Below are 57,671 nucleotides of genomic sequence, written 5' to 3'. Positions count from 1 at the left end.
AAGATGAAAAGGATAAAAGAGTAGTATCTAAGCTTAAATTAAATATTAATGATAATATTTCAAACATGATAGCTCCAATTGCTCTTATTAATGAAAATGGAGATATTATATGGGCAAATAAAAAATTAGCTAATGAATTAGATTTAAAAGATAATGAAGTACAAAATATTGTTAGTATTACAAGAAGCATAGATTTACAAAAGCTTTTGAAATGTGATAAAGATTTAAGTCAGCGTATAAAGGTAAAAAACTATGTTTATAGTATATATGCTAGCAAAATAATTGGAGAAGATGAACTTATTAATGATGTATATGCAGTGTATTTTATAGAAGTTAGCAATTTGAGTGATTTAAATACAACTAAAGAAAGTGTAATGTTAATTGAAGTAGATAATTTATCTGAGGTTCTTGAAAGTACAGAAGAAAGTGAAAGACCTTTACTCGTAGCAGAAGTAGAAAGAACTATTAATTTATATGCTCAAAAGTTGAAGGCACTTATTGTTAAATATGGTTCTAATAGATATGCATTATCGATCATAGATAAGTATATTACTGAAGAAATAAATAATAAATTTGATATATTAGAAAAAATATCTGAAATTGAACGTGGTAATAAGTTTGAACTTACTTTAAGCATTGGAATAGGAAGAGGAGGATCTACTCCTCAAGAAAATTATAATAATGCAGTTACTGCTAAGGAGCTTGCTTTAGGTAGAGGCGGTGACCAAGTTGCCATAAAAAATAATGAAAAGATAATTTTCTTTGGTGGAAATACTAGAGAGTTTGAAAAGAGAACAAGAGTAAGAGCAAGAGTTATTGCTCATGCATTAAAGGATCTTATCTATGAGAGTAGTAATGTATTAATTATGGGACACAAGAATCCAGATATGGATTGCTTAGGTGCTGCGGTTGGTTTATGGTCTACAATAAAGCAAATTGGCAAGAATTGTAATATTATTTTAGATAATGATAGAAATGCTATTGAATATTACATGAGTAGGTTAAAAAGTGATAGCAAGTATGATAAAACATTTATTTCTAGAGATGAGGCAGAAAAAAATATCAATGATAAATCTTTATTAATAGTAGTAGATGTTCATAATAAAGGGTATGTAAGTAATATTGACTTAGTTGAAAAAGTGTCTAGAAAGATAATTATAGATCATCATAGAAGAAGCCCTGATATAGTTGAAGGCACGTTATTAAATTATATTGAGGTATATGCATCATCTACCTCAGAAATGGTAACAGAACTAATTCAGTATATGGTACAAAAGCCTAGAATATCAAAGGTTGAAGCTGAAGGGCTTTTAGCTGGTATTGTTATGGACACTAAAGAATTCCAATTTAAGGCTGGAGTTAGAACATTTGATGCAGCGTCATTTTTAAGATCTATAGGTGCTGATACATTGGAAGTTAAAAAAATGTTTAATGATAGTTTAGAAGATTATTTAGTTATAGCCGATACTATTAAGAATGCAGATGTAAAAAATAAGGTGGCGATAGCTGTTTGTCCAAGTAATGTTGATAATACAGTTATAGTAGCTAGAGCAGCTGATGAATTATTAACTATCTCAGGAATAGAGGTATGCTTTGTTTTAGCTGAAATAAATAATAATGTAATAATAAGTGGACGTTCTCTTGGGGATGTTAATGTTCAAGTTATATTAGAAGAACTTGGTGGCGGTGGTCATATGAATATGGCTGGAGCTAAATTAAAACTTTCTATAGAAGAATCTATAGAAGCTTTAAAAAATTCTATAGAAAAGCATTTAAAGTAGAACAAATGTGACAAGAATAAAAGATAAAGGATAGGTGTATAAGATGAAAGTTATTTTATTACAAGACGTAAAGAAAATGGGGAAAAAAGGTGATGTTATAGAAGCATCAGATGGATATGCTAGAAACTATTTATTTCCTAGGAAATTAGCAGAAGAAGCAACAGCAAATGCTTTACACGTTGTTAATGCTAAAAAGGAAAATGAAAGAAGAAAGAAGCTTGCTGAACTAGAAGCAGCTCAAAAGTTAGCAGCTGAATTAAAAGGTAAAGAAGTTACAGTAAAAGCTAAAGCAGGAGAAAGTGGAAGATTATTTGGAGCTATAACAAATAAAGATATAGCTGAAGTTATTAACACAACATTTAAATTATCAGTAGATAAGAAAAAAGTAGTAATGGAAACAATAAAAATTGCGGGAACATATGATGTAGAAATTAAATTATATCCAGAAGTATCAACAAAGATAAAGGTTATAATTGTCCCTCAACAATAAGGAGGATTTAATTTGGAATTACAAAATATATTAGATAGTGATTTACCGTTAGAGTCAAAGGTGAATGTATTATTTGAGATACTTAATAATGTGCTTGATGAAGGTGCTGTAAGAGCTAGAACTGTTAGATTTAAGTTAAATAAGTATGTTAATTCACCAAAAATAAACGAGAGAATATATGCACTTAATGTTATTGCATCAGATGGAAAAGGAGCGAAGGTAGTTCCAAATGATGATACAGCACGAGATATATTAGAGGATGTAGTTTATTGGATATCTGAAAATATAGCTAAAAAATATGTGCAAAGACAAATAGAAACTGAAGTTGAAAAGAGTCTTGTTGAGAGACAAGAGAAGTTTATGGATGAACTTAGACTTTCTATAATAAGAAAGCAAAAAGGTTCTGAAAATAGCAAAACAGCACTTAAGCTTGAGAAGCTTGAGAAGCTTGATGCTAAAAAGATAAATAAAAATGTAATGAATCTTTTAAGACCAGAAACTTTTGAAGAGATTGTTGGGCAAGAGAGAGCTGTTAAGTCATTAATATCAAAGATGGCATCTCCATACCCACAGCATATAATCCTTTATGGGCCTCCAGGAGTAGGTAAGACATCAGCAGCAAGACTTGCTTTAGAAGAAGCTAAAAAACTTAAATTTACGCCTTTTGATGAGGAATCAAAGTTTGTTGAAGTTGATGGAACAACATTAAGATGGGATCCAAGAGAAATAACAAATCCTCTATTAGGCTCAGTACATGATCCTATATATCAAGGTAGTAAGAAAGACTTAGCTGAGATAGGTGTACCTGAACCAAAACCAGGTTTAGTTACAGATGCACATGGTGGAGTTTTATTCATTGATGAAATCGGTGAATTAGATGAAATACTTCAAAATAAACTTTTAAAAGTTTTAGAAGATAAAAGAGTAGAGTTTTCATCATCTTACTATGATCCAGATGATGAAAACATACCAAAATATATAAAATATTTATTTGATAATGGAGCACCAGCTGATTTTGTTTTAATAGGGGCTACGACTAAAGATCCAAGTGAAATTAATCCAGCTTTAAGATCAAGATGTACAGAGGTTTATTTTGAGCCATTATCTGCTACAGATATAGAAGGAATAATTGAAAATGCAGCTAAAAAGTTAGAAGTAACTTTAGAAGATGGTGTTGCAAAGCTTATTAGTCAATATACTATTGAAGGTAGAAGAGCTGTAAATATATTATCAGATGCTTATGGATATTCTTTATATAACTCTCAAGGGGAAGATACAAAAGGAATAATAAAGATAAGCGATGTAGAAGAGGTATTATCTATAGGTAGATATTTACCTTATGAAAGAATAGATAATTTAGACAGTTCTGAAGTAGGGCATGTATATGGATTAGGAGTAAGTGGATTTGTAGGATCTACTATAGAGATTGAAGCAGCTGTATTCCCTGCAAGAAAAAAAGGTGCAGGAACTATTAAGTTTAATGATACAGCAGGTTCAATGGCAAAGGATTCTGTATTTAATGCAGCTTCTGTTATAAGAAAGATTACTGAAAAAGATATAAGAGATTATGATATACACGTTAATGTAATTGGTGGAGGAAAGATAGATGGGCCTTCAGCAGGAGCAGCTATAACTGTTTGTATAATTAGTGCTCTTACTAATAGACCAATACGTCAAGACATTGCTATTACAGGTGAGATTTCATTAAGAGGTACTGTGAAGCCAGTTGGTGGTATATTTGAAAAAATATATGGTGCTAGAAGAAAAGGAATTAAACTTGTTGCTGTCCCTAAAGATAATGAAAAAGAAGTCCCTCTAGGGCTTAGTGATATAGAAGTTAAATCTATAACTAATATAGAGGAACTTATGGAGATAGTATTTGAGAAGTAATGTGGATTAAGCTTCCTTAGTAGGAAGCTTAATTTTATTGTGTGAAAAAAAGAATTTTAATATACATAATATAAATTTCTTTAGATTTTGTTATAATAAATTTAGAATACTTAGGAGGGAGGGTTACTTATATGGAAACACCAATGATGAGAAGTTTACCACAGAGTATTGAAGCTGAACAGTCTGTTATAGGTGCTATGATAATAGATAAGAGCGCTATAGCAAAAGTTCTTGAAAAGCTTAAAGAAGATGACTTTTATAGAGATGGTCATAAAATAATATATAAGGCTATACAGCATATGTTTTCGCAAGATATGGCTGTAGACTTAGTAACATTATTAGAATATTTAAAGACTACTGATAACTTAGATAAAGCTGGTGGAGTTACTTATATATCAGAGTTAAGTGCTTCTGTACCAACAACGGCCAACTTAAGTTCATATATAAAAATAGTTGAAGAAAAATCTACTTTGAGAAAGCTAATTAAGGCATCTACAGCAATCATAGAGGAAAGTTATAATAGCGGTGATGATGTAGGAAAGGTTATTGATATAGCTCAAAAGAAGATGTTTGATATAGCTGAAAAGAAAGACTCTAAAGAGTATGAACCATTATCAAACGTTCTTGAAAGAGGATTTTTAGAAATAGAAAGATTATTTAATAACAGAGGAGCAATAACAGGGGTTGGATCTGGAATAAAAGACCTAGACGCAAAAACATCTGGATTCCAAAAAGGTGATATGGTGCTTATAGCAGCCAGACCTTCAATGGGAAAAACAACTTTCTCACTTAATATAGCTGAGAATGCAGCATTAAAAGAGGGGAAGAGTGTAGTTATATTTTCTCTGGAAATGTCTAAGGAGCAATTAGCTTATAAGTTATTATGCTCTCAAGCAAATGTTGATATGTTAAAACTTAGAACTGGTAATTTAGATGATGATGACTGGGAAAGAATTGCGAGAGCTACAGGACCATTATCTAAGGCAAAAGTGTATATAGATGATACAGCAGGTCTTAGCGTTATGGAAATGAGATCTAAGTGTAGAAAGATAAAAATGGAACATGGTATTGATATGATACTTATAGACTACTTACAACTTATGTCTGGTAGCTCAGGTAGTGATAATAGACAACAAGAAGTATCGGAAATATCAAGATCTATTAAGGCATTAGCTAAGGAGATGGAGTGCCCAGTTATAGCTTTATCACAGTTATCTCGTGCACCAGAGCAAAGAGCTGACCACAGACCAATGCTATCTGACTTAAGAGAGTCAGGATCAATTGAGCAGGATGCTGACGTAGTTATGTTCTTATATAGAGATGAATACTATAATAAGGAAAGTGAAGACAAAGGAATTGGTGAATGTATTATAGCTAAGCAAAGAAACGGCCCGGTTGGAACTGTTAAAATGGCTTGGATTGGAGCACACTCTAAATTTGCAGATTTAGATTTAGTTCATAAAGAATAAATAATATTAAAATATTAAAAAGATGCTTATATTAAGAAAGCATCTTTTTAATTTAGAAATCACCTTGAAATATTATGAGAACTTGTATAGAATATATTTAATTATTAATAAAAACACTATTAAAGGATAGGTGAATGTATTGATTACTAAGGAAATGACTATTGGTGAAGTTATAAAGGCTAATGTTAATAAAGCTGATGTACTTATGCAATTCGGAATGGGATGCGTAGGGTGTCCATCTGCTCAAGCAGAGACGGTGGAAGAGGCTGCAAGAGTTCATGGTATAGATTTAAATGAGTTATTAGATGCTCTAAATAGATAATAGTATATATGGTATTTTAAAGTCAGCATTGCTGGCTTTTTTATTATTTTATAAAAATTAAATTATAAACTTAATTTAGAATTTTAATATTATAAAATTTATGTGGTAAAATATGTTTAGCAATAAATTAATGGAAAGTGGGCGTATTAAGTGGGAAAAAGATTTGAAAGAGAATATGAGATTCATTATTATGATGTTGATGTAAAATTACAATGCAAAATTGAATCTATAGTTAATTACTTTACAGACATAGGAACGAAGCAATCAGAGAAGCTTGGTGTAGGAATTGATTATATGACAGAAAGAAATTTGGCATGGGTATTCTGTAAGTATGATGTAAAGATAAATAGATATCCTAAATATGGAGAAAAGATTAGAGTAGCTACAAATGCTTTGGGATTTAAGAAATTTTATGCATCAAGATTATATGAAATATTTGATGAAGAAGGTAATAAAATTGTTGAAGCAGTTGGAATATTTTTATTGATAGATATTAATAAGAGAAGAGCGGTAAGAATACCTGTAGAGCAATATGAGTTTTATGGTGTTAGTGAAGAAGAAGAGTGCAATATAAATGTTTCAAAATTAGAAAAATTGAAAGAGGAAATGTACTCAAAAGAATTTAAAGTAAGATATACTGATATAGATTCTAATACACACGTTAATAATGTTAAATATATAGAATGGGCATTAGAATCAATACCGGTAGAGATATTATATAAAAATAACTTAGTTGAATTAAGCGTAGTCTTCGAGAAGGAATGTTCCTATGGAGATGAAATAAAATCAATATGTGAAATTAAAGAAAATGATGATCAATATATTATTTTACATAAGATAGAAAATGCAGAGGGAAAAGAATTAACAACATTAATATCAAAATGGGATAAATAGAATGGTAAATGACAAATGGAGAATGGCAAATTAATAAATAAAGCCAGTTATTATGACTTTTAAAAAATATATTTTAAGAGACTGCAAAGCAGTTTCACTACTTAATTTGCCACTTGCCATTGTTAATTTGCCATTATTTATTTGCGATTGATTTTGCAGCTACATATCCAGAACTCCAAGCCCATTGTAGATTAAATCCACCACAATCTCCGTGAACATCTATAAGCTCACCAGCAAAATATAGATTAGGAACTATCTTAGATTCTAATGTATCTGGATTAATTTCAGAAGCATCAACTCCTCCAATAGTTACTTGAGCTTGATTGAAATCATTTGTACCGATACAAGTAAATTTCCAACCTTTTAGCGTTTGAATTAATTTATTTTTTTCTTTCCAAGAAAGTTCATAACATGGCATATGTAAATCAGTAATACCGCATTCTTTTAAAAGAACAGGTATTATTTTTTTGTTTATTACGCCTATGAAAGCATTTATTATAGGTCTATGAGAAAGAAGAGCAAAATGACATTCTAAGAAATCTATTAACTCATCTTTTGTATAGTTTGGCATAAGGTCAACAATAACTTCTGTTTTTTTGCTATTGCTAGTAGCTTGAGATGCTAAAGCTGATATTTGAAGTATCGGAGGACCAGAAATACCGTAATCAGTGAATAATATTTCACCAAAGTCTTCTTTGACTTCTTTATCATCTACAAATAATTTTGCATAGCCATCAAATTTAACGCCTGAAAGTGCTTTAAGATGTTCATATTTTAATTTTAATTGAACTATTCCAGGTAAAAGCTTTGTTATTGAATGTCCTAAATTTTTTGCTAAATAATATGCAGAACCATCTGATCCTGTTTTTGGAGCAGATTTTCCTCCACAGGCTAATATTAAGTTTTCACATGTGAATAATTTATATTCTTCATTACTTGTGGATAATTTAAAAACTTTTCCCTTGTGGATATCTTTTATTTTGCAGCTTGTGTATAAAGGTATGTTTCTATCTTCTAGTGACATTTTTAAAATATCCACAACTGAAGAGGCTTGAAGGGACTGTGGATATAATTTTCCTCCTTTTAGAGGAACTATTGGAAGACCTAAAGATAAAAAATAATTTAATGTATCATCTACACCAAATTGACTTAAAACAGACGAAAAGAAATTATCACAATTACTATGATAATTAATAAAAGGTTCAGCAACACATCTATTAGATATATTACATCTACCATTTCCTGTAGTTAATATTTTTTTTCCAACTCTATCAGTACCTTCAACAATGGCTACATCTATCCCAAAATCTTTAGCAGTTATAGCAGCTATCATTCCAGAAGCTCCACCACCGACGATTATTAAATCATGATATATCAAAATAAGAACACTCCTTTAATATTAGTTTTATATAAAAAGTTTGAAATATTTTTTTAGTTAAGAGTTAATGATCAAAAGTTAATAGTTGAGATAAAACTATTATTTAGTTTATTGAAAATATATATTTTAAGAAAATTAATTTTAATCTAAATATATAACTCGTAACTTTTATCTTTTAACTATATATTGTGTAATTTTCATAAAGCAAATTAAAATTTAACAATACTAAATGAAATACACTACTGGCATATGTTTGTAGGTTTAAGTTAGCCTACCAAAATTAAAATTTGGAGAATTAAAGAAAACTCATACTCATATACGATTGAATGAGTAAGTTTCACCAACCAAATTAAAATTTAAATAGTTTAAGGAAACACACTACTCGCATACGCTCGTAGGTGTAAGTTCGCTTAACCAAATTGAAATTTGGAAGCTCACTTAATTCTATCACAGTAATATTAGTAAAAAAACTATGGAATACTATATTGAGAGGTGAGAGTATTGTTAGTTAAAATTATTGACCAAACTTTAGAGGATTATGAAAAAGAGTTTAAGGTTAGAAGGATGAATTATGATCAAGTAGTAGTAAATTATCCTAATAGTAAAGGTATTAAGGTATTTGATAATAATGAGATAGAATTTATCACAGAAAGTGAAGTAGATGAATTTTTAATAAAATATAATGATTTTTTAAAAATAAAATTAAATAGAGGAATATCAGTAGCACTATATAAGGCTCTTTTAGAAATTATAGAATCACAATTAAATATTGAATTTAAAAATTTAAACTTACTAAGAGATAAACATAATGTGAATAAAAGAGGTGTTTGGGAAAAAGAAATAATAGCTGTTATAAATAATAGTATTCCAGTTAAAATTTTAGCTGTAGGACAAAACTTTAAAAAAATAGGATTTAATATAACTTTAGATGAAATTAATAAAGATGAATTTTTTGAAATGTGTCTTTTTGAAATTGAAAAAATACGAAATGAAATAAAATTAAAAGAAGATTCATTAAGTAGATATGGTATGGCAATAGAAAATTTAAAAAAAGTAGAAAAAAATAAAAGTGCTGAAAAGCCAGTAAAAATGCTGACTTAAGGGTGAATAGTGATAAGCTAAAAATAAAAAATAAAAAAAAGTTTTTAAAAAGTGTTGACACCATATTTAATTTTATGTATTATAGTTAATGTGCTCGGCAGAGAACGAGCAAGAAACCTAGGCCCCTTGGTCAAGCGGTCAAGACACCACCCTTTCACGGTGGTAACAGGGGTTCGATTCCCCTAGGGGTCACCATTTAATACGGAAGCATAGCTCAGCTGGGAGAGCATCTGCCTTACAAGCAGAGGGTCACAGGTTCGATCCCTGTTGTTTCCACCATAAATGGCTCAGTAGCTCAGTTGGTTAGAGTGCCGGCCTGTCACGCCGGAGGTCGAGGGTTCGAGCCCCTTCTGAGTCGCCACTTTTTTAAAAAAACTATATAATATGCTGGTGTGGCTCAATGGCAGAGCAGCTGACTTGTAATCAGCAGGTTGTTGGTTCGACTCCGATCACCAGCTCCATTATATGGCCCCTTGGTCAAGCGGTCAAGACACCACCCTTTCACGGTGGTAACAGGGGTTCGATTCCCCTAGGGGTCACCATTTTAATACGGAAGCATAGCTCAGCTGGGAGAGCATCTGCCTTACAAGCAGAGGGTCACAGGTTCGATCCCTGTTGTTTCCACCATAATGGCTCAGTAGCTCAGTTGGTTAGAGTGCCGGCCTGTCACGCCGGAGGTCGAGGGTTCGAGCCCCTTCTGAGTCGCCAATTTAATTTTGGTGATAAAATATAATATTTATGCTGGTGTGGCTCAATGGCAGAGCAGCTGACTTGTAATCAGCAGGTTGTTGGTTCGACTCCGATCACCAGCTCCATGAAACTCTAGATAATTCTAGAGTTTTTTTGTTTTTATATTATAATACAAAAATTAAATTTATTTATAAAAAAGACACTTTACTTTGTAAAATTAATAGTTTAAAGATTTATTATTAATTTAAGTAAAGCGTCTTTCTTATTATTTATTGTTGTTGAGATCTCATTCTTGCAAGATTAAGCTTTATTCTAACATCATTACCGTAAAACTTAAAGAAAGTGAAATTACCAACTAAACGAGAATAAACTCTAGTAGTATAACTTTTTTCTATATCTGGAAGATTTAAATTTGTTGATATAATCATCTTTTTATTATTTAATAACTTTTTATTTATTAAGTTAAATAATTCATTAGTAGAAAAGTCTGTTACTTGTTCAGCTCCTAAGTCGTCTATTATTAGTAAATCACAATTTATTAATAAATCTTCAAGTACATAGTTATTATTGAAAGTTATTTCTCTTAAGTCTCTTATTAAATCGTTAGATGTCTTATAGATAACTAGATATCCTTTATCTAATAACTCTTTAGCAATACACCAAGATAAAAATGTTTTACCATTTCCTGATTCACCATAAAATAAAAGGTTAGTATTATCTGTATCGAAATTAGCTAAATAATTACCTCTTACAAACTCATAAATTTTCTCCATGTTTTTACGTTGAGAATTTTTATAATTACCGCTATTTTCAGAAGAAAATAACCTTATATCAAAGTTATTAAAATTGCAAGTAGCTAAGTTATTTGATAATTTAGAAGTTTCATAATATAAATTTACAAGTTTAGTTTTAAAGCAACTACATCTCTTAGTTCCTATATAACCAGTATCTTGGCATTTTGGGCATTGATAATGAAGTGTCAGATAATCTGTAGGATACCCATAAGACGTTAGTAACTCGTATTTTTGCTTTCTAAGCTCTTGTATATCAGCTTTAATATTATCTAAATCAGATTCAGATGCACCTTTTAATATAGCCATAGGTAAAGCTAAGGAAAGTTTTTGAATCGTATTATCTAATTCAATTATTTCAGGAGCTTTTTGAAGAATTTCATTTTTTCTATTTTTTAAATTACGATTTTCATCTTCACGTATTTTTTCGTAAATATTCATTAATTTTTCTTGATATCCCTTAATCATTGTTATACCATCCTAAAAGTTCTTTTTCCAAATCATCATAGTCTTTTGATGATTTATTATTAATATTTTGACCAATAAATCTTTTGCTATTATTGCTAGTATAGTTCCCCTTAGATGGAGTAATGCCAGAAGGTTTTGAATCTTTTTCTTCAATAGCAGCAATTGTTTTTAGGTTATTCTTATTCCAGTTAGATAAGATTCCGTCAATGTATTTAAAATCTGCTCTATTTAAACGTTGGAAACATATATTGCAAGCTTTTTCTATAACATCTAGAGGAAAATTAAAATCATTTATCCATTTATCTAACATTTCTTCTTGTGGTTTCATTAATTCAGGATTTTTAATACCTAAATAATTTAGAATATGTCTAATTTTTATCCATTTATCTTCATTTTTCTTGATATAGTTTTGAGCTTCTTCGACTGTGGTTATATTCATATCTTTCCAAGCCATCGCTACCTTTTCTATATATCTATAATCACTTTTTCCACGAGATACACAATATTCAAAAAGAATCAGTATTAATTCTGATGAGAAATTGAAATCATCTTGCCAACTCAAGTAAGTAGTCATTTCTTTAGGAGATAGAGGTCTTCCTAAAAGTCTTTCAATATCATTTAGCATATCCTTAGTTGAATTTTTATTTAATGCTTGAAGTAAGTTTATTTCTTTACTTTGAGATTTAGATTCTTTAACTAAATCAACAAATTCAATATTAAAATTACCCATTTTATCAATTGGAATAAGCTTTATTAGTCCTTCATCATTCCAATAATTTAAGGCATTTAGTACATCAGATTCAAGCAAATTTAATGAAGTAGCTAATATTGATGATGTTACACCCATTTCACCACAAGTATTATATTTAAGCATTAATAGATATACCTTTATAAATTCTCCACGGGCTTTAGGCATATATTTCTCTATAAATATATTACTAACGGGAGTAAAGTCTAGTTGTTTATTTTTTAGCATAAATGTGCTCATAAATATTCTCTACCTTTCTTGAACTATTACGTTTAAGCTAATTATAACAAAGGTGATATTAACCCTCAACATAACAATTAAAGAAATGATATGTATATTATTTTACTTCTTGGGAAAATTAAAAAATGTTGTAAATAAAACTAAAAAAGAGGAGTGATAAAAATGTACTCGCAGAAGAAGGATGAAAAGTGTGTCATACGAAAAACCACTTTATCCTTAATAGTATTAACAATATTGTTATTTCTTATATCAGAAATAACTAATGGCTATAGTATACATGGAAATAGGAAAACAGTTCAGTGTATTAATGTTATTAATGATTCAAATGAAATACCACAAGGAGTTTATTTGGCAAATTCAAGTGATATTTCTAATAACTATAATGATATTGTTAATTTGGAGAGTAAGAATCTAAATGCAAATATAGATAATATAAATAGAAATGTTAATGGCTTTGCTATAACTGTAGATAATAATATTTTTGGATATGTACTAAGTGCTCAAGAAAAAGATGAAATAATTGAGAGTGTATGCGAAAGTTATATTAGAGAATTAGGAGTTAATGTTGAAGATATATCTTATATGAAGATAAATGGAAATATAAAAGTGACGCCTACTGAATTAAAGTTGTGTCAATTGAGTAATAGTAGTGAAATATCAAAAGATATTTATGAGGCATCTATAATAAATAAAAGTTTGTTGGATTTAGAGTTAAGTTTAAGAACCTTTCAAGAAGAAAATATAGAATCACCAGTTATAGTTGAAGAAGATAATAGTATATATATGGGTGAAGAAGTTATTGTACAAGGATCTGATGGAACAAAAGAAGTTTATAAGGAAGTCGTATATGATGGACTTACGAAAGTAGAAGAAAATATATTAAATGAGAACGTATTAGTAGAGCCTATAGCTACTGTAGTATATAGAGGAAGTAAAAATCCATACTATGATGGAGTAAGTTTTTTAGAGAGACCAGTAGATGGGGGATATATATCATCATATTATGGAGAAGATAGAGTTAATTCGTATCATAAAGGACTTGATATAGCTGAAAATCTTGGAGAAGATATAATAGCTTCTTTCGAAGGTAAAGTAATATATGCTGGATATAATGATGGAGGGTATGGAAATTTAGTTATAGTTCAGCATAGTGACGATATGAAAACATATTATGCTCATTTAAGTGAGATATACGTGTCTCTAAATCAAGAAGTGAAAAAAGGAGAAATAATAGGTGCTGTAGGAAGTACTGGATATAGTACTGGACCTCATTTACATTTTGAATTAAGGATAAATGAAACACCTGTAAATCCTCTTAATTATATAGTCAAAAAGTAAAAGTGCTTTATGGCACTTTTACTTTTTAAATAATTTATTTAAATTTATACATCCTTCTCCCTGAGTATTTAGTGGTAGATCTAAGTTAGTAGATGAAGCTGTTAACATAGATACTATATCATCAAAGGAGAGTGTAGGTGTAAGTTCATATAATAAAGCACATATACCAGATATATATGCAGCTGATATAGATGTGCCGCTAAAGCTTTTGTATGAAGATGAAAGTTTAGGTGCATATATTTTAGTATTATTTTTTTCAGATATATAAGATGTATTACAGTTAAGAGATACAATATCTACACAAGCAGCACAAAAATTAGGTTTAAAATCTTTTTTTGGAGCACCTGTAGATGAGTATTCATAAGGAGTTGTTTTTGAAGTGGTATCTAGACCACTTACTGTAATAGCATTTTTACTTAGAGCTATTCCCATAATAGAGCCTTCAATACTATTACTTCCACTAGGAAGTATAGGTGTAATACCTAAATCAACAGCTTTTTTTAGTATTTTATCAAAAAGTGAGAATATAAATTTATCATGATTTAAGCTTTCAAAGGGTAAACATAAAATTTTTATATTATACTTAGGACTTATAGATATTAACTCATTTATAGCATATAGTACATCTGAGACATATCCTTTTCCTAATCTATCAAAAGCTTTTATCACATGAAGCTCTGAGTTAGGAGCAATTCCTTTATATATTCCATTAGAGGATTCACCATTACCAGCAATGACTCCACAAGTGCATGTACCATGTCCGTTATCATCATATGGGAATGAGAGACCATTAATTAAGTCTGTGAAGGTAGCAATTCGATTAAAAGGTGTTGTTAAATCACGGTGAGGATATACACCAGAATCAATTACTCCAATACCTACCCCCCGACCAGAAGCATTTATACTATTAGATAATCTAACTCTATTAGCAGTTTGTACGCTTATACCACAAAGATTAAAAAATTGATCTAAGCATATATATTCAACTTCAGGGTATTCTAATAATCTATTTATAGATTGAGAGTTTAAAATAGCACATATAATATTATCAATATTAATATTTCTTAATATAGTTCCTTTATATGATAAGATTCTTTTTTCAATAGAATCCTGAAAGTTTCTACATTTAATTAAAACCCTATAACTCCTAGATGTATTAAATTCCATATAATTTTTAAGATTAGAGTCTAGTTTTTTATTTAAAGAGAACATAAAAAACTCCTTAAAATTAATCCACATTATATAGTATAAAACTAAGGCTATTTTTGTTAATTAAGAAAAGAAAAAAAGTGCGAAGTACACTTCGCACTTTTTTAATGCTTCCATTTAAAGATTACAATACCTGCAATCATAACGATTACTCCTATTATTTGGCTTATTCCAAAACTACTTCTTTCTGAGCCAAATAAACCAAAGTAATCTATAAGTCCAGCTGAAGCTAATTGAGCAACTAAAATAGTTCCAATTCCAAGGGTAGTTCCTAATGAACCAATACTAACCATAACAGTATAAGTAATTACTACGCCTATAAATCCCCCTAATAGATAGAGTTTATTGACTTCTTTTATAGCACCAAAATCACCTTTTCTGAAAAAGCATAAAATTATTAATGCTAATGCTAAGCCTGTTGCTTGAACTATTGTAGTAGTTTCCCATGAACCTATTTTTTCATTTAGCCTAGTATTAAATACGCCTTGAATAGTCATTGATATGCCTGAAATAATAGCACATATAAATCCAATCATTAATAATCACCTCAAGTATATTATGTGAAATTAATGGATTAATTATATAAAAAAAAGAAACTCTTTTGAGTTTCTTAATATTAATCTCCATAAATAAAAGAATTTATTATATCTTTTTCAGAATATCCAAGAGTTACTCCAAGACTTAAAGTATCTTCCAATAAAGTTAAAAAGTGATCAGAAGATGTTGATACTATTAAATCATTTATATCTATATATAAATTTAAGAATTGGTCACTTAAACAATAATCATTTGGTTTAAGTTGTACCTCATAATCTGATATATATTCTCTATATAATCCTAAGCTAATTATATGAGCAAGAAAATCAACATATTTTTTAAATATAATGTCTTTATTTAAGCTTGAAGAAACATTTTCTAAGTAAGTATAGCATTTAGTTTCTTCAGCAATTGAGCCTAATTTAACATGAAGCTCAAGATGCTTTCTAACCCACAGCTTATATTCAGGAAGCTCATGGTTTATTAAAAGTTGCTTATTTTTTTCAAGTTGTGATTCAACTATAGATGAAATATTCATAAATAACCTCCTAATTAGGATTAATATAATATATTTTACAGAAAGAATTTACTCTTGAAAAGGTTGGTAAACGAATACAAAAAAATAAATTTTTATAAAAAAAGCACTGACTATAAAAAATAGTCAATGCTAAAAATCTAATAGAAAATTAAAAATCTTTTAAAGGATATGTTTGAATTAAAGTTTCTCTCCTAGTATTAGATATTTTCCATAATTCTAGTCTATTTACTTTTAAAGTTGAAAGGTTAAATCTTGAATCTAATGGAGCGATAACTCTTTTATTGTCTTTGTTATTATAACTTATATTAGCTAAAGTAAGCTGTAAATTTTTATCAGATTCAATTCCTTTAACATTAAATCCATGTAATTGAAGGTTATCAGATAATAATCTATTTAATCTTTTAATATATCCAACATCTTCGATTTCTAAATTTAATGTTTTACTAGAATCACAAATGCTAACTTTTGAAGAAACCTCTACTTTAAAATTTTTATAAGGCTTAACTATTTTATCAACAACTGTATTAAGCTTATCTATATTTGGATTTTCTAAAATTTCTAATGGAATATATGGAATTGGAGAGTTTCTGTTAGCTCTATATTTTTTTGATAAATTTCTTTGTATAGGGCTTAAGTTTTTGTATGATTCATCATCGAATAATGCAACTAGATAATATTTCATATTATAACCTCACAAGTAAATTTTTGTATATACTTTCTAAAAATTATATCATATTAGTATATAGGTTTTCAAACAATATATTCACTAATATAATATATACGGTGAAAATAAAGGATTTTTGGCAGAAAAAAACCTATTAACTACTTATTAGTTTATGATATAATAAATGAGGTTAACTTAAAAGAGGAATAGTTAAAAAATTACCTCTTGAGATATATTTTGGATAATTTTATGAAAAATAGGATAGATTAATGTATATAAAAATAGATAAGGGTGAATAGGATGGAAACTTTAATTATAAATGGAGGCAATGCCTTAAGAGGGTCTGTTGAAATTAATGGTGCTAAAAATGCAGCAGTTGCCATTTTACCAGCGGCAGTTTTAGCAAGTAATCAAAAGTGTATTATTGATAATATACCGGACATAGAAGATGTTCATTGTTTAGAAAGAATATTACAAAGTCTTGGATGTGTTGTAAACAAAATTAATAATAATACTTTAGAAATAGATGCTACTGATATAACAACTGTAAATGCATGTACAGAAGATGTAAGAAGAATGAGAGCATCTTATTATTTTATAGGCTCTTTATTAGCTAGATTTAAAAAAGCTAGGGTTGAACTTCCAGGTGGATGTCCTATAGGGGTTAGACCAATAGATCAACATATAAAAGGATTTGAGGCATTAGGAGCTAAAGTAACTATAGAACATGGGGCAGTTTCAGTAGAAGCTGATGAATTACATGGTGCAAATATTTTCTTTGATGTTGTTTCAGTAGGAGCTACTATAAATGTAATGATAGCAGCTACTATGGCAGAAGGAACAACTATATTAGAAAATGTAGCAAAAGAACCTCATGTAGTAGATGTAGCTAATTTCTTAAATAAAATGGGTGCTGATATAAAAGGTGCTGGAACAGATGTTATAAGAATTAAGGGTGTTAAATCTATAAATGGATGTAATTATAGTGTAATTCCAGACCAAATAGAAGCAGGAACATTTATGATAGCTGCAGCAGCAACAAAAGGTGATGTAACTATAACTAATGTTATTCCAAAGCACTTAGAATCAATTTCTGCAAAGCTTATGGAAGTTGGAGCTATAGTTGAAGAGGGTGATGACAGTATTAGAGTTACTGTTGATAAACCTTTAAAGGGAGTAAATGTAAAGACAGCTCCATATCCAGGGTTCCCAACAGATGTACAACAGCCAATGGCAGCTCTATTAAGCATAACTGAAGGAAGAAGCTTAGTAGTAGAAAGTATATGGGAAAATAGACATAAGCATACTGATGAATTAAAGAAGATGGGTGCTGTAATCAAGGTTGAAGGAAGAACAGCTATAATAGATGGTGTTGAATCTTTAGCAGGAAGCAGAGTTAGAGCTACAGATTTAAGAGCTGGAGCTGCAATGGTAATAGCAGGATTAATAGCTAATGGAGAAACTGAAATAATAGATATAGAACACATAGATAGAGGATATCCTCATATTGAAAATAAATTTAGAGCTTTAGGAGCTGACATAAGAAGAGAAGATAGATAATTGGGGGAAAACAAATGATATTTTGCTCATTATATAGTGGAAGTAGTGGAAACAGTATTTTTGTAGGATCTGAAAAAGCTAAAATATTAATAGATGCTGGGTTACCAGGGAAAAAGATAGATGAAGCTTTAAAGAGTATTGGGCAAAAGGCGGAAGAACTTGATGGAATATTCATAACACATGAGCATAGCGATCATATTAAAGGTGTAGGTATTTTATCAAGAAAATATGATATACCTATATATGCCCCGCGAAATACATGGCAGGCTATGGAAAAAAGCATTGGAAAGATAAAAGAGCATAATATAAAGGTTATGGATAAAAGATCCGTAGTATCAATAAATGATTTAGATATTAAATCATTTAATATACCTCATGATGCAGCAGCTCCAGTTGGATATACAGTGAACCTAGGTAATAAACAAGCTAGTGTTGCAACTGATTTTGGAATATTTACTAAAGAAATTTGGGATAATATTAAGGATTCAGAAGTTATGCTTTTAGAAAGTAATCATGATGTAAGTATGGTTGAGTATGGTCCATATCCATATAACTTAAAAAGAAGAATTTTAAGTGAGATAGGCCATTTATCCAATGAAGATTGTGGAAAAGCAATAGTTAATATATTAAAAGCTGGATTAGGAAAGAAAATAATATTAGGACATTTAAGTAATACTAATAATCATCCAGATTTAGCATACCAAACTGTTGTTGATGTATTGACGAATAGTGGAGTTAATATCGGATCAGATGTTATTCTAAGCATGGCTAATAGAAATAATCCAAGTGAAATAGTAAAGCTGTAGGTGAAAATTATGATAAAGTATGTATGTGAAGAACATATAGATGATATTATGGATGACTTAATTAACGAATATGAAACATTCCCTATTATGGAAGAATGTGAAGACAAGCAATGTGAGTATTGTAAGAATAGAAGTAAGTATTTAGTTAAAATAACAGATGCTTAAGTATTGAAAAAGATAGTAAATATTTAGTATAATTATGTAATAAGATAACATGTAATATAACATCGTAAGAAGAGGAGAAATTACAATGAGTTTATATAAGCAATGGACAGATATGGTTGTAGAGTACGTTAAGACAAAAGGTGAAAATGCTTTCTGGGCAGAGTACACTAAGATTGAAAGCAGAATCTATAAGGATTTATTAGCAAAACATACTGAAGTTCAAACAATAACAATTGCTGAGTTTGCTAAGAAATATGATACAACAGAAGAGTTTATCATGGGATTCGTTGATGGAATAAATGAAAGCTTAAAGACTGTATATGACTTAGAAAATTTAACTGCTAATGATGAAATAGCTTTAGATATCGATTTAGAAAAATTATACTTCAATATGTTAGAAGCTAAGGCTGAATACTTATATAACTTACCACAATGGGATGCTATATTCTCAGAAGAAAAGAGAAAAGAAATTCAAAAAGCATACAGAGAATCAACTATGGTTAGAAATGAAAACAAAGTTGGTAGAAACGATGCATGTCCATGTGGAAGCGGAAAGAAATATAAGAAATGTTGTGGAAAATAATATAGTTTACAAAAGAGCTTTGAATATCAAGGCTCTTTTTTTATAAGTTGTATTAAATAAAAGGAGAGAGTTTATGGATAGTAATGTTAAATGGGTAAATGAAGAGAAAATATTAAGAACTATTAATTCATTAGAAAAGAATAATATGAATGGGTATATTGTAAACAGCAAAGAAGAGTTGATAGATATGATAATAAGCCTAACTAATGAAGGGGATAAGGTGAGTTGTGGAGGATCTATGTCACTAGTGGAGACAGGCGTTATGGATCATTTAAGAAGTGGAAGATATGACTTTTTAGATAGAGCAAAAGAAGGCTTATCAGCAATGGATATAGATAGAATATATAGAGAAAGCTTTTTTGCAGATGCGTATTTTTCAAGTACGAATGCAATTACTGAAGATGGAGAGTTGTATAATGTAGATGGAAATGGTAATAGAGTTGCAGCTCTTTTATTTGGGCCAAAGAAGGTTATAATAGTTGCAGGGGTAAATAAGATAGTTAAGAACTTAGATGAGGCTATAAAAAGGAATAGAGAAATCGCAGCACCAGCAAATGCAAAGAGATTAAATAAAAGCACTCCATGTACTAAGGTTGGATACTGTATGGATTGTAAGAGTGCAGAAAAAATATGCAGAGAATATACTCTTATAAAAAGTCAAAAAGATAAAAATAGAATACACGTAATCTTTTTAAATGATAGTATAGGATATTAATATTTAAAGTTAATTAATACGTATGTTTTTGTATCAATATATGGTCAAATTAAATAAAGTATATTAAGTTATAATTATTATGATGGAGGATACTATGTTTGATGTATTTTCATACGTATTTTCTAATGTATTTGACTCTGTAATAAACAATAGTCAATTAATAGATAATATAGTAGATAGTGTGCTAAATAGTGATATTGTAAATGATATGGTTAATACTCTAGAGAATATGGTAAACTTAAATATAGATTGTAAAGAGTATAAAAGAAAATATTTGATAGAAGCAGATTTACCAGGGGTTTCAAAAAAAGATATAGATATAGATTATACCAATAATTATATATCTATAAATATAAAGAGAAATCAAGTATTCTCTAATGGTAAAAATGTTGCTATAGCTGTAATACAAGGTGGAAATGATATATCAAAAGATTTTTATGTGGAAAATATAGACCCATATAATATTAAGGCCGTTTTTAAAGATGGAAAGTTAAAAGTATATATACCAAAGAAGGATAGGTTAAAAGAAATAAGTCCTATAGTAGAAGTTAGTGATTATACTTGTGAATGATATTTAGTATTTAACATAGGAGGAAAGATAGATGAACATAACTGTAATTTCAGTAGGAAAGTTAAAAGAAAAATATTTAAAGTTAGCAATAGACGAATATGCAAAAAGGCTAGGGAGATACTGCAAACTAGATATAATAGAATTACCGGATGAAAAAACTCCAGATAATGCATCGGAAAAAGAGGAGTTAATTATAAAAGATAAAGAAGGACAACTAATATTATCTAAGATTAAAGATAATATGTTTGTTATAGCTATGGACTTAAATGCTAAACAGATGACCTCAGAAGAGTTCTCAAAGTTTATTGAGACTCAAGGGGTTATGGGTAACTCTAACATAACTTTTGTTATAGGAGGCAGTCTAGGGTTATCACAAGATGTTATTAAGAGGGCAAATTATAAAATATGTTTTTCTAAGATGACATTCCCACATCAATTATTTAGAGTAATGTTATTAGAGCAAATATATAGAGCTTTTAGAATAATGAAGAATGAACCGTATCATAAGTAAAGCTACAATTCTTAGATTTGATCAGTAAATTATCTGATTCGCGTAATAATATTATCTAAAAAGATATTGAAACTGTAAGCGTATATTCTAAATGGAGGTAAGAGTAAAATTTTATATAAAGAAAATAATAAGAAATAAGCTTAAGAATACTCTCATTCTAAAGCTTATTTCTATTATTAAAGAAGATAATTAAATTATCTTATACCTTGTTGAAAGTCAAAGGTATTAAAAGGATCATATTTTTTATTTATTCGTTGAAGATAGATAGAGTTATCTCCGTAATATTCATATAGATAATTATCAAGTGGATAATATGGAAAGTTTATATATGAGCCATCTGTTATATTATAAATAAATCTTGATTTTTCTTCTATCCACTTAGTATTTTCAGCTTTATATTCGTTATCTTCAAAGTCAGACTCGATAGCAATAATATAATTGCTATTTCTATAGTAAAAAGCTGTATCAGATTTATCTATTTTACTTACTTTACCTCCAAGGCCATATAGATTTAATAAAGTGGTTTGAGAGCCTTCAGGACGTTGTTCGTTTATTATATCAACTAATTTTGAAATCTCATCATAAGAGTATTCTCTAGATACGAATCTACTATATGAAGTAAACCGTTCATATTGATTATAGAAAGATCCAATTATTTCAGTAGATTGAAGGAAAGAGACATTTTCATAAGTTAAATTGCAACCTTCTATATTCATAAAAGGTGATAAAATATCCATTAATTCATTAGGGGTTCCATAGAGTAGTCCAGTACAGTAAATATAATAACCATCGTAAGCTGAGTTTGCTATACTAGATTTCATATTTATTTTATCTGGAGAATTAGTTATCCAATGCTGCCATGTATCTAAGAATTTTATTTGATTATCTTTATTGATATTTGAGTAATAAATATTAAAAGTAGTAACTAAATCAACTTTTGGAGGTAGATTGAATGTTAATGAAACAACTATACCAAAGTTTCCACCACCACAACCTTTTAAGGCCCAGAATAAGTCTGAATTAGTATCTTTATTTGCAGTTAGTAAAGAACCTTCATAATTAACTAATTTAACTTCTACTAAACTATCACAGGAAAGTCCTAAATATCTACTTGAATATCCCCAACCACCACCAAGAGTTAATGCTGCTATGCCAACTGTTGGAGAGGAGCCACCAGGGAATGGATAACCGTTCGATCCAAGAAAGTTATATAATTGGCCTAATAGAGCGCCACCTTCTGCAGTAAAAGTATTATTTTCATAGTTAATATTAATTCTGTTTAAATTACTAATATCTATAATAAATAATCCATCATCAATAGAGAAACCTTCATAATTATTACCACCAGAACGAATTCTAAGCTTAAATCTATTTTTTCTTGCAAATAATACTGCTTTTTTTACATCATCAAATGTCTTGCAATATGCAATTGCAGTTGGATATTTATCTATAGATTTATTCCATTCTTGTCTAGCATCATCATAATAATTACTTGAAGGAGTAATTACTTCAATCATTTTAATCACCGCCCATAAATATTAAATTAGGTTATAATCTATATTATTTATTTAGGGCGTATAAGGTTAATAAATTATTTTAAAAATGCAAAAACTAGACTAAACGTTAAGGTTTGTCATTATTAATAGACTATGATATCATAAAGACCTACAATTAGTTCCTCGTATTAATTTTATTAAATTAGTATTATTAGTTTATAAATGAGGAATAACAATAAATTTATTTACAAGTGGAGGAAAGTGAATTATGGATAATCTACCAAATTGCCCAAAATGTAATTCAGAATATACTTATGAAGACGGAAATCTATTTATTTGTCCAGAATGCGGACATGAGTGGAATACACATTCTGTAAGTGAAAATAATGAGGATGAGTTAGTTGTTAAAGATGCTAATGGAAATATCTTAAAAGATGGTGATTCTGTTACAATAATAAAAGACCTTAAAGTAAAAGGTGCCTCATCTGCTTTAAAAGCTGGTACAAAGGTTAAAAATATACGTTTAGTAGATGGAGACCACAATATAGACTGTAAAATTGATGGATTTGGAGCTATGAGCTTAAAATCTGAATTTGTTAAAAAGTTATAATTAATAAGACTAAGCTATTTGAACTATCTTGTTTATTTAAAACTAAGTAATTCAATTAACTTAGTCTTTTTTTTATAGATTTTATATAATATTTTAATTAAACATGATTTTATTAAAAGAAAAATATAATCTAACCTTATTAAAAATAATCATAAACATCTATTATAATTATATGTATTAAAAATATAATCATAGTGTGTTTAAAAATTATGATTTTTTACTTTATAAAAATATCGAAATAAGAAATATTATGGATAATAATGTAATAACCATAAATTTCATGTAAAAATATAATATAATTTGCTCCATCTGTTTTTATAATATATGCAAGCAAAAATATGAAAGTTATAGAATTAATTACATTAAATTACATAACATATATTTACAAAGAAATAAATATAAAAAAATACTTCAATTTTCAGAAAAATAATTTTAAAACAAAAGTATAGATAGGTTGAATAATATAGAATCAAATGTATTATAAAATCATAAAAAATAGTAAAATTATATAAAATATAGTTTTAAATGATTTATTTAATAAATAAAAAGTTGTTTTTATAGTAATATAATAAAAAATTATTAATTAAATATTTTGGGGTTAAATACAAATGAGAGAAGCGAAAAAATAAAAAATGAAATTATAATATTAATATATTTTAATATAATGAATATTCTGAATAATATTCTTGGAGATGATTTTATGCTTATATAAAAGTTTTTAAATTATCTTAAATAGGTTGTACTATTCTGAATAATATGTTGTAATAAATATAATTTATCAAAAAAGACAAAAATATAGTTAAGGATAAATTGGAGGAATTTTTATGGGAAAAATAACTAGCAAGAATAATGATTTATTAAGAGATGCAAAACAAAAAACGTCACCAAAAATATATAGTCTTTTATTAGATTTGGTTAATGATGGTAGAGAAGACCTAGCTGAAATGGTACTAAAAATAGATTATTTAATAGAATATGCAAATAAATCAATCAAAGCAAAAGATTTTGAAGAAGCAAAAGAAGCTATTCAGAAGGCTGAAGAAAGAACTAAGATGCTTAAAAGAGCTAAAGCAGATGTGGAACATTTAACTTACTTAATAGAAGGTGTAAACAAAAAGCTAAAGAAGTGATAAAACACTTCTTTAGCTTTAATTTATGTTATTATTTATTTTTTCTATCTCTGTTGAATCCTTTATTTTTACCGCCACTTTTGCCACCTTTTCCTTTTGAACCAGTAGCTACTTCAACGTTTATCTTTCTCTTATTAATCTTGTTTCCTGAACATTTAGTTAATACTTGTTGGTGGATTGCTTCATCAACATTTACAAATGTGAAGTTTTCCATTATATCAACATTTCTTATTTGAGAAGCTCCAACTTTAGCATTATCTTTTATGTAATTTATTAAATTCTTTATTGTTAATCCATCTCTCTTACCAGCTGAGAAGAATAATCTTACGTCTTGACTCTTAGGTGCAACTAAAGCATCTGTTGAATAGTCAAATGAAAGGTTAGTATCAAATTGACTCTTCATTAATGAAGCAATAACTTCAACTGCATCATATCTTTCATTTAATTCTTTAGCAACATCTACAAACTTATCATAATCTTTAGCATCAATTATTGAGCTAACTTCATTTATCATATTAGCAAACTTATTGTTGTATATTTCTTGAACTGTAGGTACAGATTTCTTTATGATATCACTCTTAGTTGTATTACGAATTTGTCTTAAGTATCCAAATTCTCTTGGAGTGATTATGCTGTAAGCAGTTCCTTCTCTACCAGCTCTACCAGTTCTACCTATTCTATGTACATAAGATTCGATATCTTGTGGTAATTCATAGTTAATTACGTGAGTTACACCTTCAACGTCTATACCTCTTGCAGCAACATCAGTAGCTACTAAGAATTTTAAAGCTCCATCTTTGAATTTCTTTAAAGTTTTCATTCTTTGAACTTGAGACATATCTCCGTGCATACCTTCAACCATGTAACCTCTGCTTTGCATAGCTGTTACTAAATCATCTACACCTTTTTTAGTTCTACAGAAGATGATTGATGATTGTGGCATATCAAAGTCTATAAGTCTGCAAAGAGCTTCAAATCTTTGATCTCCATGAACTTCGTAGAAGTATTGAGTTATTTTTGATGCAGTCATTTCTGTTTTAGCAATAGCTATATGTTTAGCATCATCTTTTAAGTATTTCTTAGTTAATTTTTTTATTGGTGCTGGCATTGTAGCTGAGAATAATAAAGTTTGTCTTTCTTCAGGAATACTCTTCATGATTTCTTCCATGTCATCAATGAATCCCATGTTTAACATTTCATCAGCTTCATCTAAAACAAAAACTTCTACTTTATCTAATGGTAAATTTCCTCTTCTAATATGGTCTAATACTCTACCAGGAGTTCCTACTACAATATTAGCTCTTTTTAAGTCTCTAGCTTGATGATGAATAGGTGCTCCACCGTATACAGCAACTATGTTAAGTTTTTCGTACTTTGTTAATTTAATTAACTCATCATGAACTTGTAGTGCTAATTCTCTTGTAGGTGCTAATATTATAGAAGCTATTGAATCTCTATTTTTTATGTTGTTTATTATCGCACAACCAAATGCAGCAGTTTTACCAGTTCCTGTTTGAGCTTGACCTATTATGTCAAAGCCTTGTAAAGTTACAGGAAGACTTTCTGCTTGGATTGGAGATGGTGATGTGAAGCCTAAATCATCTATAGCTCTTAATAAACCTTCTCTTAATCCTAAATCTTTAAATGTTAAATTTGTCATATAATACCTCTTTCTTATTTATGTTAATTACTATTTCTCTAGAGTTAAAAACCTATATATTTAAATCAATTTAAATTACGTTACTTTTTATCGACTTTACTAAGTATATAGTAAAATCTAAGTTTATGCATCAAGTATTTATTGTAAAATAAAAAAATAATATCAGAAATACCATAGAAAACGTTGTCATTTACATAAAAAGTAATTGAAGGTAAGAATATAGGTTTGACATTTAAAAATAAACATTTAAAATAATAAAGCGAGATAGCTATTTATTAATAACCAAATAGACTATTGTGTTATTGTGTCATTAAGAGTAAATGGTATTTGAAATGCCATTTACTCTATTTTTTTATAAAAAAATGACTTGAATATTCAAGCCATTTTTAAATTACTTAGGTAATTTTGAACAAATTATTTCTTCAATTTTAGATGGTAAATTATCAATTTCCTCTTTAGTTAATGAAGAAGTATCAATTGGAGCATGAATTGTTAGATCTACATTTGCAGGTTTGATCCAAGGTCCATTACCATGTTCCATGATTTTATAAGAACCATTCATAGTTACAGGTATAACTGGAACTTTTGATTTTGTAGCTAATTTAAAGCTGCCAGCTTTAAATTCACCAGTTTTATCCCCACGACTTCTTGTACCTTCAGGGAAAATAACCATATTATAACCGGCTTTAAGATTTTTAATTCCATGAATGATAGCTTCGCTAGATTTTCTAAGACTGCTTCTATCCATGAACACGCACTTCATTAATCTCATCCAAGTTCTAACTAGTGGAATTTTTTCAGTTTCTATTTTAGCAACAAAACCTATTAATATAGGCATAGTAGAAAGATATATTGGAATATCAAAGTTACCTTGATGATTACCTATGAATAATACAGTTTTATCATTAGGTATATTTTCAATACCATTAACATTTATTTTTACACCAGCTATTTTCAATAGTGATTTAGCCCAAAGACTTGTGCATTTATGAATAAGTTTCTTACTTTCTTCAATTCTATCTTTTTTTATTAAGTAGTTAACTCTAAAAACAAAAGGTATGCTTATTATTAAACTAATAGCAAACCAAATAAACCAAATTATAGTTCTAATCATATTCAATTCAACCCCTTAAATTTATAAACTTATTTAAAGTATACTATAAGTAAAATTTAAAATCTATGCTTTTATTGGTTGAAAGTATAGTTATAAAGCTTTGAAAATAGCAACTTTTTTAAATTTTAAAGACCAAATTAAACCAAAAATAAAGGATAATATTTGTAGTGAACAATAAATTTTAAAAACATATAATGAAATTAACTAAAAATTATAAGAGGAGACTTAAAGTGTCTAAATTTATTCCGGAAAAATTATTTGTAGAATATAAAGACATAGATATCAACAATAAAAAAGATAGAAAATATACATTAACTCATTCTGATGAAACAGCAGATTTATTTTTAACTATAGATAAAAAATATAACTATGAAAAAACAAATGAAACAAGAGATGAAGTATTAGCTGAATGGAAAGAGAGTGATGGGAGATATATATTAAAAGTATATCTTCAAATAAGTTTAGATTCAGATTTGTCTAAAACTATTATTAGAGATAAGATTTTTAGAGAAGAGCTTCCATTAGCGTTAAAGGCAATAGTTTATGGAGATAAAGAATTCTTAAAAGAAAATTCGGAGTTATATAAAGCTAAGGTTATAGTTAGTTTTAAGTCAGATACACCTAAATACAACAAGGTTGAAGAGTGGGGAATAGTTTTAGATTATTTAGGTGATTATAGTAGATGTAATAAGGGTATATCAAAATTACATGTAAGAGATACTAAAAATAATGAAATAGAAGAAGCTTTAATAAGAGTGTTAGCACTATATATAAAAATTCAGGTAAATATTTTTGCTGGTAGAGACGCTACTTATTGTTTGAGAGATGCAGAGTTATTATATTCTAAAAAAATAAATAAAGATGATTATTTACAAGATGAATATGAAGTAGCTATAGGACTAAAAATAGGAATTCCTACACCAATATATAATAATTTTATTATAATATTCTTAATTAAAGATAATGTGATTAATATCAAAGATTCTAAGATGATAAATATGTAAAATAGGCAAAGTAGAAAAATTTGACATATATAAATAGATGTAATAAAATATATTTAGCTAGTGTGCTCTCATAGTTCAATGGATAGAATAGTCCCCTCCTAAGGGATAGATACAGGTTCGATTCCTGTTGGGAGTACCAGTAAAAATCCACAACCTTAATAAAAAGGATTGTGGATTTTTTTTATATAAGTAAGAATTCGAATATAAGTAAAGTTGTATGAAAATTTCACTTTTTGAAAAAACAACATATTTGTATAATATATAATTTAAGTAAAGGTTTTAATTTTTTAAGGTCTTTTTTTGAAAAATCACATACCCAATATATGTAAACGATATTAAAATTTAAATTGTAAACAAATAAAAGGGGGAGAAAAAAATGAGTTTTTTTGACAAATTTCAAAGCGGAATAGAAAAAGTAATGGGACCTTTTGCTAATGTAGTATCAACTAATAAGTTTATAAGAGCATTAACAGCTGGGTTTATGGCAACTATGCCAATTTCTTTAGGAACAGCAGCAATTGCAGTATTAGGAAATCTACCTATTACTCCATGGCAAAATTTCTTAGTAAGTATGGGACTATATCAAGTTGCACAAGATTTTATATCATTAACGTTATCATTATTAGCTATTTATGTAGTTATAAGTATTTCTTATAACTATACAAAGATTGAAGGAAAAAATGCTATCACAGGAGCAGTAGTATCAGCAGCAGTATTTATTACATTAATGCCAATTAAAACTTCAGAAATTGATGGAGTTATGGCTACGTCATTGTTGACAAGTAATATGGGAAGCAATGGTATTTTTGTTGCTATGATCGTAGGTCTATTAACACCTTGGATTTTTTGTAAATTAATGAATAAAAACTTAAAATTAAAACTTCCGGATTCAGTACCACCTATGGTTGCTGATTCATTAGCACCAACATTTGTTGCAATGATCTTATTCTTTGGGGTATTCATGATTAAATGGGGTATTTCTTTAACATCATATGGAGATATATTTACATTTATAACAGAGGTAATTTCTAAGCCAGTTATGTATTTTGGTACATCACCTTGGGCATTGATTTTTATGTATTGTTTTATGAATTTATGTTGGTTCTTTGGGATTCATCCAAGTCCTATATTGAGTTGTTATATACCAGTTTTAATGGCAGCAGGTACTGCAAATACAGAAGCTTTCTTAGCAGGACAAGCATTACCATACTTAACATTCTCTATAGTAGGTGCGGCAGTATATGTTGGAGGAAACGGTAATACTTTAGGATTATGTATTGCGACGTTGTTTGCAAAATCTGAAAAGTATAAATCAATGAGAAAGTTAGTTATACCAGCAAATATATTTAATATTAATGAACCAATTATTTTTGGATTCCCAACAATGTTAAACCCACTATACTTTATTCCAATGGTATTTACATCTTTAGCATCTGGGGCTGTAGCAATATTATTAGTTAATATTCTACCAGTGACATTAAATCCAACTATATCTTTACCATGGGTTACTCCTGGATTTGTTAGTTCAGTAATGAGTGGTGGATTAAATCTATTATTAATATGGGGAGTATCAGTAACAATTCATTTCTTAATGTACTTACCATTCTTTATGGTAGATGATGCTAATGCTTATAAAGATGAACAAGAAATGTTAAAGGCAAGTGAAATTGCTGCTGATTAATATAAAAGGAATAAAGAAAAGTTGAATTTTTATTAATTCAACCTTTCTTTATATTGAATATTGAAATTTAAAATGGTGAGAGGAGTATTATTATGAGTTTTCCTGAAGGATTTTTATGGGGAGGAGCTACAGCTGCTAACCAATATGAAGGTGGATATATTAGTGGAGGTAAAGGATTAGCGACTGCAGATGTAATTACAGATGGTGATCAACATACACCGCGAAAAATAACAATTGAATTAGAAGATGGAACAAAAAAGGCTATAAATAGATTTGAAGATTTACCAAAAGGAGCTAAGGCATACATAGATGAAAATATATATTACCCAAGTCATGTAGCAACAGATTTTTATAATCATTATAAGGAAGATATTGCATTAATGGCTGAGATGGGATTTAAGTGCTTTAGAATGTCTATAAATTGGTCAAGAATTTTTCCAAATGGCGACAATAAAATACCAAATGAAGAAGGTTTAAAATTCTATGATGATGTATTTGATGAATTACTTAAGTATGGAATTGAACCTGTAGTAACAATTAATCATTTTGATATTCCATTAAATTTAGCTATTGAATATGATGGATGGTTAAATCGTAAGACTATTGGTTTCTTTGAAAGATATTGTGAGACTATATTTAATAGATATAAGAATAAGGTTAAGTATTGGATGACATTTAATGAGGTTAATTTCTTAAGAGATTATACTACATTAGGAATAACTGAAGCATCAAATTTACAGAGGCAACAACAAGCTATCTATAATTTATTATTAAGCAGTGCAAAGGTTGTTATTTTAGGCCATAAGATTAATCCAGAATTTAAAATAGGATTGATGGTAGCAAATATACTATTTTACCCTGAAACTTGCAATCCTAATGATGTAATAAAAACTATGGAACTAGATAGAGGATTTAAGGATTTTTATTTAGATGTACAAGTTAGAGGATATTATCCATCTTATAAGCTTAAAGAATTAGAAAGATTAAATATAACCTTAGAAAAAGAGGATGAAGATGATGAGATACTAAAAGCAGGTACAGTAGATTATATAGCATTTAGTTATTATAACTCTGGTGTTGTTTCAACAAAGGAAGATAAGAATAAGACTGGAGGAAATCAATTAGGAGGAGTAAAAAATCCTTATTTAGAAGAATCACAATGGGGATGGCCTATAGATCCTCAAGGTATAAGAATAGTATTAAATAGATTATACGATAAGTATCAAAAACCATTAATGATAGTAGAAAATGGTTTAGGGGCAATAGATAATGTTGAAGAAAATGGATCAATAAATGATGAATATAGAATAGATTATTTAAGAAAACATATAGTTGAAATGAAAAAAGCTGTTGAATATGATGGAGTAGATTTGATGGGATATACACCATGGGGATGTATTGATTTAGTATCAGCTGGTACTGGAGAGATGAAGAAGAGGTATGGATTTGTTTATGTTGATATGGATGATAAGGGAAATGGAACATTAAAAAGAAGTAAGAAAAAATCATTTGAGTGGTATAAGAAGGTTATTGAATCTAATGGAGAAATACTTGATTAGTAGTTAATAAAATTTATTAGTGAAATGGGGAGAGGTTATTATGGTAGATGTTCAAGAATCGGATCAAGTTATAAAGGTATTTAATGTTGGTGATACTGTATATTTTGAATATAAAAATGAGTATGAACCTTTTGAAAAGATAGGTGAACCATGGATAAATGATCCCCATAATATATGCACTTATTGTGATCAATTTTCAACTGGTAACGGGGTAATTGGGAGGCATTGGCATGAGTCTCTAGAAATAATATATATGGTCCAAGGCAGTATTGAAGTTACTACGGCGAATGGAAATATATTAGTAGGTGATGGAGAGGCAATTGTTATAGGTGGAACTACATTGCATGGCATAAAATCAATAAGTAGTAGTGGTAATCATCAATGTCTACACATTAAGTATGATTTCTTATTAAAATATTTAAATCGTGATGATTTTACATTAAAGATATTCAAGATAAGTAATATATCAAAATTTTTGTTTTATTATGAAAATGTTATAAAACATATAGAAGTTAATAATTATATTTCTCAAATGAAATATAAGGCTAATCTATTATTATTATTAACTACTATTGTTGAAGATGAGAATTATGCTAAAGAGAATATTGTTACTAGTAATTTTAATGATACGATAAATAAAATAATTTACTATATAAATTTTAATTATAAAGAGAATATAACTTTAAATTATGTAGCTGAAAAATTTAATTATACGCCACAAAATATTTCAATATTATTTAAAAAGTGCTTGGGAAAAACATTTCATAAATACTTAACAGAAATAAGATTAGAGAATGCAGTACATTTACTTTTAAACTCAGATAAAAAAGTTATAGATATATCTTTAGAGTGTGGCTTTCCAAATGAAATGGCATTTATAAATAAATTCAAATTGAAATATAACATGACACCTAATGCTTATAGAAAAAACAAAAGTAAATGATAGGATATAAGCTTCAGAATGAAAGTAATGAATATTAAATAAAAAGACTTGAGATTATGAGGAGAAAAAGAATGTATTTAGGAATTGATATTGGAGGAACTTTTATAAAATATGCATTAATAGATGAGAATAATAATGTAGTAGAAAAGTGGAAAAAGCCTTCTGAAATGAAAGAAAGTAAAGATGAATTTTATGATTATTTATGTGATGGCTTAGAGAATTATGAGTATGAAGCGATAGGTATATCAGCACCTGGAGTAATTGATAGTAATTCTAATGTATTATCTAAAGCAGCTCCCAATGTATGCGTTATGTGTGGCACAAATGTAAATGAAGAGGTATCAAAAAGGACAAGCAAGAAGGTTTGCACTCTTAATGATGCTAAAGCAGCAGGATATTGTGAGTTTAAAATAGGCAATGGTAAAGGGACTAAGTCTAGTGCTTATTTTGTAATTGGAACTGGAATTGGTGGATGCATTTGTGATGACCGTGGAGTTATCAAGGGGATGAATGGTATAGCAGGAGAATTTTCCCCTTTATTATTAGATTATAAGAATGGAAAAGGAAAGTTTTTTGCTACAATTGCTTCGATGTCAGCTTTAATTGATATTTATAATAGCAAAACTACTGAATGCTTAAAATATGGTACAGACGTATGTGAGAAGTATTTAAATGGTGATAAAATAGCAGTAGAAGCCATTAATGATTGGGTAGATAACATTTGTGTAGGTTTATATAACATTGTTTTATTCTTTAATCCTCAGGTCATATGCTTAGGTGGTGGAATTAGTGAAGAAGATTGGTTTATTGATCTTGTAAGAAAAAAATTTAGTAGTATGAAGGTATATTTTATGGATATATGTACTACTAAGATTGAACGTTGTTTATATAGCAATGATTCAAATATTTTAGGAGCAGTTTTATATGCAAAAGAAAATATAGCATAATAATTTTTGATAGATGTAAAAGGGGAGAATACTATGGCACAATTAAAAGTAGACTTTATGTCAAAAACATTAATGAGAACAGTTAGTATTAATGTTATTTTACCTGTAGATAAGTTGGTGTTTGATAAAGAGGAAGAAGTTAAACCTTTTAAAACTTTATACTTACTACATGGTATATTTGGAAATAATGGTGATTGGATTAGTGGAACAAGAATACAATCATGGGCTCAAGAAAAGAATATAGCAGTAGTAATGCCTTCGGGAGAAAATAAGTTTTATATAAATAATGAGTACACTTGTGAGAGATTTAGCGACTTTATAGGTGAAGAACTAGTTGAAATGACAAGAAGGATGTTCAACTTATCTCATAAGAGAGAAGATACTTTTATAGCTGGATTATCTATGGGGGGATATGGAGCCATAGTTAATGGACTTAAGTTCTATAATACATTTGGATATGTAGCAGGACTTTCATCAGGACTTGTTTTAGATGAAGTTGTATATGGGACAGAAGAAGGAATAACGGCTATGATGGGTGGTCGCCAATATTACACAGGGGTATTTGGTGATGTATCAAAGATAAAAGGAAGCGATAAAGATTATGAAGCATTAGCTAAGAAATTATCTGGAGTAGAGGCAGCTCCTAAGATATACTTATGTTGTGGCACTGAAGATTTCTTAATAGATGCGAATAGACAGTTTAGAGAAGTATTAATAGAAAATGGTTTTGATGTAACTTATGAAGAGGGACCAGGAGAGCATAACTGGTATTTTTGGGATGAATATATTTTAAAAATATTAAATTGGCTTCCATTAAGTGAATCAGTTCAAGGTATTAATAGTGGAAATGTAGGGATATAATAACTTATATTAATTTGAATATAGAAAAAGGAGCTTAATTAAGCTCCTTTTCTATTTTTAGATATATTTTTAGTTTCTTTACTTTCAAAAACTACTTTTAATCTTTCTAATCCTAATATTAATGCTCCACCAATAATGAAGAATATAAAGCTAAAGCTTGATAAGTTCATAGCTGGTTTTGCTACTTCTAAAGTTGTAGGTCCCATAAATATTGCATATAGAGAACCAATCATAAGTCCTAATATTAAATATACTGTTTGAGATCTGTATTTCTTTAGTACGAATTTAATAACTTTTATTGTTGTTGCTATACCAGTTAATACTCCTAAACCGAATATTATTAATATTGGTAAGTAAGAGAAATTAAAAGTAAGAACTTCTTTTACAGCACCTATTATTCCGGTATAAAGTCCAAATATTAAAAGTAATGTTGAACCTGATATACCTGGAAGTACCATTGCAGAAATAGCTATCATACCAGCTACAAATACAAATATACCTAATCCGATTGACAAGCTATCTAATGAAAGGTTAAGACCACCATTAGAAGATGCTGGATTGAAGTAAGTAATAAGAGCTACTATAGTGATTCCTATAATAGTAAATAAAATATTTTTGTATTTTCCAACTATAGAATCCTTCTCTTGACTTATTATTAATGGAATTGAAACTACTATAAATCCAGTAAATAAAGAACTTATTTTGTAGATTTGAGCATCGAATATTGATGATAAGAATAGTACTGATAATACCATTCCAGTAACCCAACCAATTCCTAATTTAAATAAGAAAATTAAAGAGTTCTTTTTGTTATCCATATTATCTCTTGATATCAATGAGTTTAGTGAATTTATAAAATCATCATAAAAACCAAGTATAAATGCTATAGTACCACCTGAAACTCCAGGAACACTATCAGCTAAGGCCATAAAAAAGCCACGAATAAAATTAATAATAAACAAATTATCACCTCAAAATTATGTTAATTTATGTTATAAGAAACATTTTAAATCAAATACTAAAATTAAACAATAAGATAAATTCAAAATCTTGGATTTTGTAAATAGAACTTTCTAGGATTTTGGATTTTAAAGTTACATAGAGTGTACTACTATTAACGTATGTGAATAGTGAGTTATATTTAAAGTGTTAAAATATTTATAAATTGTATTAAATATGAATTTACATTTAATTTATTGGAAATTTATATCATATAATTTTAGCGTATGATATAATTAAAAATAAAATATTTTTGTAAATTAGGAGAGTGATTATTTTTGGACACGAGTCTCATATGGCAGATAGGAATACTAATAATTTTGCTTATCATGTCAGGATTTTTTTCAATGTCAGAAACAGCACTAATGTCTTTAAGTAAAATTAGGATAAGGCATATGGTGGAAGAGGGAGTAAAGGGGGCTAAGCTAGTTGAGAAACTAACGGAAGACCCAAATAGGCTTTTAGGAGCGATACTTATAGGAAATAACGTCGTAAATATAGGTGCATCTGCGCTTGCAACTACTATTGCCACGAAAATATTTGGTTCGGCAGGAGCAGGAATTGCAACAGGTGTAATGACTATATTAGTACTTATTTTCGGGGAAATAACTCCAAAGTCTATAGCAAAGCAAAAATCTGAAAAGGTTGCTTTAAAGGTAAGCAAGATAATCAATGTGATTGTTAAAATACTAAAACCTTTTATAGGTATTTTTACTGCTATATCTTCAATATTTATAAGATTATTTGGCGGAGATCCAAAGGCAAGTGAACCATTTATAACAGAAGAAGAATTAAGAACCATGGTTGGTGTTAGTGAAGAGGAAGGTGTATTAGAAGATGTTGAAAAAGAAATGATTTTCAATGTTTTTGATTTTGCCGATGCTCATGTAAAAGACGTAATGGTTCAAAGAGTAGATGTAATAGCTGTGGATATAGATGCAAGCTATGAAGAAGTTTTAGATATAATAAAGACTGAACAATTCTCAAGAATACCGGTATATAATCAAACCATTGATGATATTGTGGGAATATTAAATGTAAAAGACTTAATTATGGCTGAAAAAAATTCAAAACCTTTTAAGGTATCTGATTACATGAGAGAGCCATATTATACTTTTGAATTTAAGAAGATAAAAGAACTTTTCAAAGAAATGAAGAAGACTAGAAATCATATATCAGTAGTATTAGATGAGTATGGTGGAACTGTTGGAATAGTTACTATAGAAGATTTAATAGAAGAAGTCTTTGGCGATATAGAAGACGAGTATGATGATTATGAAAAAGAAATAGAAGTAATTAAAGAAGATGAGTTTGTAGTTGATGGAAGTGCAAGACTAGATGATATAAGTGAACTTATAGGTGTTAATATGGAATCAGAAGAATTTGATTCCGTTGGAGGCTTAGTCATTGGAGAATTAGGAAGATTCCCAGAGCAAAATGAAGAGGTTCAATTAAACAATATAAGGTTCGTAGTAGAAGAAGTAGATAAAAACAGAATCAAGAAAGTTAGAATATATACTTAAATTAAATAAAGTGCGAGCTAAGGCTCACAAGTGAAAAGTCGACTTCGTCGAGGTGAAAAGGCTACTATGTAGCGGGGAAAAGTTAACTATGTTAAGGGGAAATGCTACTATAGTAGCAGAAAAAAGTATTTCACCTCGTTAGAGATCCTTTCTCTATTGACGTAGGCAATATTTTTCCAGCAGCTTCAGCTGACTTTTTCTCTTTGACGAAGTCAAACTTTTCAACAAAGTGCTTTGTACTTTATTTTTATGGTGATTTTATGAATTTTATGGATTTAGCATTAGATGAAGCACAAAAGGCATATGATTTAGGAGAAGTTCCTGTTGGAGCTGTTATTGTTAAAGATGGAGAAGTTATAGCTAAAGCATGTAATATGAAAGAAGCAATGAAGTTATCTACAGCTCATGCTGAGGTTTTAGCAATAGAAGAGGCCAGTAAAGCTATAGGTGATTGGAGATTAAATGGATGTGATATGTATGTTACGTTGGAACCTTGTGCGATGTGTGCTGCGGCAATAGCTCATTCTAGAATATCTAATTTGTATATAGGGACTTTTAACATTGATATGGGTGCTTGTGGAACTGTGATTAATCTTTTAGATTATGATATATTTAATAGTAGAGTTAATACTAATTGGTGTTATGATAAAAGGTGTAGTGATATGCTTACTAAATTTTTTGATACACGAAGAAAGAATAAAAAATAGAGAGGAGTTGATTATGTGAATCCAGTTGCTTTTGAAATTGCTGGAATGCAAATTAGATGGTATGGAATAATTATCGCTTGTGGTGTTTTAGCAGCTTTTGGAGTTACATATATAACTGCAAAGAAGAAAGAATTAAATTTTGATATTATTATCGACGGATTTTTATGGAGTTTTCCTTTAGCTATAATAGGGGCTAGGGTATATTATGTTGCCTTTGAATTTGAAAATTATCATTCAATATGGGATATGATTAATATTAGAAATGGTGGAATAGCTATTCATGGTGGACTTATTGCTGGATTATTAACAGCTTATATATTTACTAGAGTAAAGAAAGTTAATTTCTTTGAATACATCGATGTTGTAATGCCAGGAGTAATATTAGCACAAGCTATTGGAAGATGGGGAAATTTCATGAACCAAGAAGCTCATGGTGGACCGGTTACAGAACAATTTATAAGTAAGTTTCCTCAATTCATTCAACAAGGAATGCTTATAAATGGAACTTATTATCATCCAACATTTTTATATGAATCTATATGGGATTTATTAGTTTTTGCAATACTTATTTATATTTTATATAAGAAAAAGCAACAACATGGTATTGTTTTGGGAAGTTATATGATACTTTACTCTGTTGGAAGGTTCTTTATAGAAGGATTAAGAACTGATAGTTTAATGTTTTATGGTTTAAGAATAGCCCAAATAGTTAGTTTAACTGGAATATTGTTAGGTATAGTAGTTATAATTTTTGCTTGTAAGAAAAAAACTAAAAAATAGGATTAATTTACATGATTAGCATAAAGAGCATTATATATAAATATATTTATGTATAAATGCTCTTTTGTTATATAAAAATGAAATGTAATGGGCAATATAGAAGAAGATAATTAGGTTGACCTTTTTTAAGTTGTATGTTAACATATGTGTATAATTAGATAACGTGTCAAAACGTTAAAGTCTAGAGGAATTTATTCTAGTAATTATGGAGAGATGTCCGAGTGGTCGAAGGAGCACGCCTGGAACGCGTGTATAGGGGAAACTCTATCGTGGGTTCAAATCCCACTCTCTCCGCCATAGCCGTGCTAGATGGGGAGTCAGCGGTGCCCTGTAACCTGCAATCCGCTATAGCAGGATTGAATTCCTCACCTAGGCTTTAGTCTATATGGTCTGCCCCTATGCAAGTGATGTTGAGGGTGGGGTCCCACGCGACTTAAGACTATGAACCTCGTCAGGTCCGGAAGGAAGCAGCGATAAGTAGCCCCTGAGTGTGACGTGGATAAATCTAGCCTGAGTTAACTACATAGGTAACGCATATAGATTACTGCCGAAGTGAGGTGCACGGTTTTCATTAAACCTTTCTATAGGAAAGGCTTTTTTAATGTTTAAGAAAGTTATTTGAAATTAAGAATTTGACTATAAATTCTTGAATCTAAGAGATAATAGAAAAATTAATATATATTATCTTTTTATAAAATTTGGTTACTCTTCAATAGGATTAACAATATAGGACAAAAAACAATAGGACAGGAAAATAGGGACATTTCTTCTTACTCAAGAAATATCCCTATTTTTCTATGCTTTTTTATTTTTCTAAGTTTATAAACTGATAGTTTATATTGCTTTTTTCATCAGTGAATATTTCTGATTCAAAAGTAATGTTCCAGTTATTATAATCTATTTCAGGGAAAGTGGTATCTCCTTCGAAGTTTTTAAAAACTTTTGTTAAGTAGATTTTATCCACAGAATTAATAAACTGATTATAGATTTCTCCTCCGCCAATTATAAACACTTCCACAGGAGAATTTTTAAAATTGTTGATAATATCGTTGATATTGTGGATAACTTCTACAGAAGGATTATCCACAGTGTAATTTTTATCTCTTGTCAATATTATGTGTTTCCTGTTAGGGAGAACCCTTGGTAATGATTCAAATGTTTTTCTACCCATAACTATTGTATTACCAGAAGTAATTTTTTTAAATCTCTTTAAATCGTCAGATATATGCCATAAAAGTTTATTATCTCCACCTATAACATTATTCTGTGCAATGGCAACTATTAAACTAATCATAATTATATCCCCAATTCAAATTTTAGTTGTGGTTTAACTGGCTCATAATCTACCATTTCAAAATCATCGATTGTGAAGTCATAGAAGTTTGTTTTACCTTCTTTAAGTATTAACTTAGGTTGTTTATCACTAGGTGTTCTAGAGATTAATTCTTTAGCCTGCTCTATATGTCTATCATAAATATGTAGGTTATCTACAACGTGCATAAATACTCCAGGCTTTAATCCAACGTGTCTAGCTACCATCATCATTAACGCTACATATTGAACTTTGTTAACATGACCTGCAACACAATAATCAGAACTTCTTTGATGAAGGGTTACATCAAGGAATTCTCCTCTAACAGACCACACAGTAAGAAAAGCACAAGGATGTAATCCTTCAGTTTCTTCGAAATCTGAATATTGATATAAATCTATAATATGTCTTCTAGTGTAAGGTTCGTTTTTTAATCCTTTTAGTAATTTGTTCATTAGATCATATTTTCTAACAGTAGCACCATATCTTTGGCCTATTGTATTAGAGTTATTTACTTCCCAGTCTCTCCACCACATAATTCCGTATTTTTCTTCTAATACTGATAAGTCATTGCTTTGGTCTTGATATATCCATAGAATTTCTTTGATAGCTGATTTCCATGCTGTAGGTCTTAAAGTAGTAATAGGAAGTTCTCCTTTAGATATATCGTACTTTTCAACAACTTGGTTTATATATAGTGTATGAGCAGGAGTCCCATCTTTATATTTAGGTCTTATTTTGTGACCTTCTGTACTTGTTCCGTTTGTAAGAATTTCGTTTAATGTATTTTTAAATAATTCATCTGTTTTTGATATAAAGTTTTTAGTCATAGGTTCACCTCGAAAATCTATTTTAATATCATTATAGCATAGTTAATATTAAGAATAATTATTAATAAACAAATATAAAAAGAAACACAAAAGTTAATTTAATAACATAAACTTGGATATAAATAACATTATAATGTTAAAAAAATAACTATAAAAATTTGAGATAAGAAAGATTGTATGCATAAAAATTAATAATTATGCATATGGGCTTTTTGCTATCTGTTAATGTTTTTTAAGACTAGTTTTAAATAAAGTAGATGTTTAAATTTTGGATTAGGGAAAAATCTTTAACTATTAATAAATATTGGGTATAATAAAAGTAGATTAAATAGAGATAAAATGAGGTGAATCCCTTGGCATATACTGCTTTATATAGAGAATGGAGACCTAAAACGTTTTATGATGTAGTAGGGCAAGAACATATTACAACTACATTAAAAAATCAAATTTTAAATAATAGAATAGCTCATGCGTATCTTTTTTGTGGAACAAGAGGTACAGGAAAGACATCAACTGCGAAGGTTTTTGCAAAAGCGTTAAATTGTTTAAATCCTAAAGATGGAGAGCCTTGTAATGAATGTGAAATGTGTAAAAAGATAAATGAGGGGTTAGCAATAGATGTTACAGAATTAGATGCAGCTTCAAATAATGGGGTAGATAAGATTAGAGATATTATAGATGATGTTAAATATCCACCTCAAGAAGCTAGATTTAAGGTATATATAATGGACGAGGTTCATATGCTTTCAGCTGGGGCTGTTAATGCTTTCTTAAAAACATTAGAAGAACCACCAAGTAACGTAATATTTATTTTGGCAACAACAGATCCTCAGAAACTTCCTATAACTATCCTTTCAAGATGTCAAAGATTTGATTTTAAGAGAATAAGTAATAGTGATATAACAGATAGACTTAGAAAGATAGTTACAGAACAAGGTGTTATGGCTGACGATAAAAGTTTGAACTTAATTGCAAGAATTTCTGATGGAGCAATGAGAGATTCTTTAAGTATATTAGATCAAGCAATTTCTATGGGAAATGGGAATGTTCAATATGACACTTTAATAGGTATGCTAGGCCTAGTAACAAATGAGCATTTATTTAATTTAACAAATGCTATTATTCAGAGAAGTGTTGAGAAGGCTATAGGAGTAATAGAGGATGTAGTTTTTTCAGGAAAAGACATTTATTTGTTTATAAAAGATTTAATATCTCATTATAGAAATTTACTTATGGCAAAAGTAACTAATAATCCAGAAGAAGTATTAGATATGTCAGAAGAAAATATAGCACTTATCAAAGAGCAGTCTGCAAGATTAAGAGCTGAAGAAATAATGAGATGTATAAGAATACTTCAAGAGGCTGAGGGAAATGCAAAATTAAGCAAACAAGCAAGATTATATTTAGAATTGGCTATAATAAAAATGTGCAAAATAGAATATGATACATCTAATGAAGTAATATTATCAAGATTAAATAAATTAGAAGAAAATTTAAAGAGTGGTAATATTAAAGTTGTGGCAACTGAAGGTGTCAAAAATGAAATAGCAAATACAAAGCAAATTGTTGCTAATAAAGCAGTTAACAAACAACTTAGTTCTACTTCTCAGAATATTCAAGGTGGAAATAGTAATTCTACATTAAGTATTAATGACGTTCAAAAGGCTTGGAAAGATATATTAGATAGATTTAAGGCTAGAAGAGCTATGATAATATATGCTTCTATATTAACTGGAAGACCTGTAGCTTGCTCAAAGGGAATAGTAACTATTCAATTTGATAGTGATTATAAATTAAGTAAAGATAGATTAGATAAAGTTGAATACAAAAGCGTGATTAATGATATATTCTCAGAAGTATTAAGAGAAGAGGTTAAAGTTAATTTTATTGTAGAAGAAGAAAATAAAGGTGAAAAGCGTACAGAAGATATATTAGTAGAAACATTTGGCGCAGATTTGGTTGATATTATAGATGAATAAGAGTCATTTAGAATTATATTTTTAGATTATCGCTTATAGTAAAATATTTTAAAATAATATATAATAAAGAATATATTTTTATTTCAAGGAGGATATGTTATGGCAAGAGGTGGATTCCCAGGTGGTTTCGGTGGAGGAAACATAAATAACCTAATGAAGCAAGCTCAAAAGCTTCAAAAAGAAATGGCTCAAGCTCAACAAGAGTTAGAAGAAAAAGAATTCGAAGCTTCAGTTGGAGGCGGAGCTGTATTAGTTAAAGTTAATGGTAAGAAGGAAGTTCTTTCAATAAAAATTAAAGAAGAAGTAGTAGATCCAGATGACGTAGAAATGTTAGAAGATTTAGTACTTAGCGCAGTTAATGAAGCATTAAAGAAAGCTGAAGAAGAAACAGCTAACAAAATGGGTAAATTAACTGGTGGAATGAATATACCGGGAATGTTTTAATATATATTAGAGGCATACAAAGTAAAATCTTTGTATGCCTTATAAATTAAGTGAGACTCAAAATCTGCGATTTTGTTAATCGAACTTAACTGAAAGTTAAAATTTATGATTTAAAACAAAGGAAGGAGGAGTAATATGGACTTTTATCCAGTTGCCATAGAAAAATTAATTGAAGAATTTGCAAAGTTGCCAAGCATTGGTCAAAAGACTGCTCAAAGGTTAACATTACATATATTAAATTTGCCAGAAGAAGAGGTAAAAGAATTTGCAGATGCATTAGTTAAGGCTAGAGGAACAATAAAATATTGTTCTATATGTGGAAACTTTACAGATAAAGATCCTTGTGCAATATGTTCAAATCCAAGCAGAGATAAGAATGTCATATGTGTAGTGGAGCAACCAAAGGATATAATGACTATGGAGAAGGTTAAAGAGTTTAACGGAAGTTATCATGTTCTTCATGGAAATCTTTCTCCAATGCAAGGAAGAGGGCCACAAGATATAAAATTAAGAGAACTTGTTGCAAGAATGAGTGCTGATGTAAAAGAGGTTATAATAGCTACTAACCCTAATGTAGAAGGTGAAGCTACTGCTATGTATATATCAAGAATACTTAAACCTTTAGATATTAAGGTTACAAGAATAGCATCTGGTCTACCGGTTGGTGGGGACTTAGAGTACGCTGATGAAGTTACACTTTCAAAAGCACTAGAAGGAAGAAAAGAAATATAGAAGTACTTAGAATATAAAAGTTGAAACAATATATATAATTAAGCACTGACTTGATAATATAAGAATTTTTATCATTTATCTCATAAAAATTACTAAAGGCTTAGAACTAGCTTAGGCTCAGAAAAGTAAAATTTTTTAACGTAATTTTTATTACATAAATAATAAAGTTCTAGATAATATCCAGTGATAAGTTTACATATATATATTATTTCAACTTTATTTTTATAGGTATATTATGAAGCTGAAAATTCATTTAGGGAGTTTTAAATGTATTTAAGTTAAGTATTATGAATAGAATTTACTAATAATGTTAATAATAACAAGTAAAAATATTTTTAGGAGGTTCTATGATTAAAAAGAATATATTAGATTTTCTGTTAATTAAATATGAAAAGGAAGAACGTATAAGTCAGCAGATATTAACAGAGTTAAGAGAAACAATTAATGAAATGGAAGCTGCTGAAAGTCTATTTAATAATACTAACGATCCTAGACTTATAGAAGCAGCAATATATAAAGAAACAGCTGCTAAAAAAAGATTTGATTATTTATTTAGCATTGCCAAGGAAGAATATGGAGAAATTATAGAAATATAACATATAAACTGGTATAATATAGCATAATATTAATTGTGTAATATTATATGGAGGTTATATTATGGATATGGAACTTATTATTTACGGACTAGTAGGTTTAGCTTTATTATTTTTGGTTATAAAGTTACTTAAGTGGCCGATAAAGATACTTATAAATGGACTAGTTGGGATAGTATTATTATACCTAACCAACTACATAGGTGCATATTTTAATTTTTCTTTAGTAATAAACCCTGTGACAGCACTTATTGCTGGATTTTTAGGAATACCAGGGATAATATTTTTAATAATATTTAAGTTGTTTTTTTAAAACTACAGGGAACCTATTTTGGATAGGTTCCCTGTAGTTTCATAGATGGGAGTTAGAATATTTTGAATTGCCAATGAGTGAAAAGCTCTTATATAAGCATTTTATGGAGTAATATAAAAAGTGTTACTATAAAAAAATCAGGGTGTAAGCACTACATCCGCTTACACCCGTTATCATAAATAATCATCATATATGATGATTATTTATGATATTAATTTATCCAATGAATATATAAATATACGTGTAAATTCTTGTAAGTTATAATTTAAAATTATATAATCTTAAGAGAAATACAATGCTTATATAAAGTTATAAGAGTAGATTTAGAGTTAATAATAAATTTAGCTTTTTAAGAAATACAAAAAGGAGGAATGTTTATGGCAGCTGGAAATGGAGTTAATTGTGCATATTGCCCTGAACTTAAGAAAGGTACTTGTGATGGAAAAGGTGATGGATGTGTATGTTATAAGTGCCCTAGACATTTAGGTCAATGTATATGTGTTAAATATTGTAGAGAAACAGAATCAGTATTAATTTTTGATGAGGAATAGATATTAAATAAATCTTATGTGGAAACATAGGATTTTTTTTATTGACAATATTTCATAGGAACAATAATTAATTAATATAAATATTATAATAAAAATAAGATTATATAAAAGAAAAGGAGGCAGAAAATGCACAAGAAACTTTTTATACCTGGACCAGTAGAAGTTAAAAAAGAAGTATTGGAAAAGATGGCCACTCCTATGATTGGGCATAGAAGTAAGGAAGCATCAGAATTACAAAAATCTATAAGCGATAAAATGCGAAAGTTATTTTATACAGAAAGTGAAATATTATTATCCACCACATCTGGAAGTGGACTTATGGAAGGAGCTATAAGGTCTTGTACAGCAAAAAGAGCAGCTGTATTTTCTGTTGGAGCCTTTGGGAAAAGATGGTACGAAATGGCTGTGAGCAATAATGTTCCTGCAGATATTTATGAAGTGGATAAAGGGAAGGCTTTAAATGTTAATGAGATAGATAAAGCTTTATCTACAGGGAAATATGATTTTTTAACAGTAACTCATAATGAAACTTCTACAGGGATAATGAATCCAATCGAAGAAATTTCAGAGGTGGTTAAAAAATATCCAGAGGTTGTATTTGCTGTTGATGCAGTAAGCTCTGCAGCTGGAAGTAAAATTGAGGTAGACAAATATGGAATAGATATATGTATAACTTCAACTCAAAAAGCCATAGGATTGCCACCTGGAATGGCAATATGTACTTTTTCTGATAAAGCAATAAAAAATGCTGAGAAGGTTAAATTTAGAGGAACATACTTGGATTTATTAGCTTTATATAAATATATTAAAAAGAAGGATTATCAATATCCATCAACACCATCAATTTCACATATGTATGCACTTGATTATCAATTAGATTATATTTTAAATGTAGAAGGACTAGAAAATAGATTTGCAAGGCATATTGAAATGGCAAATGTAGTTAGAGAGTGGGGAAAAAAATATTTTGAGTTATTTCCAGATGAGAGATATATATCAAATACTTTAACTACTATTAAAAATAATAGAAATATAAGTGTAGCAAATTTAAATAAGGAATTAGGCAGAAGAGGATTCCAAATTTCTAATGGATATGGGGATTTAAAAGAAAAAACATTTAGAATAGCTCACATGGCTGACTGTACAGTTGAAGATATAAATGAATTACTAAGTCATATAAATGATATATTACAATTGAAATAGCTTGCAATTGTAGATAAAAGGGGGGGAATTATATGATTAAAGTATTAACAAATGACGGCTTACAACAAGAGGCTATTGATAATTTGAAACTATTGGGGATTGAAGTTACTAATTATCATTATAGTAAGGAAGAATTGAAAAATATTTTAAAGGATTTTGATGTTATTACAATAAGATCGGCAACTAAGATAGACTCTGATATATTAGATAGTTTAACTAATAAAAGTAACCTTAAATTGATAATAAGAGCAGGTGTAGGAGTAGATAATATAGATGTGACCTATGCCAATAAGTTAGGGATAGAAGTTAGAAATACACCTAATGCAAGTTCAGATTCTGTAGCAGAACTTGCAATTGCTCATATGTTTTCAGTTGCTAGATTTTTGGCAGATTCAAATTTTACTATGAGGATGGGTAGTTGGAATAAAAAAGAGTATGAAGGTGTAGAGCTTGCAGGAAAAACTCTGGGCATAATAGGAATGGGACGTATAGGAAGATCATTAGCTAAAAAAGCATCAGCAATTGGAATGAATGTGGTGTATTACACAATCGAAGGTAAGTATGATGACCTTACTTATAAGTTTGAATCATTAGAAGATTTATTAAGTACATCTGATTTTATTTCATTACATGTTCCTTATGATAAGAAAACAGGATATCTTATTGGTAAAAGGGAATTTGAGTTAATGAAAGAAGGAGTATATTTAATAAATTGTGCAAGAGGTAAGGTAGTAGATGAAGAGGCATTAGTAGAGGCTTTAGATAATGGAAAAGTGGCTGGTGCAGGAATAGATGTGTTTGAGCAGGAGCCCACATTAAATAAAAAGCTTATAAATCATAAGAGAGTGAGCGTAACTCCTCATGTTGGGGCATCAACTAAAGAGGCGCAGGATAGAATAGCTAGTGAGGTAGTAAATATAATAATAGATTTCTTTGATATAAAGTAGTTTTTTTAGAAGGAAGTGGTACATTAACATGGCTATAATAAGACCTTTTAGAGCATATAGACCTGTAAATGATTTAGTTGAGTATGTGGCAGCTCCACCATATGATGTTGTTAATAGTGAAGAAGCTAGGGCGTTAGTAAAAGATAATAAGTACTCTTTTTTAAGAGTTGATAGAGGGGAAGTAAACCTATCTAAAGATATATACAAATATGATGATAGAGTATATGAATGTTCTAGAGATTTATTAGATAGTATGATAAAAGAAGGAATATATATTCAAGATAAAGAGCCTATGTTCTATATTTATAGGCAGATTATGAATGGAAAAAATCAAACAGGATTAGTTATATGTGCATCTATAGAGGAGTATATAGAAAATAAAATAAAAAAACATGAAAATATAAGGGATGATAAAGGTATAGACAGAGTAAAGCATATAAAATATTGCAATGCTCATACAGGGCCTATATTTTTGGTTTATAGAGAAAATAAGTCTATAACAGATATTATAAATAAATATATTAAACTTAATCCTATATATAATTTTGTAGCTGATGATAATATAACTCATGTTGTTTGGAAAATTGATAACAAAGATGATATAAAATATATAACGGAATCATTTTATAATATAGAAAATTTATATATTGCAGATGGACATCATAGGATAGAAGCTGCAGCTAGAGTTGCTATGGAAAATAAAAAAAATAATAATAAAGATAATTTTAATGATGAAATAAATTATTTTTTAGCTATAGCCTACCCTGACAGTGAGGTAAATATATTAGATTATAATAGAACGATAAAAGATTTAAATGGATACACTAAGAAAGAATTTTTAGAAGAGGTATCTAAAAAATTTAAAATTAAAAAATCTGATAACAATAAGCCAGTATCGCCAGAGAGAAAGCACACATTTGGTATGTATATTGATAAAGAGTGGTATATACTCGAAGCTAATAGAGAAATAATAAATGAAAAGGTAAAGAGTGAGGAATTAGATGTATCAATTCTTCAAAATAATATACTAGCTCCTATCTTAGGAATAGATAACCCTAAAAAGTCAGATAGAATTGAATTTATTGGAGGAATAAGAGGGCTTAAGGAGTTAGAAAAAAGGGCTGATACAGATATGGCTGTTAGTTTCTCGTTATATCCTATTGAGATGAGCGATATTATGAGCATTGCAGATGAAGGTGGAATTATGCCGCCAAAATCAACATGGTTTGAGCCAAAGCCAAGGAGCGGAATTTTTATACACAAGTTTAATTAGTGGTAAATAACAAGTTAACAGTGACAAGTAAATAAAAAAACTGCTTATGCAGTTTTAGAAAAAATATTTTTAAAGTCAGCAATGCTGACTTTAATCATTTAATTTATCACTTGTCGGTTTTAACTAAATTAAAGTTTTGTTATCATTGACTTTAATATAAATGTAGAATTCTTAACTCCGATAGGTGTGAATTTTTCAAAGTCCATATGAGCTCCGTTATTTGCATTATCAGATATTGATCTAATAACTACAAATGGTATTTTGTTTAAGTAACAAACGTGAGCTATACTTGCTCCTTCCATTTCACAAGCTAAAGCTCCAAATTCAGCTTCAAGCCATTTGATTTTGTCTATAGAAGCAACGAACATATCACCAGAAACTATTCTTCCAGAGAAAGTTTTAAAATCTGTAGCTTCTTCACAAGCAGCTTTAGCAGTTTCTATAAGTTTAGCATCACATTTGAAATCAAATGTATCTAATCTTGGGATTTGCCCCATAGGATCTCCAAAGGCTGTTGTATCCATATCATATTGAACTAAGTTCTCAGCTATAACTACATCTCCAGGATATATATCTTTTCCTATACCACCAGCAACACCAACATTTATAACTGCTGAAACATTATATTCAGATGCAAGAATTTGAGTACATATTGCTGCATTAACCTTACCTATACCACAAACAACAGCTACAACCTCTTTTCCCCATAGCATACCTTTGTGGAATTTCATATTTGCTTTAACTTGAACATCTTCTAAGCTCATATCTTTTAAAAGAATTTCTAATTCTTCAGACATAGCGCCTATTATACCTAATACCATAATAAGTCCTCCTATAATATAATTTAAAACAATATTAGTCTACGAATATTATAATGGTTATTTTAAATTTTTAGTAGCTTTCTATTAAATTTAAATAATATCTTTTGTTATTGTAAGAAAAAAACATTGTATATGAAAGTATTATGGTCTAAAATAGTAAAAAATAATACACAAAGGAGAGTAAGACGATGTCATTAAGTCCAGTATGTAGAACCGGATTACTTATAGGAAATGAAGGATTAGATACATTAGCTAAATCTAAGGTAATAGTATTTGGTGTTGGTGGAGTAGGAAGCTTTGTAGTAGAAGCACTAACTAGAGCTGGGGTAGGAAATTTAATTTTGGTAGATAATGATACAATATGTATTTCAAATTTAAATAGACAAATTCATGCTACACGTAATACTGTTGGTATGATAAAAGTTGAAGCTATGAAAGAAAGAGTTTTATCGATTAATCCAGACTGTAAAGTAGAAGCAAAACAAGTATTTTTAACAGCTGATAATCTTGAGGAAATAATACCAAGTGATGTTGATTATGTAGTTGATGCTATAGATACTGTAACATCAAAGTTAGCTTTAGCTAAGTATTGTTATGAAAATAATATAAAAATTATGAGCTCTATGGGAACAGGAAATAAAATGGACCCAAGTCAATTTAGAGTTACAGATGTATTTAAGACAAAGGTATGCCCTCTTGCTAAGGTTATGAGATCAGAGCTTAAAAAGAGAGGTGTTAAAAAGTTAAAGGTAGTTTATTCTGAGGAAATGCCAATGACACCAGATAAAGGTGATGCTGTTCCATCAGGTAAAAGACAAACTCCAGGTAGTATGCCATTTGTTCCACCAGTAGCGGGAATGATAATTGCAGGAGAAGTAATAAAAGATTTAGTTGGAATAAATAAATAAAGTGCAAAGCACTTTGGGAAAAATTTGACTGCATCAAAGGAAAAAAAGTCACTACTGGATAGGAAAGATATTGCCTATCCAGTAGTGAAAAGCATATATACTAATACTTTTTATTTTAATGTTAGTTAACTTTTCCTCACTATAAATAGTAGCATTTTTATATCGATTAAGTCAGCTTTTAACCTATAAGTTTAGTTAGTAACATTAACATCTATTGTATATTTTTCTCCTATTAGATTATAAATAATTTTTTCAAGAGAAGATTTAGTATTTGAAATAGCTTGATCCTTTAATGATTTGCTATTCATCATTATTTTAAACTCATCATAAAGCTTTGTTCTCAAATCTCCAAATTCTTCAGAGGATAGTTGAATATCACCAAATCTCAATAAGCCTAATTCAGGATCAGAATATCTTGTTTTAGTTTCATCTATATTAATGCTAAAAATCTCAGGAGATGTAATAGATATAGTAATATGTTTATTTGAATTATCTAAAATTATATCTTTGGTGGTAATATTAGAAAAATCTACGGAATAAGAGCAGTTAGCGAAAAACGTTATAGTTTTACATTTTTTGAATATATCTAAATCAAAAAAACTTTTGTCTATTAATACACTCTGGCTTAATTCGACTTCTAAAGGAATGAGTTTATTTACAGTTTTAACTTCATTAACTAAGGTTTCTTCGGTTAGTATAGTAACATCTTTATATATATTTAGAAAAGAACCTATGTTTTTTAGTTTATATGAATATCTAAATCCTAAAAAAATTCCTAATGATAATATTACTAATGAAAATATAAGTAGTTTTTTAAAGTGAAATTTCTTAAATATTTTCTTTATAAATTTAAATATAAGCTCACATCCTGTATAATTATTTTAATAAAATATATTATTATGAAAAAATATATATTACAAATTGAATTAAAGTTAATATAAATAAAATTTGATTATAATGTTAGTTGAGTTTTAGATAAATTTATTTGTATAATAGGATAAGATAACTAATTTTTAGGAGATTTACTATGGAAAACCAAAAGGAAATATATATTGAGCTAGTTAATGGAACATTAAATGATTATGTTATTAAAGATAAAGATAAAATACTTATAGGCAGATTTACAATAGTTGAATTAGACAAAGAAAATAAAAAATGCAATGTAAAGTTAAAGTTTTATAGAGATAAAAACTATGATTTATTAAAAGATGCAATAAAGTCAATATTAAAAGCTATATTTAAAGATAATGATATATTTAAGGCGAATTTTATAGTGAATGAAAATACCAATTTAAGTCCTTTTTTAGATATGGGATTTACTTTAGAAGCAATATTTACAGATAATCTTTTCATAAAGGGAAATTTCCAAGATGAATTAGGGTTAGGTATAAATAGAAATGAATATATTAATTGTAGTAGAAATACTATAGTAGAATTAAAAGGACGTAATATTAAAATAAGAAATTTTACTCCTGATGATGCAGAAGAGCTTACTGAATATTACATAAGAAATAAAGATCATTTAAAAAATTTTGAGCCAACTAGAGATAGTAGCTTTTACACGTATGAGGTACAGAAAGAAATATTGCTAGAGAGCTATAGACAATTAATGACGGGAGCAGGTAGTGATTTAGGAATATATAAAGATGATAAGCTTATAGGGAAAATAAAGATTTCTAATGTTGTTTATGGGGTATTTAAGAACGGAATAGTTGGATACTCAATAGACAAAGAGTATGAAGGTAAAGGGTATATGAAGGAAGCTGTAAATCTAGCTTTAGAATATGCTAAGAATTATTTAGATTTACATAGATTAGAAGCTTCAATCCTTACTGATAATGTTAGATCTAAGGGAGTATTATTATCTTGTGGGTTTGAAGAGGTTGGATTAAACAAAAACTATTTATATATTAATGGTAGCTGGAGAGATCACATAACTTTTTATAAGATAATATAGTTATAGTATTATAGGAGAGTATGTAAATGGGAATAGTTTTAACAAATGATACGATAGTAAGTAAAGTTTTAAATAACAATATTATACTAGTTAGAGATAAGTCAGTTGAGAAAATACTATTTTGTAGAGGGATTGGATTTAACAAAAAAGTTTGGCCAAATATTAGAAGCTGGTTTAGAAGTAGATAAAATATTTACTATTGAAAATGAACAAAATCAAGAAAATCTTAAAGGGGTCATTAATAGGATTGATAAAAGTTTTATTGGTTTATGTGAAGAAGCTATAAGAGAAGTTTCTGATAAGTTAGGTGAAGAATTAAATGAATCAATTCATATAAGCTTAATAGATCATTTAGCGCTTGCTATAAGAAGAATTAAAAAAGGTGAGGATATAGAAAATCCATTCATAGTGGAGATAGAAACACTATATGCTAAAGAGTTCGAACTATCAAAAATATTTGCAGAAAAAATATATGATGCTTATAAGGTTAGTTTTCCTGATGGTGAATTAGGTTTTATTACTTTACATATTCATTCAGCTAGAAATAGTGGCAAATTATCTAATACTATAAAATATAGTTATTTAAGTAATACAGTAATAGAGTATATTGAAGATTGCTTAAATATAGAGATTGATAAAAAGTCATTAGATTATGCTAGGTTTGTAACCCATATAAGATTTGCAATAGAAAGAATACTTACAGATAAAAGATTGAAGAATGATTTAGTTGGTGTTATAAGGAATGTATATCCACTTGCATACAAAATAGCCCAAGAAGTATCTAAATTTATTGAAGAAGAATTAGAAAAAGAAGTTACTGAAGATGAAATTGCTTATTTAGCAATGCATATTGAACGATTTAGGGTTTCTATTGAGACATAAAAAAAGCTAAGTAAAACTTAGCTTTTTTTATATTTAAAATTAAACTTCAAAATTTACTACTGCAGTTTCTCCAGCAACAACTGAACCAGATTCAACAGGAGTTATTGATTTAGCAGCATCTACATTAGTTATTAATACTGGAGTAGCTAAAGATAATCCTTTGCTTAATATAAACTCTCTATCTATTTTTATTATTGGAGTACCAGCTTTTACTTTTGTTCCTTGTTCTGCTAATTGTTCGAAACCTTCACCGTTTAAGCTAACAGTATCTACTCCGATATGAACTAATATTTCAAGTCCATTTTCTAAAGTCATAGCGAAAGCATGCTTAGTTTTGAATACTAAAGATAATTCTCCATCAGCAGGAGCAACTACAGTGTCTCCAGTGATCATTATAGCCATTCCATCACCTGCTAGTTTTTGTGCGAAAACTTGGTCTGGAACTTCTGATAGTGGAATTGCATTTCCTGTTGCAGCTGCAACTAAAAAGTTCTTTGGAGCTTCTTCAACTTTTGATTTTGACTTAAATAAATTCTTAAAAAAATTAGCCATATTATTTCCTGAATAAATCAGGAAGTCACTTCCTTTCTCAAAGCAAATTATTATTATAAAAATAAAAGGCATAAGTTTAATCTAACAAGAAAAACTTATGCCTGATTTAACAGTAACATATTTTAATTTTATTATATATATTCAAAATAATGGTGTCAATGCAAAAAGAATAAAAATATTTATCTGAAATCGTTGACAAATGTTGAATTAAAATATAAAATAACTAATATAAATTTAATAACATTTAAATATGAAGCGTGTAACCAATAAATAGGGGCATTAGCTGAAGAGGATATTTCTATATTCTTTTCAGCTTTTTTTATTGCTTAAAATTAAAAGAATAACTTTGTTGGAGCATTTAATATTTAAATAATATAAAAAATAGGAGGATAATTTATTATGATGAAGTATTTTCAAAAATTAGGTAAATCTTTAATGCTTCCCGTTGCAGCGTTACCAGTTGCAAGCATCTTAATGGGTATCGGTTATTGGATGGATCCATCAGGATGGGGAGCAAATAGTGCAGCAGCAGCATTTTTAATAAAAGCTGGTAGTGCACTAATAGATAACATGGGTATATTATTTGCAATAGGGGTTGCGGTTGGTATGTCAGATGATAATGATGGCACAGCTGGATTAGCAGGTCTTGTTTCATGGTTAATGATAACTACATTATTAGCACCGGAATCAGTAGCAATGCTTAAAGGGATAGATGTTGCAGAAGTTCCAGCTGCTTTTGGTAAAATAGCAACTCAATTTACAGGTATATTATCTGGAGTAATTGGTGCTACAGCTTATAATAAGTTTAAAGGAACTAAGTTACCAGCAGCGTTATCATTCTTCAGTGGTAAGAGATGTGTTGCTATAGTGACAGCGGGAGCATCAATAATTGCTGCACTAGTATTATTATTTGTATGGCCTGTAGTTTACGGAGCACTAGTATCATTTGGGAAATCAATAGTTTCAACAGGAGCAATCGGTTCAGGAATTTATGCATTCTTAAATAGATTATTAATACCAACAGGACTTCACCATGCACTTAACTCAGTATTCTGGTTTGATGTAGCTGGAATAAATGATTTAGGTAACTTCTGGGCTGGAACAGGTACTTATGGAGTAGTTGGTATGTATATGACTGGATTCTTCCCGGTTATGATGTTTGGTCTTCCAGCAGCAGCTTTAGCTATGTATCATACAGCTAAAGACAATAAGAAAAAAGCTGTTTATGGTTTATTATTAGCAGCAGCAGTAGGTTCATTCTTTACAGGAGTTACAGAACCATTAGAATTCGCATTTATGTTCTTAGCGCCAGGACTATACGTTCTTCATGCTGGATTAACAGGTATATCAGCATTTGTATGTACATTATTACCAACAAGAGCTGGATTTAACTTCAGTGCTGGTTTAGTTGACTACATTTTAAGTTTCAAAGCTCCAATGGCTGAAAATCCAATAATACTATTAGCGGTTGGATTAGTATTTGCAGTAATTTACTATATAACATTCAGATTTGCAATTACTAAGTTTAACTTAAAGACTCCTGGAAGGGAAGAAGAAAGCGAAGATGAAGTAGAAGTTAAGCTTTCAAACAATAACTATACAGAAATTGCATCTACTATATTAGAAGGTTTAGGTGGAGTTGAAAATATAGTTTCAGTAGATAACTGTATTACAAGATTACGTTTAGAAATTAGAGATAATACAAAGGTAAATGAAAAAATTATTAAATCAGCAGGTGTAAGTGGGATTATAAGACCAGGAAAAACAAGCATACAAGTTATAATTGGAACACAAGTACAATTTGTAGCAGATGAATTTAAATTGTTATGTAAAACTAGTAACGATATGTAATTTGTGAAAAGTAAATGATAAAATAAGGTGTAGTTAGCTAAACTACGCCTTTTTTATATGAATAATTAGAAGAGGTAATTCTAAAGATAAAACTATAAATAATGAGGTAACGTTATTATGGGAAGTAAAATTAATAAGTTATTAAACTTTTTTCAACTATTAGGAAAAGCTATTATGATACCTATTGCGGCTCTACCTGTAGCAGCATTGATGTTGAGATTAGGTAAAGCAGATGTATGGGGACCTAACTTGTTTGGAGGAAATGGTATACCGTGGATGGTTGCTGCAGGAGAAGCAGTAATAAATCAAATGAATTTATTATTTGCAATAGGTATATCTGTTGGATTAGCAGATGATAATAATGGAAGTGCAGGCTTAGCAGGAGCTATTGGATATTTTGTGTTTACAAATGTGACGTATAGTTTTGCTGAACAGTTATATCAAGGTAGTAGTATAATTGATATGGGAGTTTTAGCCGGAATGATTGCGGGAATAGTTGCAGGATTACTATATAATAAATATAAAGAGATAAGATTACCTCAATTTCTAGGATTCTTTGGAGGAAAAAGGTTTGTTCCTATTGTAACATCTTTTGTAATGTTATTATTAGGATTAGTATTTGGTGGTATTTGGCCTAATATACAAGAGAGTATAAATTCCTTTGGTAATACGATAGCTACATCTGGAATAATAGGAGCATTTATATTTGGTTTTTTAAATAGATTATTAATACCTTTTGGGCTTCATCATGCACTAAACTCAATATTTTGGTTTCAATTTGGAGAATTTACTACTGCAAATGGTGAAGTTGTTACTGGAGATATGGTTAGATTTTTAAGTGGAGATCCAACAGCTGGTATATTTCAAACAGGATTCTTTCCTATAATGATGTTTGCTCTACCGGCAGCATGTTTGGCAATGATTTTAGCAGCTAAAAAAAATAGAAGAAAAGCAGTTACAGGTATGTTGGTAAGTATAGCTTTTACATCATTTTTAACAGGAATAACAGAACCTATTGAATTTTCTTTTTTGTTTTTAGCCCCTGGATTATTTCTGATACATGCTATTTTAACAGGATTATCATTAGCTGTTACATCATTTTTAGGAATTAGGGCTGGTTATTCCTTTTCTGCTGGATTTATAGATTACTTATTAAATTTTAATTTGGCAGAGAGACCTATCTTATTAATATTGGTAGGGGTGGTTATGGGAATTATTTATTTTATAATTTTCTATTTCTGTATAACTAAATTTGATTTAAAGACTCCTGGAAGAGACGAGGATGATGATAATATTGAAGAATGTAAAGAAAAAGAAGAGGTAAATGTTAATAAATTAGAAGATAAAGAGGTAGCTATTAAACCATTAAGGTCTAAGCTAGATAAAATTGCAGAATGTATTATAGACGCAGTTGGAGGAAAAAATAACATCGAACATGTTGATTCGTGTATTACTAGAATAAGGTTGCAATTAAAGGATAGTAATAAGGTAGAGAAATCAAAGCTAAAACAGATAGGAGCTACAGAAATAATAAGATTAGGAAAAAACAATGTACAAATAATAATAGGAACTGTGGCAGACCCTGTAGTAAGCAGAATAAGAAGAATAATAAAAAATATTTAAATATTAGAGAAGAGATGAATAATCTCTTCTTTTTTGTGGAAATATAAATGTACATTATAAATAAAAAATACAACATATGTAATAAAATAGAATATAAAATGAATAACTTATCCTGGTGTATCAATAGTCGAAAAAAGACTAAAAATGTAGAAAAACAGAGAAATATAAAAATAAACTTAATAATAGGATAAATTAAGATATATTTATATTTATCAAGGTGATATTATAGATTATGTTCTTAGGGAGCAGCGCTTCCAATGAATAATAAAGCTTCTAACTTCAATTAAGTTAAAACTTATTAAAAAAGTATTGACATAATAGTTAGTAAGTGGTAAGATAAGAAAGTCGCTTGAAGCGATAACAAAATATGGTCTTTGAAAATTGAACAGAATATAGTTAAAATAAATCCAGCAATTCTTTTGAGAGT

The 57,671-nt window shown here is 29.0% G+C and carries 55 protein-coding genes, 10 tRNA genes, 1 other RNA gene and 1 pseudogene (1 of these 67 running past the window's edge); 51 read left to right on the top strand and 16 right to left on the bottom strand.

Translation table 11 applies throughout. The features are described 5' to 3' along the window. The 6 genes from ARA56_RS11385 to ARA56_RS11360 form a co-directional block, all read left to right on the top strand. A protein-coding gene (locus tag ARA56_RS11385; RefSeq protein WP_055266773.1) for a DHH family phosphoesterase crosses the window boundary here: on the top strand, positions 1–1,781 show its 3' portion. The gene continues 160 nt to the left of window position 1, outside the view; only the last 1,781 of its 1,941 coding nucleotides appear in the window; the start codon falls outside the window, past its left edge; its stop codon occupies positions 1,779–1,781. A gap of 43 nt (positions 1,782–1,824) precedes the next feature. Beyond that, positions 1,825–2,271, top strand: a complete 447-nt coding sequence (gene rplI / locus ARA56_RS11380) for a 50S ribosomal protein L9 (RefSeq protein WP_055266771.1) — start codon at positions 1,825–1,827, stop codon at positions 2,269–2,271. A gap of 12 nt (positions 2,272–2,283) precedes the next feature. Then, complete coding sequence (lonC, locus tag ARA56_RS11375) at positions 2,284–4,161, top strand: Lon family ATP-dependent protease (RefSeq protein ID WP_055266769.1); 1,878 nt, start codon at positions 2,284–2,286, stop codon at positions 4,159–4,161. A 131-nt stretch (positions 4,162–4,292) separates the two neighbouring features. Further along, positions 4,293–5,630 carry a replicative DNA helicase gene (locus ARA56_RS11370; RefSeq protein WP_055266767.1) on the top strand — a complete coding sequence of 446 codons (1,338 nt, stop codon included), beginning with the start codon at positions 4,293–4,295 and terminating at the stop codon, positions 5,628–5,630. Between the two features lie 139 nt (positions 5,631–5,769). Continuing rightward, positions 5,770–5,952 (top strand): DUF1858 domain-containing protein, encoded by a 183-nt coding sequence (locus ARA56_RS11365; RefSeq protein ID WP_055266765.1) that lies wholly within the window; start codon positions 5,770–5,772, stop codon positions 5,950–5,952. A gap of 150 nt (positions 5,953–6,102) precedes the next feature. Beyond that, complete coding sequence (locus ARA56_RS11360; RefSeq protein WP_055266763.1) at positions 6,103–6,846, top strand: acyl-[acyl-carrier-protein] thioesterase; 744 nt, start codon at positions 6,103–6,105, stop codon at positions 6,844–6,846. A gap of 133 nt (positions 6,847–6,979) precedes the next feature. Here ARA56_RS11360 and ARA56_RS11355 read toward each other — a convergent pair whose 3' ends face one another. Further along, the gene (locus tag ARA56_RS11355) at positions 6,980–8,224 is read right to left on the bottom strand and encodes a BaiN/RdsA family NAD(P)/FAD-dependent oxidoreductase (RefSeq protein ID WP_055266761.1); all 1,245 of its coding nucleotides are present in this window, start codon (positions 8,222–8,224) and stop codon (positions 6,980–6,982) included. Positions 8,225–8,725: 501 nt separating this feature from the next. Between ARA56_RS11355 and ARA56_RS11350 the strand changes: the two genes are divergently transcribed. The 9 genes from ARA56_RS11350 (at position 8,726) to ARA56_RS11310 (ending at position 10,140) form a co-directional block, all read left to right on the top strand. Continuing rightward, positions 8,726–9,325: a hypothetical protein gene (locus tag ARA56_RS11350; RefSeq protein WP_055266759.1), complete on the top strand. Its 600-nt coding sequence runs from the start codon at positions 8,726–8,728 to the stop codon at positions 9,323–9,325. A gap of 120 nt (positions 9,326–9,445) precedes the next feature. After that, positions 9,446–9,520: transfer RNA gene (locus ARA56_RS11345), tRNA-Glu, on the top strand. Positions 9,521–9,528: 8 nt separating this feature from the next. Further along, positions 9,529–9,604 (top strand) — tRNA-Val (locus ARA56_RS11340). Between the two features lie 5 nt (positions 9,605–9,609). Next, a tRNA-Asp gene (locus ARA56_RS11335) sits at positions 9,610–9,686 on the top strand. A 25-nt stretch (positions 9,687–9,711) separates the two neighbouring features. Next, positions 9,712–9,786 (top strand) — tRNA-Thr (locus tag ARA56_RS11330). A 6-nt stretch (positions 9,787–9,792) separates the two neighbouring features. Continuing rightward, positions 9,793–9,867 (top strand) — tRNA-Glu (locus ARA56_RS11325). Between the two features lie 9 nt (positions 9,868–9,876). After that, positions 9,877–9,952 (top strand) — tRNA-Val (locus tag ARA56_RS11320). A 4-nt stretch (positions 9,953–9,956) separates the two neighbouring features. Further along, positions 9,957–10,033: transfer RNA gene (locus ARA56_RS11315), tRNA-Asp, on the top strand. Positions 10,034–10,065: 32 nt separating this feature from the next. Continuing rightward, positions 10,066–10,140: transfer RNA gene (locus ARA56_RS11310), tRNA-Thr, on the top strand. A 144-nt stretch (positions 10,141–10,284) separates the two neighbouring features. Here ARA56_RS11310 and ARA56_RS11305 read toward each other — a convergent pair. Both ARA56_RS11305 and ARA56_RS11300 read right to left on the bottom strand, forming a co-directional pair. Further along, positions 10,285–11,274 (bottom strand): ATP-binding protein, encoded by a 990-nt coding sequence (locus tag ARA56_RS11305; protein ID WP_055266757.1) that lies wholly within the window; start codon positions 11,272–11,274, stop codon positions 10,285–10,287. Beyond that, positions 11,267–12,250, bottom strand: coding sequence for a DnaD domain protein (locus tag ARA56_RS11300; RefSeq protein WP_172675766.1), 984 nt, complete (start codon positions 12,248–12,250; stop codon positions 11,267–11,269). The genes ARA56_RS11305 and ARA56_RS11300 overlap by 8 nt, the downstream gene beginning before the upstream one ends. A gap of 174 nt (positions 12,251–12,424) precedes the next feature. On the opposite strand from ARA56_RS11300, the gene ARA56_RS11295 reads away from it, so the two are divergent. Further along, complete coding sequence (locus ARA56_RS11295) at positions 12,425–13,600, top strand: peptidoglycan DD-metalloendopeptidase family protein (RefSeq protein ID WP_055266753.1); 1,176 nt, start codon at positions 12,425–12,427, stop codon at positions 13,598–13,600. 18 nt (positions 13,601–13,618) lie between these two features. On the opposite strand, the gene ARA56_RS11290 is transcribed toward ARA56_RS11295, so the two are convergent. From ARA56_RS11290 to ARA56_RS11275, 4 genes are all read right to left on the bottom strand, one after another. Further along, entirely contained in the window at positions 13,619–14,812 is a 1,194-nt protein-coding gene (locus tag ARA56_RS11290; RefSeq protein ID WP_055266751.1) for a S8 family serine peptidase, read from the bottom strand. Between the two features lie 101 nt (positions 14,813–14,913). After that, positions 14,914–15,345, bottom strand: coding sequence for a DMT family transporter (locus tag ARA56_RS11285; RefSeq protein WP_055266749.1), 432 nt, complete (start codon positions 15,343–15,345; stop codon positions 14,914–14,916). Between the two features lie 80 nt (positions 15,346–15,425). After that, positions 15,426–15,884, bottom strand: coding sequence for a dUTP diphosphatase (locus tag ARA56_RS11280; RefSeq protein WP_055266747.1), 459 nt, complete (start codon positions 15,882–15,884; stop codon positions 15,426–15,428). A gap of 148 nt (positions 15,885–16,032) precedes the next feature. After that, on the bottom strand, positions 16,033–16,566 hold the full coding sequence (locus ARA56_RS11275; RefSeq protein WP_055266745.1) for a hypothetical protein: 534 nt from the start codon (positions 16,564–16,566) through the stop codon (positions 16,033–16,035). A gap of 282 nt (positions 16,567–16,848) precedes the next feature. On the opposite strand from ARA56_RS11275, the gene ARA56_RS11270 reads away from it, so the two are divergent. The 7 genes from ARA56_RS11270 (at position 16,849) to rlmH (ending at position 21,459) form a co-directional block, all read left to right on the top strand. Continuing rightward, positions 16,849–18,108, top strand: coding sequence for a UDP-N-acetylglucosamine 1-carboxyvinyltransferase (locus tag ARA56_RS11270; RefSeq protein WP_055266743.1), 1,260 nt, complete (start codon positions 16,849–16,851; stop codon positions 18,106–18,108). A 14-nt stretch (positions 18,109–18,122) separates the two neighbouring features. Continuing rightward, a complete protein-coding gene (locus tag ARA56_RS11265; RefSeq protein WP_055266741.1) occupies positions 18,123–18,914 on the top strand; it encodes an MBL fold metallo-hydrolase in 792 nt (263 codons plus the stop codon). Between the two features lie 9 nt (positions 18,915–18,923). Then, positions 18,924–19,079, top strand: a complete 156-nt coding sequence (locus ARA56_RS16320; protein WP_070205693.1) for a CxxH/CxxC protein — start codon at positions 18,924–18,926, stop codon at positions 19,077–19,079. An 85-nt stretch (positions 19,080–19,164) separates the two neighbouring features. Next, on the top strand, positions 19,165–19,662 hold the full coding sequence (locus tag ARA56_RS11260; RefSeq protein ID WP_055266739.1) for an SEC-C metal-binding domain-containing protein: 498 nt from the start codon (positions 19,165–19,167) through the stop codon (positions 19,660–19,662). 73 nt (positions 19,663–19,735) lie between these two features. Continuing rightward, positions 19,736–20,377: a lactate utilization protein gene (locus ARA56_RS11255; protein WP_055266737.1), complete on the top strand. Its 642-nt coding sequence runs from the start codon at positions 19,736–19,738 to the stop codon at positions 20,375–20,377. Positions 20,378–20,471: 94 nt separating this feature from the next. Further along, positions 20,472–20,948 (top strand): Hsp20 family protein, encoded by a 477-nt coding sequence (locus tag ARA56_RS11250; RefSeq protein ID WP_055266735.1) that lies wholly within the window; start codon positions 20,472–20,474, stop codon positions 20,946–20,948. Positions 20,949–20,979: 31 nt separating this feature from the next. Then, complete coding sequence (gene rlmH / locus ARA56_RS11245; RefSeq protein WP_055266733.1) at positions 20,980–21,459, top strand: 23S rRNA (pseudouridine(1915)-N(3))-methyltransferase RlmH; 480 nt, start codon at positions 20,980–20,982, stop codon at positions 21,457–21,459. Positions 21,460–21,653: 194 nt separating this feature from the next. Here the strand turns inward: rlmH and ARA56_RS11240 are convergent, their stop codons facing one another. Next, the gene (locus ARA56_RS11240) at positions 21,654–22,976 is read right to left on the bottom strand and encodes an FAD-binding oxidoreductase (RefSeq protein ID WP_055266731.1); all 1,323 of its coding nucleotides are present in this window, start codon (positions 22,974–22,976) and stop codon (positions 21,654–21,656) included. A 247-nt stretch (positions 22,977–23,223) separates the two neighbouring features. Here ARA56_RS11240 and ARA56_RS11235 point away from each other — a divergent pair, with 247 nt between their 5' ends. Beyond that, positions 23,224–23,565, top strand: coding sequence for a zinc ribbon domain-containing protein YjdM (locus tag ARA56_RS11235; RefSeq protein ID WP_055266729.1), 342 nt, complete (start codon positions 23,224–23,226; stop codon positions 23,563–23,565). A gap of 824 nt (positions 23,566–24,389) precedes the next feature. Beyond that, positions 24,390–24,695 carry a hypothetical protein gene (locus tag ARA56_RS11230; protein WP_055266727.1) on the top strand — a complete coding sequence of 102 codons (306 nt, stop codon included), beginning with the start codon at positions 24,390–24,392 and terminating at the stop codon, positions 24,693–24,695. A gap of 31 nt (positions 24,696–24,726) precedes the next feature. On the opposite strand, the gene ARA56_RS11225 is transcribed toward ARA56_RS11230, so the two are convergent. Then, positions 24,727–26,355 (bottom strand): DEAD/DEAH box helicase, encoded by a 1,629-nt coding sequence (locus ARA56_RS11225; protein WP_055266725.1) that lies wholly within the window; start codon positions 26,353–26,355, stop codon positions 24,727–24,729. Between the two features lie 391 nt (positions 26,356–26,746). Next, complete coding sequence (locus tag ARA56_RS11220; protein ID WP_055266723.1) at positions 26,747–27,469, bottom strand: lysophospholipid acyltransferase family protein; 723 nt, start codon at positions 27,467–27,469, stop codon at positions 26,747–26,749. 230 nt (positions 27,470–27,699) lie between these two features. Here ARA56_RS11220 and ARA56_RS16315 point away from each other — a divergent pair, with 230 nt between their 5' ends. From ARA56_RS16315 to ARA56_RS11185, 7 genes are all read left to right on the top strand, one after another. Then, positions 27,700–28,473: a staygreen family protein gene (locus ARA56_RS16315; protein WP_070205692.1), complete on the top strand. Its 774-nt coding sequence runs from the start codon at positions 27,700–27,702 to the stop codon at positions 28,471–28,473. 64 nt (positions 28,474–28,537) lie between these two features. Then, positions 28,538–28,612, top strand: a tRNA-Arg gene (locus ARA56_RS11210). Between the two features lie 237 nt (positions 28,613–28,849). Further along, entirely contained in the window at positions 28,850–30,154 is a 1,305-nt protein-coding gene (locus ARA56_RS11205; protein WP_055266721.1) for a PTS sugar transporter subunit IIC, read from the top strand. A 92-nt stretch (positions 30,155–30,246) separates the two neighbouring features. Beyond that, positions 30,247–31,713, top strand: a complete 1,467-nt coding sequence (locus ARA56_RS11200) for a glycoside hydrolase family 1 protein (RefSeq protein ID WP_055266719.1) — start codon at positions 30,247–30,249, stop codon at positions 31,711–31,713. 40 nt (positions 31,714–31,753) lie between these two features. Beyond that, positions 31,754–32,656, top strand: coding sequence for a helix-turn-helix domain-containing protein (locus tag ARA56_RS11195; RefSeq protein WP_055266717.1), 903 nt, complete (start codon positions 31,754–31,756; stop codon positions 32,654–32,656). A gap of 71 nt (positions 32,657–32,727) precedes the next feature. Next, positions 32,728–33,603, top strand: coding sequence for an ROK family protein (locus tag ARA56_RS11190; RefSeq protein WP_242855939.1), 876 nt, complete (start codon positions 32,728–32,730; stop codon positions 33,601–33,603). 33 nt (positions 33,604–33,636) lie between these two features. Next, positions 33,637–34,464 (top strand): alpha/beta hydrolase, encoded by an 828-nt coding sequence (locus ARA56_RS11185; RefSeq protein ID WP_055266713.1) that lies wholly within the window; start codon positions 33,637–33,639, stop codon positions 34,462–34,464. Positions 34,465–34,502: 38 nt separating this feature from the next. On the opposite strand, the gene ARA56_RS11180 is transcribed toward ARA56_RS11185, so the two are convergent. Further along, positions 34,503–35,426: a DUF368 domain-containing protein gene (locus tag ARA56_RS11180; protein ID WP_055266711.1), complete on the bottom strand. Its 924-nt coding sequence runs from the start codon at positions 35,424–35,426 to the stop codon at positions 34,503–34,505. 315 nt (positions 35,427–35,741) lie between these two features. Between ARA56_RS11180 and ARA56_RS11175 the strand changes: the two genes are divergently transcribed. From ARA56_RS11175 to ffs, 5 genes are all read left to right on the top strand, one after another. Then, on the top strand, positions 35,742–36,986 hold the full coding sequence (locus ARA56_RS11175) for an HlyC/CorC family transporter (RefSeq protein WP_055266709.1): 1,245 nt from the start codon (positions 35,742–35,744) through the stop codon (positions 36,984–36,986). A 260-nt stretch (positions 36,987–37,246) separates the two neighbouring features. Further along, positions 37,247–37,693, top strand: a complete 447-nt coding sequence (locus ARA56_RS11170) for a nucleoside deaminase (protein ID WP_055266707.1) — start codon at positions 37,247–37,249, stop codon at positions 37,691–37,693. Positions 37,694–37,708: 15 nt separating this feature from the next. Beyond that, on the top strand, positions 37,709–38,473 hold the full coding sequence (gene lgt, locus ARA56_RS11165) for a prolipoprotein diacylglyceryl transferase (RefSeq protein WP_055266705.1): 765 nt from the start codon (positions 37,709–37,711) through the stop codon (positions 38,471–38,473). 207 nt (positions 38,474–38,680) lie between these two features. Continuing rightward, positions 38,681–38,770, top strand: a tRNA-Ser gene (locus ARA56_RS11160). 3 nt (positions 38,771–38,773) lie between these two features. Beyond that, an RNA gene (ffs, locus tag ARA56_RS16310) (signal recognition particle sRNA large type) lies at positions 38,774–39,038 on the top strand. Positions 39,039–39,278: 240 nt separating this feature from the next. Here the strand turns inward: ffs and ARA56_RS11155 are convergent. Both ARA56_RS11155 and ARA56_RS11150 read right to left on the bottom strand, forming a co-directional pair. After that, positions 39,279–39,767, bottom strand: a complete 489-nt coding sequence (locus ARA56_RS11155; protein WP_055266703.1) for a dihydrofolate reductase — start codon at positions 39,765–39,767, stop codon at positions 39,279–39,281. A gap of 2 nt (positions 39,768–39,769) precedes the next feature. After that, positions 39,770–40,615, bottom strand: a complete 846-nt coding sequence (locus ARA56_RS11150; RefSeq protein ID WP_084759022.1) for a thymidylate synthase — start codon at positions 40,613–40,615, stop codon at positions 39,770–39,772. 353 nt (positions 40,616–40,968) lie between these two features. Between ARA56_RS11150 and dnaX the strand changes: the two genes are divergently transcribed. From dnaX to ARA56_RS11105, 9 genes are all read left to right on the top strand, one after another. Next, positions 40,969–42,594: a DNA polymerase III subunit gamma/tau gene (dnaX, locus tag ARA56_RS11145; protein WP_055266701.1), complete on the top strand. Its 1,626-nt coding sequence runs from the start codon at positions 40,969–40,971 to the stop codon at positions 42,592–42,594. A 99-nt stretch (positions 42,595–42,693) separates the two neighbouring features. Next, entirely contained in the window at positions 42,694–43,038 is a 345-nt protein-coding gene (locus ARA56_RS11140; RefSeq protein WP_055266699.1) for a YbaB/EbfC family nucleoid-associated protein, read from the top strand. A gap of 135 nt (positions 43,039–43,173) precedes the next feature. Beyond that, entirely contained in the window at positions 43,174–43,770 is a 597-nt protein-coding gene (recR, locus tag ARA56_RS11135) for a recombination mediator RecR (RefSeq protein ID WP_055266697.1), read from the top strand. A gap of 347 nt (positions 43,771–44,117) precedes the next feature. Then, positions 44,118–44,366, top strand: a complete 249-nt coding sequence (locus tag ARA56_RS11130) for a DUF2508 family protein (protein WP_055266695.1) — start codon at positions 44,118–44,120, stop codon at positions 44,364–44,366. Between the two features lie 61 nt (positions 44,367–44,427). Further along, on the top strand, positions 44,428–44,676 hold the full coding sequence (locus tag ARA56_RS11125) for a pro-sigmaK processing inhibitor BofA family protein (RefSeq protein ID WP_055266693.1): 249 nt from the start codon (positions 44,428–44,430) through the stop codon (positions 44,674–44,676). Positions 44,677–45,053: 377 nt separating this feature from the next. Next, positions 45,054–45,227: a hypothetical protein gene (locus tag ARA56_RS16820; RefSeq protein ID WP_055266691.1), complete on the top strand. Its 174-nt coding sequence runs from the start codon at positions 45,054–45,056 to the stop codon at positions 45,225–45,227. A gap of 126 nt (positions 45,228–45,353) precedes the next feature. After that, positions 45,354–46,430 carry a pyridoxal-phosphate-dependent aminotransferase family protein gene (locus ARA56_RS11115; protein ID WP_055266689.1) on the top strand — a complete coding sequence of 359 codons (1,077 nt, stop codon included), beginning with the start codon at positions 45,354–45,356 and terminating at the stop codon, positions 46,428–46,430. A gap of 32 nt (positions 46,431–46,462) precedes the next feature. Continuing rightward, positions 46,463–47,377, top strand: a complete 915-nt coding sequence (locus tag ARA56_RS11110) for a D-2-hydroxyacid dehydrogenase (RefSeq protein WP_055266687.1) — start codon at positions 46,463–46,465, stop codon at positions 47,375–47,377. Positions 47,378–47,405: 28 nt separating this feature from the next. Beyond that, positions 47,406–48,650: a DUF1015 domain-containing protein gene (locus tag ARA56_RS11105; RefSeq protein WP_055266685.1), complete on the top strand. Its 1,245-nt coding sequence runs from the start codon at positions 47,406–47,408 to the stop codon at positions 48,648–48,650. 128 nt (positions 48,651–48,778) lie between these two features. Here ARA56_RS11105 and ARA56_RS11100 read toward each other — a convergent pair whose 3' ends face one another. Continuing rightward, a complete protein-coding gene (locus ARA56_RS11100) occupies positions 48,779–49,471 on the bottom strand; it encodes a 5'-methylthioadenosine/adenosylhomocysteine nucleosidase (protein WP_055266683.1) in 693 nt (230 codons plus the stop codon). Positions 49,472–49,659: 188 nt separating this feature from the next. On the opposite strand from ARA56_RS11100, the gene ARA56_RS11095 reads away from it, so the two are divergent. Next, positions 49,660–50,379: a tRNA threonylcarbamoyladenosine dehydratase gene (locus ARA56_RS11095; protein WP_055266681.1), complete on the top strand. Its 720-nt coding sequence runs from the start codon at positions 49,660–49,662 to the stop codon at positions 50,377–50,379. Between the two features lie 191 nt (positions 50,380–50,570). On the opposite strand, the gene ARA56_RS16965 is transcribed toward ARA56_RS11095, so the two are convergent. Then, complete coding sequence (locus ARA56_RS16965; RefSeq protein WP_278336525.1) at positions 50,571–51,077, bottom strand: DUF4230 domain-containing protein; 507 nt, start codon at positions 51,075–51,077, stop codon at positions 50,571–50,573. A gap of 329 nt (positions 51,078–51,406) precedes the next feature. Here ARA56_RS16965 and ARA56_RS11085 point away from each other — a divergent pair, with 329 nt between their 5' ends. After that, positions 51,407–52,336, top strand: coding sequence for a GNAT family N-acetyltransferase (locus tag ARA56_RS11085; protein WP_055266677.1), 930 nt, complete (start codon positions 51,407–51,409; stop codon positions 52,334–52,336). Positions 52,337–52,362: 26 nt separating this feature from the next. Beyond that, positions 52,363–53,218: pseudogene (locus tag ARA56_RS11080) on the top strand (BglG family transcription antiterminator). 39 nt (positions 53,219–53,257) lie between these two features. On the opposite strand, the gene ARA56_RS11075 reads toward ARA56_RS11080, so the two are convergent. Next, positions 53,258–53,770 carry a PTS sugar transporter subunit IIA gene (locus ARA56_RS11075; RefSeq protein ID WP_055266675.1) on the bottom strand — a complete coding sequence of 171 codons (513 nt, stop codon included), beginning with the start codon at positions 53,768–53,770 and terminating at the stop codon, positions 53,258–53,260. Between the two features lie 399 nt (positions 53,771–54,169). On the opposite strand from ARA56_RS11075, the gene nagE (ARA56_RS11070) reads away from it, so the two are divergent. Both nagE (ARA56_RS11070) and nagE (ARA56_RS11065) read left to right on the top strand, forming a co-directional pair. After that, entirely contained in the window at positions 54,170–55,621 is a 1,452-nt protein-coding gene (nagE, locus tag ARA56_RS11070) for an N-acetylglucosamine-specific PTS transporter subunit IIBC (RefSeq protein ID WP_055266673.1), read from the top strand. A gap of 117 nt (positions 55,622–55,738) precedes the next feature. After that, complete coding sequence (gene nagE, locus ARA56_RS11065; RefSeq protein WP_055266671.1) at positions 55,739–57,244, top strand: N-acetylglucosamine-specific PTS transporter subunit IIBC; 1,506 nt, start codon at positions 55,739–55,741, stop codon at positions 57,242–57,244. The last annotated feature ends 427 nt before the right edge of the window (positions 57,245–57,671 follow it).

It is taken from the genome of Clostridium disporicum (genome assembly GCF_001405015.1).
Classification (GTDB): domain Bacteria; phylum Bacillota; class Clostridia; order Clostridiales; family Clostridiaceae; genus Clostridium; species Clostridium disporicum_B.
This window is presented reverse-complemented; position numbering and strand designations above follow the sequence as displayed.

Bases quoted from the DNA above. Each gene is read 5' to 3' on its own strand.
- rplI (WP_055266771.1), top strand. From the start codon at position 1,825: ATGAAAGTTATTTTATTACAAGACGTAAAGAAAATGGGGAAAAAAGGT.
- ARA56_RS11370 (WP_055266767.1), top strand. From the start codon at position 4,293: ATGGAAACACCAATGATGAGAAGTTTACCACAGAGTATTGAAGCTGAA.
- ARA56_RS11305 (WP_055266757.1), bottom strand. From the start codon at position 11,274: ATGATTAAGGGATATCAAGAAAAATTAATGAATATTTACGAAAAAATA.
- ARA56_RS11300 (WP_172675766.1), bottom strand. From the start codon at position 12,250: ATGCTAAAAAATAAACAACTAGACTTTACTCCCGTTAGTAATATATTT.
- ARA56_RS11295 (WP_055266753.1), top strand. From the start codon at position 12,425: ATGTACTCGCAGAAGAAGGATGAAAAGTGTGTCATACGAAAAACCACT.
- ARA56_RS11290 (WP_055266751.1), bottom strand. From the start codon at position 14,812: ATGTTCTCTTTAAATAAAAAACTAGACTCTAATCTTAAAAATTATATG.
- ARA56_RS11285 (WP_055266749.1), bottom strand. From the start codon at position 15,345: ATGATTGGATTTATATGTGCTATTATTTCAGGCATATCAATGACTATT.
- ARA56_RS11280 (WP_055266747.1), bottom strand. From the start codon at position 15,884: ATGAATATTTCATCTATAGTTGAATCACAACTTGAAAAAAATAAGCAA.
- ARA56_RS11275 (WP_055266745.1), bottom strand. From the start codon at position 16,566: ATGAAATATTATCTAGTTGCATTATTCGATGATGAATCATACAAAAAC.
- ARA56_RS11270 (WP_055266743.1), top strand. From the start codon at position 16,849: ATGGAAACTTTAATTATAAATGGAGGCAATGCCTTAAGAGGGTCTGTT.
- ARA56_RS11265 (WP_055266741.1), top strand. From the start codon at position 18,123: ATGATATTTTGCTCATTATATAGTGGAAGTAGTGGAAACAGTATTTTT.
- ARA56_RS16320 (WP_070205693.1), top strand. From the start codon at position 18,924: ATGATAAAGTATGTATGTGAAGAACATATAGATGATATTATGGATGAC.
- ARA56_RS11260 (WP_055266739.1), top strand. From the start codon at position 19,165: ATGAGTTTATATAAGCAATGGACAGATATGGTTGTAGAGTACGTTAAG.
- ARA56_RS11255 (WP_055266737.1), top strand. From the start codon at position 19,736: ATGGATAGTAATGTTAAATGGGTAAATGAAGAGAAAATATTAAGAACT.
- ARA56_RS11250 (WP_055266735.1), top strand. From the start codon at position 20,472: ATGTTTGATGTATTTTCATACGTATTTTCTAATGTATTTGACTCTGTA.
- rlmH (WP_055266733.1), top strand. From the start codon at position 20,980: ATGAACATAACTGTAATTTCAGTAGGAAAGTTAAAAGAAAAATATTTA.
- ARA56_RS11240 (WP_055266731.1), bottom strand. From the start codon at position 22,976: ATGATTGAAGTAATTACTCCTTCAAGTAATTATTATGATGATGCTAGA.
- ARA56_RS11235 (WP_055266729.1), top strand. From the start codon at position 23,224: ATGGATAATCTACCAAATTGCCCAAAATGTAATTCAGAATATACTTAT.
- ARA56_RS11230 (WP_055266727.1), top strand. From the start codon at position 24,390: ATGGGAAAAATAACTAGCAAGAATAATGATTTATTAAGAGATGCAAAA.
- ARA56_RS11225 (WP_055266725.1), bottom strand. From the start codon at position 26,355: ATGACAAATTTAACATTTAAAGATTTAGGATTAAGAGAAGGTTTATTA.
- ARA56_RS11220 (WP_055266723.1), bottom strand. From the start codon at position 27,469: ATGATTAGAACTATAATTTGGTTTATTTGGTTTGCTATTAGTTTAATA.
- ARA56_RS11205 (WP_055266721.1), top strand. From the start codon at position 28,850: ATGAGTTTTTTTGACAAATTTCAAAGCGGAATAGAAAAAGTAATGGGA.
- ARA56_RS11200 (WP_055266719.1), top strand. From the start codon at position 30,247: ATGAGTTTTCCTGAAGGATTTTTATGGGGAGGAGCTACAGCTGCTAAC.
- ARA56_RS11195 (WP_055266717.1), top strand. From the start codon at position 31,754: ATGGTAGATGTTCAAGAATCGGATCAAGTTATAAAGGTATTTAATGTT.
- ARA56_RS11190 (WP_242855939.1), top strand. From the start codon at position 32,728: ATGTATTTAGGAATTGATATTGGAGGAACTTTTATAAAATATGCATTA.
- ARA56_RS11185 (WP_055266713.1), top strand. From the start codon at position 33,637: ATGGCACAATTAAAAGTAGACTTTATGTCAAAAACATTAATGAGAACA.
- ARA56_RS11170 (WP_055266707.1), top strand. From the start codon at position 37,247: ATGAATTTTATGGATTTAGCATTAGATGAAGCACAAAAGGCATATGAT.
- ARA56_RS11155 (WP_055266703.1), bottom strand. From the start codon at position 39,767: ATGATTAGTTTAATAGTTGCCATTGCACAGAATAATGTTATAGGTGGA.
- ARA56_RS11150 (WP_084759022.1), bottom strand. From the start codon at position 40,615: ATGACTAAAAACTTTATATCAAAAACAGATGAATTATTTAAAAATACA.
- ARA56_RS11140 (WP_055266699.1), top strand. From the start codon at position 42,694: ATGGCAAGAGGTGGATTCCCAGGTGGTTTCGGTGGAGGAAACATAAAT.
- recR (WP_055266697.1), top strand. From the start codon at position 43,174: ATGGACTTTTATCCAGTTGCCATAGAAAAATTAATTGAAGAATTTGCA.
- ARA56_RS11130 (WP_055266695.1), top strand. From the start codon at position 44,118: ATGATTAAAAAGAATATATTAGATTTTCTGTTAATTAAATATGAAAAG.
- ARA56_RS11125 (WP_055266693.1), top strand. From the start codon at position 44,428: ATGGATATGGAACTTATTATTTACGGACTAGTAGGTTTAGCTTTATTA.
- ARA56_RS16820 (WP_055266691.1), top strand. From the start codon at position 45,054: ATGGCAGCTGGAAATGGAGTTAATTGTGCATATTGCCCTGAACTTAAG.
- ARA56_RS11115 (WP_055266689.1), top strand. From the start codon at position 45,354: ATGCACAAGAAACTTTTTATACCTGGACCAGTAGAAGTTAAAAAAGAA.
- ARA56_RS11110 (WP_055266687.1), top strand. From the start codon at position 46,463: ATGATTAAAGTATTAACAAATGACGGCTTACAACAAGAGGCTATTGAT.
- ARA56_RS11105 (WP_055266685.1), top strand. From the start codon at position 47,406: ATGGCTATAATAAGACCTTTTAGAGCATATAGACCTGTAAATGATTTA.
- ARA56_RS11100 (WP_055266683.1), bottom strand. From the start codon at position 49,471: ATGGTATTAGGTATAATAGGCGCTATGTCTGAAGAATTAGAAATTCTT.
- ARA56_RS11095 (WP_055266681.1), top strand. From the start codon at position 49,660: ATGTCATTAAGTCCAGTATGTAGAACCGGATTACTTATAGGAAATGAA.
- ARA56_RS11085 (WP_055266677.1), top strand. From the start codon at position 51,407: ATGGAAAACCAAAAGGAAATATATATTGAGCTAGTTAATGGAACATTA.
- ARA56_RS11075 (WP_055266675.1), bottom strand. From the start codon at position 53,770: ATGGCTAATTTTTTTAAGAATTTATTTAAGTCAAAATCAAAAGTTGAA.
- nagE (WP_055266673.1), top strand. From the start codon at position 54,170: ATGATGAAGTATTTTCAAAAATTAGGTAAATCTTTAATGCTTCCCGTT.
- nagE (WP_055266671.1), top strand. From the start codon at position 55,739: ATGGGAAGTAAAATTAATAAGTTATTAAACTTTTTTCAACTATTAGGA.